This is a genomic window from Roseomonas sp. AR75 (assembly GCF_005222815.1).
Classification (GTDB): domain Bacteria; phylum Pseudomonadota; class Alphaproteobacteria; order Acetobacterales; family Acetobacteraceae; genus Falsiroseomonas.
The window spans coordinates 114,570-169,340 of sequence record NZ_STGB01000003.1 but is presented as its reverse complement, the minus strand read 5'-3'; the positions used below and the strand labels follow the sequence as shown (position 1 = coordinate 169,340).

Genomic DNA, 54,771 nt, shown 5'->3' with positions numbered 1-54,771 from the left:
CGGCGCGGGCAGCGCGCCGGCGCGCAGCAGCACAGAGAGGTCGGAGGCGCTCTGCGCGTTGAAGCTGCCGCTGATCTGGCCGCGGCCGCCGGTGATCGGCTCGCGGATCACCGGCGCGGTGATCACCTTGTCGTCCAGCACGATGGCGAAGGGCTTGCCGACATTCTGGCGCGTGACGTCCGCGAAGCGGCGGGTGCCGACGGAATCGAAGGAGAAGTTCACCACCCATTCGCCGGTGCGCCCGTCCTGCCCGGCGCGGGCGTCGGAGAGGTTGGCGCCATCCACCTCCACGCGGCGGCGCACCGGGAAGCGTTCGTCCGCGCGCTCGCCGCGCAGGAACATGGTGCCCGGCGGCGGCGTCGCCGACTGCATGTTCGCGCTCTCGTCGAGCAGGTGGAAGGTCATGCGCGCCGTGCGGCCGAGCAGGTCCTTGATGCGCGCGGGATCCTCGACGCCCGGAAGCTGCACCAGGATGCGGTTGGTGCCCTGCCGCGCGATCAGCGCCTCGACCAGGCCGCTCTCGTCGATGCGCCGCCGCACGATCTCGAGCGACTGCTCCACCGCGGAGCCCGACTTCGCGCGCAGCGCGACCTCGGTCAGCGTCGCGCTGACGGTGCCGTCGGGCGCCGTGGCCACCTCGATGTCGGGTTGCTGCGATCCGGCGCCGGCACCGACCGCGATGGCCGCGTCGCGCAGGATCCGTGCGATGTCGGGCGCGCGGGCCGGGTCGGAGACCTTCAGCGAGACGCGCCGCTCCGCCGGGTCGGCATTCAGGCCCGTGTAGAGGATGCGCGGATTGGCGCTGGCGGCGCCGCGGCGGACGGTGTCCACCAGCGTCTCCAGTCGCTCCCGCACCATCGCGGAGGTGTCCACCTCCAGCAGCAGGTAGGACCCACCGCGCAGGTCGAGGCCGAGGCTGATCTGCCTGGCCCAGCTCGGCAGGCTGTCGCGCGGCAGAAGGTTCGGCAGCGAGAGCAGGACGCCGAGGAAGCAGACGCCGATGATGGCGAGCGACTTCCAGCGGGCGAAATACATCATGGACGGGGACCAGCCTGCCTTCCGGTGGAGCCCGCCGGCCTTGCGAGGCGGGAGGCGGGCATTTGGCGCGGAAGATGCGCGGGGGGGCATCCCGATGCAAGAGCGCGCGGGCACGGGCGGGAGAAGAGCGGCGGGGGAGGGCGCAAAAGACGCGCGGAAGGAGTAGACCCGCCGCATGACGCTCCGCCTCGCCGTGCTCGGTGCCGGCCATTTCGGCCGCTTCCACGCCCTCAAGGCCGCGAAGGGCGCGCGCACGCGCCTCGTCGCCGTGCATGACGCCGACCCCGCCCGCGCCGCCGCCATCGGGGCCGAGGCCGGCGCGCCCGCCCTTGGCCTTGCCGAGGCCATCGCCGCCGCCGATGCGGTGATCGTCGCCGCCCCCACCCGCTTCCATCATGCGCTGGGCCTGGCGGTGCTGCAGGCCGGGCGGCATCTGTTCATGGAGAAGCCGATCGCCGCCACCCTCGCCGAGGCTGACGAACTGGCCGCGCTGGCCGCCGCCCGGGGCCGGGTGCTGCAGGTCGGCCATATCGAGCGCTTCTCGGCCGCGTTCCGCGCCGTGGTGGCGGCGCCGGGCCGTGACCAGGCGCTGTCGTGGGACGCGGTGCGCGCGGCGCCGTTCCGGCCGCGAAGCCTGGATGTCTCCGTGGTGCTGGACCTGATGATCCACGACATCGACCTGATCCTGACCCTGGCCGGGGAGGAGCCGGAGGTGGTGGAGGCGGTCGGTGCGCGGGTTGTTTCCGACCATCCCGACTTCGCCGTGGCGCGCTTCCGCTTCCCCTCCGGCCGCGCGGCGGTGATCACCGCCTCGCGCGTGTCGCTTGCCATGGAGCGGCGGCTGCGGGTTCTGGGGCGGGAAGGCGAGATGGCGGTGGACTTCCTCCAGCGGAGCCTCGCTGTGCTGCGCCGCGGCGGCGCCGAGCCGGTGGCGAACATGCCTGCCCATGGCGTGGACCGCGCGACCTGGACCGACCATGACAGCCTGGAGGCCGAGCAGGCCGGCTTCGCCACGGCGTGCCTGGACGGCAACCCGCCCGAGGTGGACGCCGCGGCCGGACTTCGCGCCCTGAAGGCAGCCTTGGCCGTTGAGGCGGCGATTGGCTGATCCGGCTCCTGGCCCGATGCCCGCTGCCGGCATCGCCCGGCCGCTGATCAGGCAGGGCCGCGCAAGTCTTCGGGTGCGATCCCGAAGGCGTCGCGGAAGCCGGCCCAGCCGGCCGGCGTGATCTCCAGCGCCCGGCCGCCTGCGCGGCGCCGCACCCAGCCGAGCGCGAAGCAGCGGGTGCAGAGCGCGGCGCCGAGCACGCCCGCCACATGCGGCCGGCGCTCCGACCAGTCCAGGCAGGGCCGGCAGAACAGCCTGCCGCGGCGGGTCGGCGCCGCCGCCACGCCGAGGCCGACCAGGAAAGCCTCGCCGGCAGGCGTCACGGCGCCGCCATCGGCCGTAAGCTCGATCTGACCGCGCGCGGTCATTGCGTCGGCGATCGCGACGGCGAGGCGCCCGGCCAGGTGGTCGTAGCAGGTGCGGGCCTGGCGCAGGGCGGCGTCGCGTGGCCCGGTCGCCACCGCGCGCCGCGGCCGCGCCGCGGCGAGTTCCAGCAGGCCCTCGATCAGGCGCGCGACGGCCGGGCTGGCGAGACGGTGATAGCGATGCCGTCCCTGTCGCTCCATGGCCAGCAGCCCGGCCTCGGTCAGCCGGCCGAGATGACCGCTCGCGGTCTGCGGCGTGATGCCGGCCGCCGAGGCGAGCTCGCCGGCGGTCAGCGCCCGCCCGTCCATCAGGGCGGCGAGCATGGCGGCGCGCGCGGGATCGCCGATCAGCGCGGCGGTCTCGGCCAGGGCGGCATTGCTGGACATGGCGGCAGGATAGCGCGCCGCCGCGCGGGATGCTTCGGCGGCCGCCGAAGCCCCGGCTGCGCGCGCTGCGCCAGGATGCCAGGATCGCAGGGTGCGGATCGGCGGATGAGAGACTCGTCGCAGGAGTTCGGGTGGAAGGTCGTGCGTGCGGCCTTCGTGGTCGCCGTGTTCGGCTGGGGCATGGGGTTCTACGGTCCGCCGGTCTTCCTGCACGCCGTCGAGGCCGGGCGGGGCTGGCCGGCCTGGCTGGTCTCGGCAGCGGTGACCAGCCATTTCCTCGTCGGCGCCGGCGTCGTTGCGCTGCTGGCCAGGCTGCACCGCCGCTTCGGCATCGTCGCGGTGACGCGCGCAGGGGCCGTGAGCGCCGCGCTCGGCGCGCTGGGCTGGGCGCTGGCCGCCGCGCCCTGGCAGTTGTTCCTGGCGACGCTGCTCTCCGGCGCGGGCTGGGCGGCCACGGGCGCGGCGGCGATCAATGCGATGGTCTCGCCCTGGTTCATCCGCCGCCGCCCCGCCGCGATCGGCGCGGCCTTCAACGGGGCGAGCATTGGCGGCGTGGTGCTCTCGCCGCTCTGGGTGGCGCTGATCGGCTGGGTGGGATTCGGCTGGGCAGCGGCGCTGATCGGCGGCGCGATGGTGCTGGCGCTGTGGTGGCTCGCCGGGCGCTATCTCGGCCGCACGCCCGCGGCGATGGGCCTGTGGCCCGATGGCGAGACGCCCCCGCCGCCGCGCGCGGAGGCGCCGGACGCGGCGCGGCTCTGGTCGGACCGGCGTTTCCTGCTGCTGGTGCTGGCCAATGCGCTGGGGCTGTTCGCGCAGATCGGGCTGGTGGCGCATCTGGTGGCGCTGCTCGCGCCGGCGCTGGGCGCGCAGGGGGCCGGGCTCGCCGCCGGCCTGGCGACGGCCTGCGCCATTGCCGGCCGATCCGTGATGGCGCGGGTGCTGCGGCCCGGGGTGGACCGGCGCCGCGCGGCGGCGGCGAATTTTGGCGTGCAGGTGCTGGGGGCGCTGACGCTCATGCTGGCCGGCGGCGCGCCGGCGCTGCTGCTGCTCGGTGTGGCGCTGTTCGGCCTCGGGCTGGGCAATGCCACCTCGATGCCGCCGCTGATCGCCCAGCAGGATTTTCGGGAGTCCGAGGTGCCGCGGGTGGTGGCGCTGGTCGTGGCGACGGGGCAGGCCGCCTATGCCTTCGCGCCCGCGGCCTTCGGCCTGCTGCGGGTGCTGGATCCGGCGGCGCTGTTCCTGGCGGCGGGTGCCTTGCAGGCGCTGGCGGCGCTGGTGCTGCTGCGCCGCTGAGCGGGGCGGCCCGTCACTGGGCCGCCCCTTTCAGAGCCTGGCTCAGCCGAGACGCCGGCGGGCAACCGCGCCGAGGCCAAGCAGGCCCATGCCGAACAGGGCGAGGGTCGTGGGCTCCGGCACGTCCACGACCTGGCCGCCAGACGACACTGAGGCCGAGAAGCTCGTCACGGTGTTGCCCTGCGCCGTCAGGGTGTAGGTCGCCTGCGTCGCGTCGAAGCCGCCGCCCTGAAACACGCCCGTGCCGCTGAAGGTGATGCTGGTCTCACCGTCATAGAGCCGATTGATGTTGAGGATGCTGGTCAGATCGAAGGTCAAATCGCTCGACAGTCCCTCGACGGTGAAGAAGTCGTCGATATCCAGCATGATGCTCACCGGCCCAGAGCCGACGATCGTGCCCTCTGCGATGTCCTTGATCTCGACATCCGGATCGAACAGACCGAGCAGCGCGCCGGTGCCGGCACCGCTGGTGCGGGTCTGGAACGGTGCTCCGCCGCCCGGCGGCGTGAGGATCGGGTCGAAGTCGAGCCCGGTCAGGTCCGCGGCGTCGGTGCCAAGCGGGAGCAGGGTGACGAAGCCGGCCAGCTCAATGCCGGTGCCATTCGGAATCGGCGCGGCCTCGGCGGACGGCGCATAGGTGGTGGCGGCGAGTGCGAGGCCGAGGCCCACCCCGACAGTCCTGAGGGAAGAAATAGCGTGACGCATTCTGACAAACTCCTTGGCTGCAATCAGCGGGGGTGCGCCCCACCGGCCGATGCCACTCAAGGAGTGTGCCGTGGCGCCTGAGCGCCTTGGCATATACCGTTTCAGCTCATCTCCCGACAAATCAGATGCTTAGTGTCTGTCGGCAGATTTGACATGCGTCCGAAAGGCCGAACTCTGCCTGCTGGCGAACAACCCATGATGGCATACAATGCTCAGCTTCACAGTCATGTGTCTGATTGTGTGCAATACGCGACATACAATGTAACAAAATCTCTCTCATGAGTTGTGGTCTGGCGCGGCTTATCGCGTCTCCTCACTATCCAGAACAGCACCTGTCAAATTCACCGACGCTGCTGCGGGGAGCCTGCGCAGCCGGCGCGACAGCCGACGCCCGCCGGCTAGCGAGGCGGCGCTCCCCTGCGGGCCGCCTCGCTCCGATCGGCTCAGCCGTAGCGGCGGCGGCGGTACGACATCGCCCCAAGCCCAACCAGCCCTGCCCCGAACAGGATCAGGCTGGCCGGTTCCGGCACTTCCTGCGGCACGGGCGAGTCCGTGATCAGCGCCTGGCCGCGGCTCACCAACGAACCGCCATCGTTCAGGTCGAACTCGAACTGCAGGGTCATCGAGTAGTTGGTGTTCGTGGCCACCGGCCCGCCCGCGTTGTTGTGCGAGAAGGCATCCGGGTTCGTCAGCGGCGTGAAGCTGAAGGAATCCACCTGCACGCCCGGCGTGTCGGTCGAATTGTCCGCCGGCTGGTTGTTGGCGGAATCGATGAAGAAGCCCAGGTCCATCGAACTGCCGAGGGAGTTCAGGAAGGTCCCCGACCCGGCCGAGGACCAGGTCCCGGTCGGTCCGCCGGAGAAGTCGTCCGCCCCCACGGCCACGGTGATGTTGCGCGCCGCCCCGGAACTGTTCGTCACGGTCAGCGAGCTGCTGCTGATCGTGTCGGTGCTCGAAGTATCCTGGATGAAATGCAGCGACGCCGTGATCTGGACGCCGTTGATTGCCAGCGGCACGACGGTGCCGATTCCGAGGAACCCCACCGCCGGGTTGTTGTCGCAGGCGGCCTGATCGGCGCAACTGAACAGCACCCCGCTGACATTGGCTGACAGTTGCAGGCCTGCCTTTGCAGGGTTCGCAATCGCGAAGCCCGCCAGCATCGCCAAGCCCAGTCCCGATGCGGTCAGCGCCGTGCTCGATACCCTTGTTCTGCCATCCATGAGACTCTCCCTTGTGCAAAGGGCGACGGATCTAGCCTCCGCCGTGACGAATCCTTTCAAGCGGCATGCCGGGCGCGGAGCATTGTTCCAGCAGTTGAATCTGCACCGATTCAAATGTTTGGACCGCGTCGATGGAGTTGACATCAACCGCAGGATCAGGCGTTCCCAGCGTCTCTCACCCGCTGAAACCCGCCTGGTGCCATCGCCTCGCAGAATGTTGTATGCCGTGGAACCTATGGATTACATGGCGGCTCGCGCCATTGACGCATCCGTATCGGTATCAACGCCGGCGCGAGCGTGAGGATTGCTGCCTTGCGGTTGCTGTAAAGTATCCTGACAGCCCGGCGCGCCGCCGAACCTTCGCTCAGAACCGGAAGCCCACGCTCAGCGAGCCGAACTGCGACACTTGCCGCTGCGTGGTGAACTCCTCGCTGCGCACCGTGTATGTGGCCGTCAGCCTTGCCCAGGGGGTCAGCAGCGCGAAGCCCAGGCTCGCATCGCCGACCAGCGGCACGCGCTCCACGCTGCGGCTCTCGCGCCAGGTGTTGCCGTCCAGCGAGATGTCATGCGCGACGACGCGGCCTTCCAGCCCGGCGAAGGCATACCAGCCCCAGCGTTCCACCGGCTGATAGAACACCGACCCCGCCGAGGCCGGCCGAACCCGCGGCGGGCCGAAATCCGCCTCCAGCTCCGTGCCGATGCGGAACAGCGCGCCGGCCGAGGCATAGGTGTTCACGTTGCCGATGCTGCCCGCGACCACCGGGACGACGCCAACCGAGACGCCGTCCCAGAGGCCGCTCGGCTGGTTGAAGCGCCATTGCCGCGTGAGCACCAGATTCACCCCGGGCTCGTCCTTCAACTGGTAGTCCCAGCCCTCGGCGCGGGGCACGTTGATCACGTCATGCGCGTTGTTCTGCACCTGCTCGGCGAGCGAGGACGGGCCGACCACGCCAAGCTGCAGTTCCAGCGAACCCAACGCCGTCGGCGTGTAGGAGGTCAGCGTCAGCGAGCCATACAGCCAGCCGGCATAAGGCCGGTCGGTCGGGTCGGGGTTGCGCCGCTCGGTGTCCTCCGGCGTCCAGATCTTCTGGCCGAGCGCAACACCCCAGCGCGCCACGCCGCCCGAAGGAAACAGCAGGTTCGGGCGCTCCGTCAGCCCCGCCAGCCAGGCCGGCGGGTTGTAGGAGGGCGAGCGCCAGGCGAAGAGCAGGCCGTTGGTATAGTAGCGGTCATTGCCGGAGAAGGTGTCGTTCTCGTAGATCGCGACGAAGGTGCCGTCCGGGTCCACGGTGCGGCCGGGCACCGTCTGGGCCTGGGCGGCGCCGGCGCCAAGCGGCGCAATGGCCGCAACCGCGGCCGCGCGCGCCAAGCCTCGCCAGCCTCTCCGTCCGAACACCGTCATCGCCACCAGATCGATCCTTCCTGTCCCTCATGCGCATGCGCCGCCCCGCGCCGGAAGCGGCCCGGCGTGTCGGGCACAGTCGCGGGACGCGGTTGACGCCGCTCAGCGACCGGGCAGCGCGGCCAGCACCGCCTCGGCCGCCGCCTCGCTCGGCGCGAGGCCGGGCGGGTGCAGCAGGCCGAGAACGTTGCGCAGCCCCTCGCGTTGCGCGGCGGCGGCGTCGGGATCGGTCAACAGCCGCTCCAGCGCCGCTGCAATCGCCTCCGGCGTTGCAAAGCGCTGGAGGAATTCCGGCGCGACCTCGCGTTCCGCCAGCAGGTTGACCAGGCTGGCGAAGGGCACGCGGGCGAGGCGCTCGATGATCCAGGCGGTGACCGGGTTGATCCGGTAGGCGATGACATGCGGCACGCCCGCCACCGCCATCTCCAGGCTCGAAGTGCCGGATTTGATCAGCCCCGCGCCGCCGGATTGCGCGACGGCGGCGAAGGCGTCGTGCTTGTCCGACAGTCTCTCCACCAGGATCGGGTCGCCGGGCCAGGCGGCGACCCCCGCGCGCACCGCCTCCGCGACCAGCGGCGAGACGGCGACGACGGGGCGCAGCCCCGGCACGCGCTGACCGAGCAGGCCGAGGGTGGCGCCGAACAGCGGCAGCAGACGCTGCACCTCCATCCGCCGGCTGCCAGGCATCACCAGCAGCGGGCGCACCTCCGGCGCCAGGCCGTGCTTGGCGCGGAACCGCGCGGCGTCGCCGGCATCGGCGCCGCTTTCCAGCACGGGGTGGCCGACGAAGGTGGCGGGGATGCCGGCATTGTCGAAAAGCACCGGCTCGAAGGGCAGCAGGCACAGCACGCGGGCGACGCGCTCGCGCATCTTGCGTACGCGGCCGGGCCGCCAGGCCCAGATCTGCGGCGCGACATAATGGATCACGGGGATGCCGAGCCCCTGCACCCGCTCGGCCAGTCGCAGGGTGAAGCCGGGGCTGTCGATGGTGACGATCACGGCGGGGCGGCGCGCGGCGATGTCCGCCGCGGTCTCCGCCAGCCGCCGCGCGACGTTGCGGATGTTGGGCAGCACTTCCAGCAGGCCCATCAGCGCGAGTTCGCGCATCGGGAACAGGCTCGGCATGCCCTGCGCCGCCAGCAGGTCGCCGCCGATGCCGGCGACGTCGATCCCGGGCTCGCGCGCTCGGAGCGCCGCAACCAGCCGCGCGCCCAGCGCATCGCCCGATGCCTCGCCGGCGACGATGTACACGAGAGTCATGCGAATTCCGCCGGGCGTGGTGGCGGCACGGGTTGTCGCGGCCAGTCGCGGTGGTTGCGCACCGCGCCATGCACACGCACCTCGGCGATGCGCGCCGGGTCGAGCTCGCAGAACACCCATTGCGCAGTATCCAGCGTGCCGGCGGCCAGCACCCCATCTTCCGGGAAGCCGTGATCCGCGGGGCCGAACACCGCCGCATACCCGCGATTGACGTCGAGCGCGGCGGACCAGGGCGCCTCGCCGACGGTCGGCGTGCAGGCGACGAAGCACTGGTTCTCGATCGCGCGCGCGGCGGCCGAGGCGCGCACGCGGGTGAAGCCGTGCATGGTGTCGGTGCAGGAGGGGGCGAGGATCAGCCAGGCACCGGCCTCGACCTGCACGCGCACCAGCTTCGGGAACTCCACATCGTAGCAGATGGCGATGCCGATGCGGCCCCAGGGCGTGTCGAAGACATTGGGCGGCGCGCCGGCGGAGACGCCCCAGCGTTCGCTTTCGAAGCGCGTCATGCTGCGCTTCTCCTGGAAAGCCATGCGGCCATCCGGCGCGATCAGCGGCGCGCGCGCCACCACGCGGCCACCCGCGCGCACCGGCAGCGTGCCCGCCAGCAGCCAGGTGGCGTTGCGCATCGCCGCCGCGCGCATCTCCGCCAGGATGTCGTCGGCCGCGGCGACCAGGGCGGCGAGTTCCGTCGCCTCGTCGGTCGCCGCTGGCGGCGCGAGGCCTTGGTCGTCGCAACCGACTAGGGCGGCGCCGAGCTCCACGCAGGCGTATTCCGGCAGCACCAGCAGCTCGGCCTGCCCCCGCGCCTGCGCGATCCAGCGGTCGAGCTTGGCGCCGAAGGCGGCGATGCCCGCAGGCCGCTCCACCGGATATTGCAGCAGGCCGAGACGCAGCGGCCGCGCCGGCGGCGCCGTCATGCGCCGAGGTCCTTCAGCCAGAAGGAGAGGGTGTGCGGCGTCTCCTCCGCCGCACCGATCTCCTTCCAGTCGAAGGTGATGGTCAGGTCCGGTCGGGGCACGTAGCCGCGCTTGCGCCAGAAGGCGTCGAGCGGGACGTAGCCGATCGGGCGTCGCGGATCGGCGGGGTCGCGCAGCACGCCGCAGAAGGCCGCGCGGGTCAGGCCGATGCGGCGCGCATGCGCCTCCCGTTCGGCGAAGAAGCGCACGCCGATGCCCTGGCCGCGGTACTGCGCCAGCAGCACCGATTCGCCGAAGTAGCAGCATTCCGCCGGATCGAGCCCGGCCGCCGCGAAGGCCTCGCGCACCGCGCGGTGGCTGGTCGCCATGGGCGCGCAGGTCGCCGCGCCCACCACCGCGTCGCCGTCGCGGCAGACCACCACCGCGGCGCCGGGGTCCTGCGCATAGGTGCGGAGATAGTCGCGCTCATAGGCCTCGTCGCCCTCATACAGATACGGCCAGTCGCGGAACACGGCGATGCGCAGCCGCGCCAGGTCCGGCAGCAGCGGCAGCAGCGCCGGGCCGGACAAAGTGGCGAAGCTCGGATGGACGGCGGGCATGGGCGGATGCATAGGCAGCCGCCCGATGCGGGGGAAGGGGATCGTCGGTGGACCCGGTGGAGCTGATCGGCCTGATGGCCGGCGTGCTGACGACCTCGGCCTTCGTGCCGCAGGCGCTGCAGACCTGGCGCACGCGCTCCGCGCGCGACGTGAATCTCGGCCTGATCGTGCTGCTGGTGGTCGGGAATTCGCTGTGGTTCGCCTATGGCGCCCTGGTGGGCTCCTGGGGGCTGGTGGCGGCCAATATCGTCACGGTGCCGCTCTGCATGCTGATCCTGTGGGTGAAGCTGTCGCGCGCCTGACCCGGCTCAGCCGAAGGAGCCCGCAGCCTCGTCGCGCGAGCCGTGGATTTCCAGGATCTTGTCGAAGCCGCTGATCTCCAGCACCTCCCGCACGGCCGCCTGGGGCGAGGCCAGGGCGAAGCCGCCGCCGGAGATGCGCGCCATCTTCGCCGCCTTCAGCAGCACCCTGAGCCCGGCCGACGAGACGTAGGTCACCGCCGCGAGATCGGCCACCACCCGGTCGCCGCCCGCCAGCATCTCCAGCAGCCGTGTCTCCACCGCTGGCGCGGTCGCGGTGTCGAGCCGGCCGTTGAGCGCGGCCACCCGGATGTCGCCGGCGGTGCTTTCGGTGATGTCCATTCGGGCTTCCTGCGCAGGGACGGGACCGTCCGGCTGCACCGGAAGGTCGCGCGCGGGGGCAGGGGCTGTCAACGCGCGCCGGCCGCCAGGAAGGCGCCCAGCCCCTCCCGCACCACGCGCGGATCGAGGTCGCGCAGGATGAAGACCAGCCGCGATCGGCGCGGCTCGCCCTCCGGCCAGGCGGCGAGGCGGCGGGGCGGGTGGAACTGGCCCTGCACGCCGTGCAGCACGACCGGCTGCGCCTCCCCCTCGAGGTCGAGGATTCCCTTGATCCGCAGCAGCGCCGCGCCGCGGGTCTTGCCCAGCATCTCCAGGAAGCCGGCCAGTCCTTCCCAGGAGAGTGGCGTGTCGTAATCCAGGCAGAGCGCGCGGATGCGCGCATCGTGGCGGTTCGGGTCATGCGCGTGGTGATGGTGGTGGTGGCCGTGGTCCGGCGCGGCGGCGCCGATCCAGCGCGCGACATCCGGCGCCTTGGCCGCGGGATCGAAGGGACCGCAGCCGAGGATCGCCTCCGCCGCCACCGCGCCGGCCACCGCGGGGATGATGGGCGCGACGGGGTTGATCGACGCGAGCCGCGCCGTCAGCGCGGCAATGGCCTCCGGCGTCGCCAGGTCGGTCTTGCTCAGCACGATCCGGTCGGCGACAGCCGCCTGGCGCAGCGCCTCCTCCTGCGCTTCGAGCGTCGCCGCGCCGGCCTGCGCATCCACCACCGTCACCACCCCGTCCAGCACGAAGCGGCGCCCCATCCGGGGATCGGCCATCAGCGTGGCGAGGATCGGCGCGGGATCGGCGAGGCCGGTGGTCTCCACCACGACGCGCCGGATGCTCCGCCCGGCCAGGATGCGGTCCCACAGCCCGTCCAGCGCGCGCAGCAGGTCGCCGCGGACGGTGCAGCAGAGGCAGCCCGCATTCAGCAGCACCGCCTCCCCGTCCAGCCGCTCGACCAGGAGGTGGTCGAGGCCGACCTCGCCGAACTCGTTGATCAACACCGCGGTGTCCGCCAGGGCGGGGTCGCCGAGCAGGGCGTTCAGCAGCGTCGTCTTCCCGGCGCCGAGGAAGCCGGTGAGGACCGTGAGCGGGACCGGGCCTTCGGTCATCGGCCGTACAGCGCCTCCGGCTCCACCTCCGGCGCGGTCAGCGGGACCAGCGCGTCGTCCCGCAGCGCGCGATAGAAACAGCTTCGCCGGCCGGTGTGGCAGGCCACGCCGGTCTGTTCCACCAACGCCAGCAGCGTGTCCCCGTCGCAGTCGAGCCGCAGGTCGCGCAGGTGCTGCACCTGGCCGGAACTCTCCCCCTTGCGCCAGAGCGCCTGGCGGGAGCGCGACCAGTAGGTGACGCGGCCCGTCGCCAACGTCTCCTCCAGCGCCGCGCGGTTCATCCAGGCCATCATCAGCACCTCGCCGGTGTCATGTTGCTGGGCGATGCAGGCGACGAGGCCCTCGCGGTCGAAGCGCACCGCCTCGATCAGCAGGTGCCGCGCCGCTGGGCTCGGCGCGGCCGGGGCGTCGGAAGGCATGGTCAGGGCTCCGGGGTGACGTTATTCTATATCGCATATCGCGCGCATGAACCGCCGCGTGAAGGGTTGTGCCTGGAAAGAGGACCGGATCGGGATGAGCGGGGCCAGCGTGGCGGCACCACGGGAGCAGGCGGTGGAGGCGGCGCTGGACCGCGCGGCCTCGGCCTGCGCAGCGCGCGGCGCCCAGCTCACCGCGCTGCGCCGCCAGGTGCTGCGGCTGGTGCTGGACGCGCCCCATCCGGTCGGCGCCTATGCGCTGCTCGACCAGCTTCGGGCTGAACGGCCGGGCGCGGCGCCGCCCACGGTCTATCGGGCGCTCGACTTCCTGCAGGAGCAGGGCCTGGTGCATCGGGTGGAGCGGCTGAACGCCTTCGTCGGCTGCACCGGGCCGGAAGCGCATCACCACTGCGGGCACGGCCATGACCATCCGCATCAGTTCCTGATTTGTGCCAGTTGCGGGGCCACGGCGGAGATCTGCGACGACCGGGTTGCCGCCGCCGTACGGGATGCGGCGCGCGCCGCGGGCTTCGTGCCGACCCGCACGACAGTCGAGGTAGAAGGCCGATGTGCGGCGTGTGTGGCCGCCGGGCAAGGCGGACCATCGCCAGCCTGAGTCTACAAAAATGGCAAGGCTGAGATATCACGAATTCGTGATTATCGAATAGCGATAGTAACCAGTTGTTGCGTCGCGCGGTCCGGCCCCGGCTGAATTACCGGGATGACGACTCCTGACCCGATCTCCGAGCAGCGCCAGGGCGCCCTGGCCCTGCTGCGCATGCTGCGCAATCTGGATCAGGAGATCGGCGTGAGGCACAGCGGCATCGCGCTCGATGTCGGGCTGCTGCTGTATGAGCGCAGCGGCGCCGCGCTCTCGGTCAAGGAGATCTGCGCCCTCACCCGCTACAGCGGGCCGACGGTGCGGCTGGTGATGTCGCGCCTCGCGAAGGCCGGCATGGTCGGAACCGTACCGCATGGCGGGCGCACCACGGCCTATGCGCTGACCGAAGCCGGCGTCGCCGGCTTCGATGGCTACATCGCGCGTATCTGGGAGTTCGGCCTCGCCGTCGCGAAAGGCGAGATGCCGCGCTTCATCGCGGCAGCAGCCGCAGGGCCTGATCGAGGTCGGCGATCAGATCGGCGGTCTGCTCAAGACCGACATGAAGGCGCACCGCCTGCCCGGGAAGCGGCGGACTGACGCTGCGCTGGACCGAGGGGTTGGTCGGCAATGCCAGGCTCTCGAACCCGCCCCAGGACGCGCCGATGCCGAACAGCGTCAGCCCGTCCACGAAGCGGAAGATGTCGGCTTCCGTATAGCGCGGCTGGAACAGCACGCCGAACAGGCTGCAGGCGCCGGTGAAGTCGCGCTTCCAGATGGCGTGGCCGGGATCCTCCGGCATCGCCGGGTGCAGGATGCGCGCCACTTCCGGCCGCGCCTGCAGCCAGCGCGCGACCTCGAGCCCCGCCTGTTCCTGGTGCTTCAGGCGCACCGCCATGGTCCGCGCCCCGCGCAGCGCCAGCCAGCAGTCGTCGGGGCTGGCATAGTGGCCCATGGCGCTCGCCGCGCCGCGCACCTTCAGGTGGTGCGCTTCCGAATTCACCGTGACCGAGCCGAGCAGGATGTCGGAATGGCCGCCGACATACTTGGTCAGGGCCTGGATCGAGACATCGCAGCCCTTCGCGAAGGGCTGGAAGTGATGGATGCCCCAGGTGTTGTCGATCATCGCGACGGCGCCGCGGGCATGCGCCAGCGCCGCCAGCGCGGGCACGTCCTGCATCTCGAAGGTGTGGCTGCCAGGGCTTTCAAGGTACAGCACGCGGGTGTTCGGCTGGAACAGCGGCGCCAGCGCCTCCGCCGTGGTGGTTGGCGGGTAGAAGGTCGTCTCGATCCCCCAGCCCGTCATCATCCCTTCGGCCAGGCCGCGCGCCGGGCCATAGACGCTGTCCGGCATCAGGCAATGGTCGCCCGCCTTCAGGAAGGCCAGCAGCGGCACCGCGACGGCGGCGAGGCCCGTGCCGACGATGGTGCAATGCGTGCCGCCCTCGATCGCGGCGACCACGTCCTCCAGCGCGTAATGGGTCGGTCCGCCCTGGGTGCCGTAGGTCATCACCCGCTCGAAGCGGCGCTTGGAATTGTCGATCCGCGCCTGCGACGAGGGCTGCAGCACGGTCGAGCCGCGATGGACGGGCGTGTTGACGAAGCCATGGCTGCGGACGGGCGGCCGGCCGAGATGGGTGAGCCGCGTCTCGAAGCGGCTTCGTTCGTCGGTCATCAGGCGGTCGCCTTCGGCGTTTCGGGGCGGGAGGCCCATTCGGTCCAGGAGCCGTCATAGACGGCGGGCTCGGGCAGGCCGGCGCGCACCGCGCCGAGCGCCAGGACACAGGCGGTGACGCCGGTGCCGCAGCTGGTGACGAGCGGCCGCGTGTCGTCAGCGCCGCGCGCCTCGAACAGGCTCCGGATCGCGGCCGCGTCCTTCATCGTGCCGTTCGCGTTCAGCAACTCGGTGAAGGGCAGGGAGGCCGCGCCCGGCATGTGGCCGGAGGAGAGCCCCGGCCGCGGCTCCGGCGCCGTGCCGTCGAAGCGCGCCTTGCTGCGGGCATCGAGGATGAGGGCTTCGCCGCCACCTTGGCGCACGATCCGTTTCACGTCGCCGATGCCAGCCAGGCGCCGCGCGATCAGGTCCGGCACGAAGGTCGCAGGGGCGGCCGGCGCGGGGTCGCCGCTGTCCAGCGCGCGGCCCTCGGCCTGCCATTTCGGCAGCCCGCCATCCAGCGCAGCGACCGCCTCATGGCCGAACAGCCGCATCAGCCACCAGATGCGCGGCGAGGATTGCAGCCCCTTCTGGTCGTAGGCGACCACGCGCGTCGCGTTGGAGATGCCGAGGGCGCCGATCTCGCGGGCGAACCGCGCGGGCGTCGGGACCATGTGCGGCAGCTTGTCCTCGATGTCGGCAAGCTGGTCGAGATCGGCGAAGCGCGCGCCGGGGATGTGCGCCTTGCGGAACTCCGTCAGGCCATCGAGCGGCGCCTCGTTCGGCAGGTATTTCGTGCAGTCCAGCACGACGAGATCGGGCTTGCCGAGTTCCGCCGCGAGCCAGTCGGTCGAGACCAGATTGTCCACGAGGATCACTCCGGAAGGACGAAATGGATGCGCCGGTTCTGCCGGCCCTTGCTCTCGAGCTTGGTCACCTCGACCCGCCCGATCTCGCCGGTGGAGCGCACATGCGTGCCCCCGCAGGGCTGGAGATCCACCGGCGCCGCCTCGGTGCCGATCCGCACCAGGCGCACGCGGCCCGCGCCCTTGGGCGGCTGCACGGACAGCGTGCGCACCAGCGTCGGGTTGGCCTCCAGCTCGGCCTCGGTGATCCAGGTGAAGCCGACGGGGTGGTCGGCCGCGACCAGCGCGTTCAGCTTCTCGGAAAACCATTCCTTCGCCGGTGGCTCCGGCAGGTCGAAGTCCAGGCGCGACTTGTCCACGCCGATCTGGTTGCCGGTGGCGTAGATGCCCGGCAGCACGGAACACAGCAGGTGCATCGTGGTGTGCATGCGCATGTGGCGGTGGCGCCGCGCCCAGTCGATGGCGACGCGTACCTCGGCGCCCACCGGCGGCGGCGTCGCGCCGGGGACGAGGCCGTGCAGGATCGCGCCCTCCTCGCCCTTGATCGCCTCCGCCACAGCCGCCTCGCCGGCATCCCAGGTGATCGTGCCGGCATCGCCCGGCTGCCCGCCGCTTCGGGCGTACATCACCGTGCAGTCCAGCAGCACGCCCTTCTCCTCCACCGCGATCACGCGCGCCGTGCAGTCGCGCAGATAGGAATCCTCGGCGAAGAGCTGTTCCGTTGCGGGCATCGTCACATCCACTCGGCGCGCAGCCGCGCGCGGTTCAGTTGCAGCCACATCAGGGCGAGCGCGGTCGGCGCGCCGTCCACGCGGTTCGCGGCGACCATCGCGAAGGCCTCCTCGGCCGGCGCGACGACCACTCGCGTCTCCTCATGCTCGTGGTCAAGGCCATGCGTGCGGCCCGCGGCGTCTTCCAGCGTCACGCGCGCGCAGAAGCAATGCAGCACCTCGTCGCAGCCGCCGGGCATCAGCAGGAAGCGGCCGATGGAGGCGATGCCGGCGGCATCCAGCCCGGTCTCCTCGCGCAATTCACGGATGCCGGCCTCGGCCGGGTCCTCCGCCGGGTCCAGCAGTCCGGCCGGCAGTTCCGTCTGCAGGGGGGCCAGTCCCGCCGCGTGGGCGGGCAGGCGGAACTGCTCGATCAGCGCCACCGCGTCGCGCGTGGGATCATAGGGCAACACCAGCACGCCGCGCCCGCGGCGCCACAATTCCCAGGTGAGCGGGCCCGACAGGCTGCCGTCGAAGCGGGTGTAGCGGAAGCGCACGCGCTGCATCGCGAAGCGATGGGCGAAGACGATCTCGTCCGCCTCCACCGCGAGTCCCGGCGCCGGCGCGATCGGCGGAGCCAGGCGGTGGCGAGGTGGGCTGGCGTTCATGGGTCGCGGAAACTAGCCTCGGGGTCCAGGATCGTCCATGTCCCTCCCCGAGTCCGCCGGTGTGGCGAAGGCGCGGCAGCGCGCCATCCTTCTCGTCCTCGCGGCCTCGGCCAGCTTCGCGCTGGCTGCCGCGGCGGTGAAGGCGCTGGCCGGCGAGATCCCGCTGGCGCAGGTGATCCTGTTCCGCAACCTGTTCGCCCTGCCCTTCCTGCTGCTGCTGGTGCCCCGCGCCGGCGGCTTCGCCGCGCTCAGGCCGCGCGCGCCTGGCATGCACGCGCTGCGCACCCTGTTCGGCATGATGGGCATGGTCGGCGCCTTCGCGAGCTTCACCTGGCTGCCACTGGCGACCGCCACCGTGCTCGGCTTCACCATGCCGCTGTTCCTGACGGCGCTGTCCGTCGTGGTGCTGCGGGAGCGGGTGGGCTGGCGCCGCTGGAGCGCGGTGGTGGTGGGCTTCCTCGGCGTGCTGCTGGTCGCGCGCCCCGGCGCGGCGGAGCAGGCACTGCCGCTGGTGCCGGTGCTGCTGGCGCTGCTGGGTGGGCTCGGCTGGGCGCTGGCGATGATCACCATCCGCCGTCTGGGCGAGGCCGGCGAGCCCGGCGTGACCATCGTGCTGTGGTTCGCGATCGGCAGTTCGCTGGTGGCGGGGCTGGCGACGATCCCGGTCTGGGTCACGCCGGACGGGCGGCAATGGCTGCTGCTGCTCGGCATCGGCGCGATCTCCGCGCTGGCGCAGCTTCTGATGACGGAGGCCTATCGCCGCGGCGAGACGACGCTGCTGGCGCCCTTCGAATATGCCGGGCTGATCTGGACGATGAGCCTCGGCGCGCTGTTCTGGGGCGAGTGGCCGGGCCTGGTGGACCTGCTGGGCTTCGCGGTGCTGGTGGGGGCGGGGCTGTTCATCTGGTGGCGGGAGACGCGGCTGGGGGTGCGGCGGTAACTTTCCCACATTCCCCCGTCTGTCCGACAGTCCGCGCCATACGGGGCGCGTCCCAATCAGCCCTTGGCGCGCAGCGCCTCGTATTTCGCGGCGAACTCGCGCGACGTGAAGAGCGCTTGCCGAAGGTCTTCAGTCGTGGCGGGTTGCCGCATCCATGCATCAATGGCCGCCTCTTCGGCTTCACGGCCGAGGATGACACGAAAGCCCGTGCGGACGTCCTCGACTGTGATGGTGCGACGCACGCTTGGCGCGGGATGCCCAAGTACATTCTGCCGAACGAAGGCTCGCGCCCTCATCACTGACGGCGGGACATGATCGGGAGGCGTCCGCTCATATGCCGAATAGGCCGTGCTCAGCATCGTTTCCAGGCTGAATTCCTGGCCGCCCAGAGCGAAATTGCACGGTGGTCCTTTCCCAATCTGTCGGCTGATTTCCGGGTGTACTGCCCAGCGCAGAGCATTTGAAAGCGTATCGGGTGGAAGAGTGGCTTTGAGCGGTTGCAGCCCGACGCGAACAACCACCTGCTCCGCCAACGCGAACAACAGCTCTATACGTGGATGATTCAGTGTATGCATGAACACTGGCGGCGACGCTTGGATTGCTGCTCGTGCATCGTAGCCACCAGTGCTGAATTCGCGCTCGAGGCGCAGCACTTCCCGGTCATAGTCAGCGAAATAGCCGAGTGAGCCGTACGTCAAGGCATTATACAGTTTCAGTGCGCGTTGGACGCTGATTCCTTCAAGGAAGCAGGCAACTGCGATTGCTGAGTGGTATGGGCCTGTAGCGCCACGTATCTCGCTCCCGCCTGCATCGGTCAAGTAAACACAGTCCGGGTGGAAACCGGCGAACACGATGGCGGGAAAGCGAACCAGGCGCCGGATGGATCGTTGCAACTCCGCGGTTCGCAGCGCGCCCCATTCAGCGCTGTCGATGAACTGCGTGAGGACAAGGTCGCAGCCGGCCAACTCCGTCATCTGCGCACTGAAATCTGCAAATGGCTTCAGGTCATTAAGTGATACCGTGCAAATCTCGTCATCGGGTCGCAGCCGGCTGATGCAGGCTGAGAAGCCCGCCGCTTGGCAGTTGCCGACAACGCCGATCCTCATCGCTCGATCGCCTCCTCGTCGCACACTACCTGCGCAAGCTGCGCCATCTCCGCCGCGTCGCGGGCCACCGGCGCGGCGCCGGCATAGCTTCGTCGCTCCACCGGGCCGGTTGTCATGTAGTGGCGTGCGAAGATGTCCATGACACGCGCGACGCCTTCCGGACGCACCTCCCGCAGGTCGGAGGCGAAGAAGCGATAGCCGTAGTGCGGGCCGGTGATGATCTCGAACGAGGGGAAGTAGTCCACCCCCTCCTCGCGCCGGGTGATCTCGTCGGCCACCACGCGCAGCGCCGCCTTGCTCGCCACCGTCGAGACCAGCACGTGCCGCGTCTCATAGGTGGCGATCAGCGGCACCGGCGAGACGGTCAGCAGGATGCGGACGGCGGGGTTCACCAGCCGCAGGTCGGCGATGAAGCGCGTCAGGTCCTCCACCATCTCCGCCACGGAGAAATTGTGGAATGCGAAGTCCCGATGGTCCGGCATGCCCGCGACGCCAGGCGCGAGCGGGAACACGGCGCCGTCGACGGTGGAGTGCCAGGCCTCTGTAAGCCCGAGGGTGAAGATGAAGACGTCGCACTCCTCGAACATCGTGCGGACGGCGGCGAGATGCCTGTCGCGGTCCCGGGCGACCTCCTCCGGATCGGCGAAGCCGGAGGGCTCCACCTGCGGCCGGAACGGGTCCACGAATCGGCCATCCTCGCGCCGCCAAGCCTGGTCCACCGGCTCGAACAGCCCATAGGCGCGGCGGAACAACTGCAGAAGCTGCCGCACCGAGTAGATGTTGCCGAACCGCGCCGGGTAGACGCCGAAATTCCGCGCCGTCTCGCCCGGCTCGGTGACCAGGTAGTTGAAGCCGCGCGCGGCCAACGTGCGGGAAATGTGCTGCGCGAAGCAGCTTCCCGCGGTGGCGACGCGATCCTCCCGCCCTATTCGGAAACGGGCCTCGACCACAGGGTCCACTTCGTGGGGCTTGATCGCCACCGCCCGGCGCCAGAAGGCGCTGTCGGGTAGACCTCGATAGGGGTTGGTGCTCACGCGGGCCTCTCCGATCGGCGCCAGGACGTGTTCTGTATCCATTGCTGCGCTGCGGCAAGAGCTTGGCGGTGCCTCAACCCCTCGCCTTCGCCACCAGCCGCGCCACGCGCTGCGTCAGCGGATGCTCCGGATGCGCGCGTTGCAGGACCGCCAGATGCGCCTCCGCCCCCGCGCGGTCGCCGGCTTCCAGCGCCAGCTCCGCCAGGCGCGCCTGGGCCTGCGGCAAGGTCGGATCGGCGCGGAGCGCGGCGCGCCAGGCGGCCTTTGCGCCCTCCGTCTCGCCCAGCCGCTCGCGCAGCTTCGCGATCTGCACATGCTGCGCGGCCTCGCGCGCCAGCGCCGCGGTGGTTTCGCGCAGGATGAGCGTGCAGGCGGCGTCCAGCGCGGCGGCGCGGTCGATCGGCGGCGGGCTGGCCGGGGCCTCCGCCGGCGCGGCGGAGGGCAGCGTGAAGAGCGTCGCGCGGTCGGGAAACCAGCGCCGGCGCACCGCCTCGTTCACCGCGTCGAAGCGCGCGAGGAAGGCGGCGGCCTGGCCGGGATCGGGGCGCCAGCCCTGGCCGGGCAGGTGGTCGTTGGCCTGCTGCACGAAGCGCCGCCACAGCACGGAGGCGCCCTCCGGCTTACCGCCCATCGCCTCCGCCATGGCGCGCACCAGCTCGATCCCGCCGGGGGTGAGGGAGAGGTTGCTCTGCCGGTCGGGATCGTCGCGCGGCACCTCCAGCGGAACGCCGCAGAACGCGAGAAAATCGTCCACCACGTCGCCGTTCAGCAGGCTCTCCCGCTCGAAGACGCGCGGCTGCACCGCCGCCTCGCCGAACACGCGGGCCCAGAGGTCCAGCAGCGCGGCGTAGTCGTAGGCGTGCAGCGTCTCCGGCCCCTTCGCCGGCAGCACCGGCGGCGAGACATGCCCGACGCGCAGCGCCTGCGTGTAGCCGGAAGCGAAATGGCTGTCCTGCCGGCGCAGATACATCACCACGCGCACGGCCCCGACATGCGGCGCGAGCAGGTCGCGCAGTGCGGCGATGCTCGCCTCGCTGTCCAGCAGCCCGCCCATCTGCTCGGCGGAGATCAGCAGCAGCCGCGTGGTATCCGGCATCGCGGCGAGTTCGCGCGCGAACTCCACGCGGAAACGGGCGAGCCGCGCGGCAGGCGCCATCCCCTCCCAGACCGCCGGATTGAAATGGCCGAGCCGCTCCACCGGCACCAGCGAGGCCGGCAGCAGACCGTGGTTCGCCCAACCCGGCGCCAGCGGATAGCAGACGCCCAGCTTCGCCAGCGCCTCCCGCCGCGCGCCGAGCACGCGCTGGATCGAGGAAGTGCCGGTCTTCGATTGGCCTATGTGCAGGATCAGGTCGGGAGTCATCGTTGCCTCAGTCGCCGGCGCGACCTCCGGTCGCTTGGCTTGCGCGCCGCAGACAAGGCGCACCTGGCGGTGCGGCCGGTCGCCGCGCGCGGCCGCCTTGCGGCCGGAAGGGACGGGTTCGCTCGCGGCGCAAGCCAGGCCGTCGCCCGAGGCACTACGTCAAACTCTTCCTGAACCACAGCCGCGCATGGCCCTCCGGCATGCCGTCCAGCCGGCCGAACTCGGCATAGCCGTTGCGCTGCCAGAAATCCGGCGCCTGGAAGGAAAAGGTGTCGGTATAGGCATGCGCGCAGCCGCGTTCGCGCGCGATCGCCTCGGCCCGCTGCAGCAGTTCCGACCCCAGGCCGAGGCCCCGCATCTCCCGCGAGAGCCAGAGCCAGTCGATGAACAGCCAACCCCAGAAGGTGAGCCCCAGCAGCCCGCCGCGCACGGCCCCATCGGGCGCCCGGGCCAGCAGCGTCACCGGCTCCCGGTCATAGGCGCCGCCCATCTCCTGGTTGTAGGTGTGAAGCCCTCGCTGGATGGCGGCGACCGCGTCCAGCTCGGGATAGGCGTCCTCGACGATCTCGATATCGGGCGGCAACCCGCGCTTGCCGCTCATCGACGGCGAAAACCCTTCAGCGCCGCGGCCAGTGCCCGCACCTCCTCCGCCGCGACGGAGCGCGGCGCGGCTTCCGTCACGCCGAGGCCGAGCGCGAAAGCCTGGGCGAAGCCGCTGCGGTTGCCGAGCATGGGATCGAGCAACGTCAGCCCGTTGCCGCGCAGTGCCGCCGCCACCTCGCTCGCCAGCTTGCCCTGCGCGGGCACCCGGTTCAGCGCCACGGCGACCGGCCGCTTCTCGGCCTTGGCGAGGTCGAGCGTCGCGCCGGTCGCCCAGAGATCGGCCGGCGAGGGCTGCAGCGGCACCAGCACCAGGTCGGCGGCGCGGATCGCGATGCGGGCATCTGTGTCGTCATGCGGGGGCGTGTCGAGCAGGATCAGGTCGTGGCTGCGGCGCAGCTTGTCGCAGGCGCCGGGCACGCGCCAGCCGGACGGCGTGTCGAAATCCAGGACGGTGGCACGGCTGCCGGCCTTGGCGCGCGCGGCATGCCAGTGGCCAAGCGTCTTCTGGGGATCGGTGTCGAGCAGCGCGACGCGCTCGCCAAGCCCGGCGAAGGCTGTGGCGAGGTTGGCGGCGAGGGTGGACTTGCCCGCGCCGCCCTTCCGCTGGGCGACGGCGATGACGAACGCCATGGCTGCGACTCCGCACCGTCATTGTGCGCTGCGGAAGGTAGCAGCACCGGCGCGGGAACCCTAACGGCCGGTATCCGTGGTTGCCGCGTCCGGCCGAACCGTATCGGCGACATGGGGCGGGATGACGTCGCGGTTGGTGACGATTCCCTCCGACCGCGCGGGTTGCCGCGCACCCGGCACGGCTGGGCCGCCAAGCACCCGATGGTCGGCCGGCGGACCGGATGCGCGGGGGATGTCGCCGCCGGTCCGGCTGTCGCGGGAGGGCATGGGCGTGTCGCGCGGGCCGGGCTGGCTGTTGCCCGGCGGGATGGAGGGCGGAAGCTGGCTGCTGACCGCGGGCGCGTTCGGCCCCGATTGAAGCTCGGCGCGCGGTCGGACTTCCTGTGCGGAAAGGCCGGGCGCAAGCAGCAACAGGGTGAGAAGGGGCAATTGCTTCATGTGGGCAGAGCGCAGCAGGCGGCGCTAGGTTCAGCCGCGATGGAGGAACTGCTCACCCCCGCGGAGATGGCGCGGGCCGATGCCGCGGCGATCGCCGCCGGCATCCCCGGCATCGTGCTGATGGAGGCCGCCGGGCGGGCGGTCGCGCGGGCCGCGATGCGCCGCTTCCGGCCGGTCCCGACCCTGGTGCTGGCCGGGCCCGGCAACAATGGCGGCGATGGCTGGGTCGCCGCGCGGCTGCTGGAGCAGGCGGGGTGGCCTGTCGCCGTCGCCTGCCTGGCCGCGCCGCGCCCGGGCAGCGACGCCGCACTTGCCGCGGTGCGATGGCGCGGCCCGGTGGTGCCCTTCTCCCTTGCCGAGCCCGCGCGCGCCGGGCTGGTGATCGACGCCGTCTTCGGCGCGGGCCTGTCCCGGCCGGTGGACGGGCTGGCGGCCGAGGTGCTGCGGGCGGTGCGCTGCCCGATCCTGGCCGTGGACGTGCCCTCCGGCGTGGATGGCGCCACCGGGGCGGTGCCGGGCTTCGCGCCGCAGGCCGTGGCGACGGTCACCTTCTTCCGGCGCAAGCCGGGCCACCTGCTGTTTCCGGGGCGGGGGCTCTGCGGCGAGACGGTGCTGGCCGATATCGGCCTGCCCGCTGCCGTGCTGCCCGCCATCGCACCGCGCGCCTGGCGCAACGGACCCTGGCTCTGGCGCATCCCGCGCCCGGCTGCGGTGAGCCACAAATACGCCCGCGGCCATGTCGCCGTCGCCGCCGGGCCGGGCATGACCGGCGCGGCCCGCCTGGTTGCCGGCGGCGCAAGGCGGGCCGGGGCGGGGCTGCTCACCATCGCCGCGCCCGATGCGGCGACCGCCGCCGTGCTGCGCAGCGGCGCGCCGGGCGTGATCGTGGCCGAGGATCGCGCGGCGCTGCTCGCCGATGGCCGCATCGGCACCTGGGTGATCGGTCCCGGCCTGCCGCCCGATGCGACGACGCGCGCCACGCTGCGGGAAGCGGTCGCGGCGGGCCGGCAGGTGGTGGCGGATGCCGGCGCGCTTCGCGCGGCGGCCGATGATCCCGCAGCGCTGCGCGGCTGCGCGGTGCTCACTCCGCACGCGGGCGAGTTCGCAGCGATCTTCGGCCCGCCCGGCGATGACCGGCCTGGCGCGATCCGGGCCGCCGCGGCCGCCACCGGCGCCGTGGTCGTGCTGAAGGGCGCCGACACGCTGATCGCCGCGCCTGACGGCCGCCTCGCGATCAACGACAATGCCCCGCCCTGGCTGGCCACCGGCGGCACCGGCGATGTGCTGGCCGGGATCGTGGCGGCGATGCTCGCCCAGGGCATGCCGGCCTTCGAGGCCGCGGCGGCCGCGGTGCATCTGCATGGCGCGGCGGCCGGCCGTGCCGGGCCCGGCCTGCTGGCCGAGGACCTGGAATCCGTGATCCCCGAACTTCTCGCAACCTATTGGCTCGATTGAAGGCCCGGTTTCTGGCACCATCTGCCTGAAACACGCGGAAAGGATCCGTGATGTCCGACCTGGCCGTCTCGACCGGCCTTCTCGACCGCGCCCTGCGCCGCGTCACCTCCCTGTGGCGCGACATGGCGGGGTCGGCCTCCGCCGGGGCGGAAGAGGATTTCGCCGCGCAGATGCGCGCCTGCCTGGAAGCGCGGGGCGGCGAGGTCTCCGCCCGCGCCCGGGCCGCGGGTCTGGCGCAGGCCTATCTCGACGCGGACCATGCCGGGCGGGGCGACTTCCTGCGGGCGCTCGCCTCCTTCGATTCCGACCCCGACGCTGTGCGCGCCGCCTGGGAGAAGGTCGCGGCCGCCACCGGCGTGGCAGAGCGCGCCGCCGCGAAAGCCCGGCTGCGTCGCGCGCTGGAGCCGCCGCGCCTGCGCCTGCTGACCCAGTTCACCGCCATCCCCGACGGGGTGAAGTTCGTCGTGAACCTGCGCGCCGACCTGATCGCCCGCATGAAGGGCGAGCCGATGCTGGAGGCGCTGGAGGGCGATTTCCGCACCCTGCTCGCCGCCTGGTTCGATGTCGGCTTCCTCGAACTCCGCGCCATCGACTGGTCCTCCCCCGCCTCGCTGCTGGAGAAGCTGGTCGGCTACGAGGCGGTGCACCGCATCCGCACCTGGCGCGACCTGAAGAACCGCCTGGATTCCGACCGCCGCTGCTACGCCTTCTTCCATCCGCGCATGCCGGAGGAGCCGCTGATCTTCGTCGAGGTCGCGCTGGTGAAGGGGCTGGCGGACAACGTGCAGGCGCTGCTGGACGAGAAGGCGCCGCTGCAGGATCCGCGCAAGGCCGATACGGCCATCTTCTACTCCATCAACAACTGCCAGCGCGGCCTGGATGGCATCAGCTTCGGCAACTTCCTGATCAAGCGCGTGGTCGCGCTGCTGTCGGCCGAGTTCGGCAACCTGAAGGCCTTCGCGACCCTGTCGCCCATTCCGGGCTTCCGCCGCTGGCTGGAGGAGCGGATCGCCGCCGCCGATGTCGCCCTGATCAATGAGGAGGAAGCGGCGGCGCTGCGCACGGCGCTGCCGCCCGACCTTGCGCTTCCCGCTCCGGCGACCGACGGCGCCGTCGTTGCGCCGCGCCCGCCCGCCGGCGAGACGTCCGTGCAGGCGCTGGCCCGCGTGCTCTCGCGCCGCATGGCCGTGCGGGAGGAGGCGGTGGCGAAGGCGCTCGATCCCGTCCTGCTGCGCGCCTGCGCCCGCTATCTGCTGGCGGAGGGTGGGCGCGACCCGAAGCGCGCGCGCGATCCGGTCGCGCATTTCCACCTGTCCAATGGTGCGCGGGTGGAGCGTCTGAACCCGCGCGGCGATGTCAGCGAGAAGGGCTGGCGGGAGAGCGCGGGGATGATGGTGAACTACCTCTACGATCCCGCGAAGATCGAGGACTACCACGAGGAGTATGCAGGGGAGGGCAAGCGCGCCGCCTCCTCCGCGGTGCGCAAGCTCGCCAAGGGCTTCATCTAGCCCTTCACGCGCATTGCGCGCCGCGGAAACAACTGAAACGCGGCGCGCAGCGACCGATACCGCCGCACCATCCGCGCGCAAGGTCGCGCGGCGAAAACGTCTCCCGCAGGCACCGGATGTTCCGGGCCGATCCGATCCGGGAGACCTTCCATGGCAACCGTCAGCATCACCTTCGGCGACGACAACGACAATTTCTACGGCCAGCCCTATGACGACGACCTCATCATCCAGATGGGGAAGGGCAACGACACCGTCTACGCCGGCGAGGGCACGAACCTGGTCTATCTCGGCGCCGGCAACGACCGCTTCGACTCCAACGACCTGCTGGGCGGACCCTTCCAGGAATCGACCGAATGCGGTCCCTCGACCGTCTATGGCGACATCGGCAACGATGTTTTCGAGTTCTACGACACCACCGGCACTGCTTATGGCGGCAAGGACAACGACACCTACAACATCGAAGGCGACAGCAGCTCCGTCTCGGTGGTGGAATACGCCAACGAGGGCATCGACACGATCAACATCGCGCTCTGGAACGAGGCGACCTACTACATCCCCGACTTCGTCGAGAACCTGAACGTCAAGACCGTCTACTACTGGGGGTTCTTCTTCAACGACTACGAAGAGACCAACCTCCAGTACGAGCTGGGCTACGTGAAGGCCGGCGTCACCATCGTCGGCAACGCCGAGAACAACGCCATCACCGGCAGCGACATGCACGACACCCTCAAGGGCGGCACGGGCGCGGACACGGTGAAGGGCGGCCTGTCCAACGACGTGCTCTACGGCGAGGACGGCAACGACGTGCTCTGGGGCGAGCACGGCAACGACAAGGCCTATGGCGGCGCCGGCAACGACAAGCTGGTCGGCCACGGCGGCAACGACACGCTCGACGGCGGCGCGAACGACGACTTCCTCGATGGCGGCAGCGGCAACGATCAGCTCTTCGGCGGGGAGGGCAAGGACGTGCTGTTCGGCGGCACCGGCGCCGATACGATGAACGGCGGCAATGGCGACGACACCTATGTGGTGGACAGCACGGCCGACAAGATCGTCGAAGCCGCGGGCGGCGGCAGCGACCTCGTGAAGACCACGCTCGCGAGCTACACGCTGGCCAACGAGTTGGAGGCCCTGACCTACACCGGCACCGGCAACTTCACCGGCACCGGCAACGGCGCGACCAACACGATCAACGGCGGCAAGGGCGCCGACCTGCTCAAGGGCATGGGCGGCAACGACGTGCTGCTGGGCAATGACGGCGCGGACGACCTGTTCGGCGGAGAGGCCAACGACTACCTCTCCGGTGGCAACGGCGTCGACAGCCTGCAGGGCGAGGCCGGCAACGACACGCTCTACGGCAACAACGACGCCGACTACATGTCTGGCGGCACGGGCAACGACTACCTCGATGGCGGCGCCGGCAACGACAACATGCATGGCGACGACGGCATCGACGTGATGCATGGCGGCGACGGCGACGACCTGATGCAGGGCGGCGCCGGCAGCGACGAGATCCACGGCGGCAACGGCAACGACCGGATCTATGGCGGCCTGGGCAAGGACAAGCTGTATGGCGATGCCGGCTTCGACACCTTCAGCTACCAGTCGCTGGCCGAGAGCAACGCCGCCAACGGCCGCGACTTCATCTATGGCTTCGAGCAGGGCAAGGACAAGATCGACCTGTCCTGGATCGACGCCAACGCCACCGTTGCGGGCAACCAGGCCTTCGCCTTCACCGGCAGCGGCGCCTTCTTCAAGAGCGCGGGCGATCTGTGGATCACCACCAGCCTGCTCGGCGCCACGGTGAACTGCGACGTCAACGGCGACGCGATCGCCGACATGCAGATCAACGTGGCCGGCGTCTGGACCATGGCGGCGAGCGACTTCGTCCTCTGACGCACAGGGCATCCACGGACAGGGCGACGGCGCCGCGGCGCCGTCGCCCTTCACCCGTACGTCACCGCGACTTCGCCGTGCTTTCGCGCGCTGCGGGTCTTCGCGCAGCCGGTGCGCGCATGGTCGCTCCAGCGTCGGCGATGCGCTTGCCGTGCTGACGCCGGAAGCCGGATTGCCGGAAGGCATCCGCGCGGCTCTCATCGCCGCGCTGCTCGAATCGGGCGCCGGCGCTCGGCCCGGCCTGCCGCGACGCGCCCGCGGCCTGCGCTGAGCATCCGGCCCACCCGGCTTCGCCCGGCCGGCTCGCCGCCCTATGTTGGGGGCATGGCCGGGCGGGAGAGACAGGCATGACCGAGCAGACGCCGATCAGGCCGGCGCAGGCCATGGACCCGATGCGCCGGCTGCGCCTTCTGCACCAGGTGGAGCGAAAGCTGCTCTGGCTCTCGGCCTGGATGATCCATCATGCCAACCACATCCGCCCCAACCGCGACGGGCTGAAGGTGGGGGGGCATCAGGCCTCCTGCGCTTCCTGCATCTCGATCATGGCGGCGCTCTATTTCGAGATCCTGCGGCCCGAGGATCGCGTGGCCGTGAAGCCGCATGCCGGGCCGGTGTTCCACGCCATCAACTACCTGCTCGGCCGCCAGACGAAGGAGAAGCTGGCGACACTGCGCGAATTCGGCGGCATCCAGCCCTATCCCTCCCGCATGAAGGATGGGGCGGAGGTGGATTTCTCCACCGGCTCGGTCGGGCTCGGCGTGGCGCTGACCACCTTCGGATCCCTGGTGCAGGACTATGTCCACCTGCACGGCATGGCGCGGCCCGACGTGCCGAAGGGCCGGCACGTCGCGATCGTCGGCGACGCGGAGCTGGATGAGGGCAACATCTACGAAGCCCTGCTGGAAGGCTGGAAGCACGATGTCCGCAATGTCTGGTGGGTGGTGGACTATAACCGGCAGAGCCTGGACAGCGTCGTCCCCGATCGCCTCTTCGGCCGGATCGAGGGGCTGTTCCGCGACATGGGGTGGAACGTCGTCACGCTGAAATACGGCCGCAAGCTGCAGGCCGCCTTCGCCCGGCCCGACGGCGACGCGCTGCGCCGCTGGATCGACGATTGCCCGAACAGCCTCTACGCCGCGCTGACCTTCCAGGGCGGCGCCGCATGGCGCAACGCCGTGCTGGCCGAGCTCGGCCGCGTGCCCGGCGTGCGCGCCATCGTCGACCCGCTGACCGATGACGAGCTGGCGGAGCTGATGACCAATCTCGGCGGCCACGACATCGAGACGCTGACCGAGGCGTTCCGCGCGCAGGACGCGGAGGGCGACCAGCCCACCTGCTTCATCGCCTACACCATCAAGGGCATGGGCCTGCCCTTCGCCGGGCACAAGGACAACCATGCCGGGCTGATGACCAAGGAACAGATGGCCGGATTCCGCGCCGCCATGCGCATCCGCGAGGGCCATGAGTGGGACCCGCATGAGGGGCTGGACGCGACGGAGGCGGAGCTGCGCGCCTTCCTCGACGCCACGCCCTTTGCCACGAAGCTGGCGCCGGAAGGCCGCCGGCTCTCCGCGCCCGCCGTGCATGTGCCCGCTTCCTTCGCCGCGCCCCGCGTGCCGGCCGGACGAAAACTCTCCACCCAGGCGGCCTTCGGCGAGATCCTGGCGGAGCTCGGCCGCGGCCATGGCGAGGCGGCGGAGATCGCCGCGCGCATCGTCACGACCAGCCCGGACGTGACGGTCAGCACCAATCTCGGCCCCTGGGTGAATCGCCGCGGCATCTTCGACCGGCACCAGAAGAACGACGTGTTCCGGGATGCCAAGCTCGCCTCCGCGCAGCGCTGGGGCATGGCGCCGGAGGGCCAGCACATCGAGCTCGGCATCGCCGAGCAGAATCTTTTTCTCGTTCTTTCCGCGCTGGGGCTGTCGCATCAGCTCTATGGCGCGCGGCTGCTGCCCGTGGGCACCGTGTACGACCCCTTCGTGAACCGCGGCCTCGATGCGCTGATCTATGCCTGCTACCAGGATGCGCGCTTCCTGCTGGTTTCCACGCCGTCGGGGCTGACGCTGGCGCCCGAGGGCGGCCAGCACCAGAGCGTCAACACGCCGCTGATCGGCATGGCGGCCGACCGCCTCGCCAGCTTCGAGCCCGCGCATGCGGACGAACTGGCGATCCTGCTGCGCCACGCCTTCGACCACATGCAGAAGCCGGACGGCTCGGCCGTGTGGCTGCGCCTGTCCACCCGCGCGCTGGCGCAGCCGGAACGCAACCTCGATCCCGCCGCGGTCATCGCCGGCGGCTACTGGGCCGTGCCGCCAGCGCCCGATGCGCGCATCGCCATCGCCTATCAGGGGCCGGTCGCGCCGGAAGCGATGGAGGCCTTCGAGGCGTTGCGCGCGGAGGAACCCGGCGCCGGCCTGCTTGCCGTCACCTCCCCCGACCGGCTGCACGCGGATTGGCTGGCCGCCCGCCGCGCCCGGCGCAACGGGGAAGCGCGTCGCGCCTCCGCCATCGAGACGCTGCTCGCGCCGCTGGCGCCGGGCGCCGCGATCGTCGGCGTGCTGGATGGGCACCCGGCCGCGCATGCCTGGATGGGTGCGGTGCGCGGGCATCGCGTCGTGCCGCTGGGCGTGGACCGCTTCGGCCAGGCCGGCGACATCCCCGACCTGTACCGCGCCTATGGCCTCGACACGGAGGCGATCCTCGATGCGTGTGCGGAGGCGCTGCTGCCGGCATGAGCGATCGTCCCGCGCGTCCGCGCTGGCTGGACCGCAAGCCCGAGCCGCCGCACGCGGTCGCCGCCTATCGCTGGCTGCTCGGCCGCGATCCCGAAAGCGCGCAGACCGCGGAGCGCCTTGCCGCCGCCTCGCTCACCCTGGCGGAGCTGCGCGACCGCGTCCTGAACTCCGCCGAATGCCGCGCGCAGTTCGACCCGATGCGCTGGCGCCCCATGCCGCTCGACATCCCCGCGCTCGAGATCGAGAGCGAGGCGACGCCGACCCAGATCGCGGCCTTGCTGGAACGCATCGGTCGGGCCTGGGGCGCGCTGGGCGAGACCGAGCCGCACTGGTCCGTGCTGACCGATGAGCGCTTCCGCGGCGAGCGGCTGGCGGGGAACCTCGCCAGCTTCATGGCCTCTGGCGAGACCAGCGCGAAGACAATGGCGGCGATGCTGGCGCGCCACGGCGTCACCCCCGAAAGCCATCCGCGCCTGGTCGAGTTCGGCTGCGGCGTCGGCCGAGTCACCCTGCCGCTGGCGCGGCGCTTCGCCCAGGTGACGGGCTGCGACGTCTCGCCCGGCCATCTCGCGGTGGCGCGGGACGCGGCGGAGCAGGCCGGGCTGGGCCGCATCGCCTGGTGGCAGGTGCGCGTGGAGGCGCTGCTGCCGCCGGCGCCATGGGATATCTGGTACAGCCACCTCGTGTTGCAGCACAATCCGCCGCCGCTGGTGCGCCACATCCTGCGCCAGGCCTTCGCCGGCCTCGCCCCTGGCGGCGTGGCGCTGTTCCAGGTGCCGACGCATATCCGCGGCTACCGCTTCGTCGTCGCCGACTACCTGGCCCGCGCCGGCGATGGCGGCATGGAGATGCACGCCCTGCCGCAGGAGGCGGTGTTCGCGCTCGCCGCCGACGCGGGGCTTCAGGTCCTGGAAGTGCGGGACGACAGCCACCTCACCACGCGGGAGGCCGGGCGCTTCCTGTCGCACAGCTACCTGTTCCGACGCCCGGCATGACGAAGCCGGGTGCCCCGCCGGCCGAGGACGCCGCGACGCGACGCCGGCTGGCCCGGATGGCCGCGCGGCAGGCGGCCCGCGCCGCCGGCCGTCCGCCGCCGCCGAAGCCGGCGCCCGACCCGATGATGGGCGCGCTGACGCGCGAGGATGTGGCCGCCGCCTATGGCTGGCTGCTCGGCCGCGCGCCGGAGGACGAGGACGTCGTCACCCGCATCCTGGGCCGCCTCGCGACGCCTGCCGCGCTGCGCGAGGAGTTGCTGCGTTCCGGCGAGTTCCGCGGCCTGGTGGCCGCCATCGCCCTGCCCGGGCCGCCGCTGGACGCGCCGCCGATGGCGGTCGGCACCGAGGCTGGCGCGGCGGCGTTGGAGGCCATGCAGACGGAGCTTCGGAAGGGATGGGCCCGTCTCGGCGAGACGCTGCCGCATTGGTCCTGCCTGCCCAACCCCGCCTTCCGCCCCGAGCGCCTGCCGCGCAACCGGCGCGCCTTCCATGCCTCGGGCCGGCTCGACCGGTCGCTGCTGGAAGCGGTGCTGGCGCGCCACGGCATTCCCCTGGAGCGGCTCGGCCATCTGGTGGATTTCGGCTGCGGCGTCGGGCGGGCCACGCTGCATCTCGCTGCCATCAGCCCAAGGGTGACCGGGGTGGACATCTCGGCCCCGCATCTCGCCCTGGCGCGGCAAGAGGCGCGGGCGAGGGGCCTTGATCACATCGCCTGGCTGCGCAGCCGCGCCGATCTGCCCATGCCGGTGCAGGGCTACGACCTGTGGTTCAGCCGCAGAGTCCTGCAGCACGTGCCGCCGCCGCTGGCGCTGCACCTGCTCCGGCTGGCCTTTGCGGGCCTGGCGCCCGGCGGGGTGGCGGTGTTCCAGGCGGCGACGCTCGGCCTCGGCTACGGCTACGACCCGGCCGCCCCGCCCACGCCTGCGGAGACCGCGCTGGCCGAGACCCACGCGCTGCCGCAGGCCGCGATCCTCGGCGCCGCCGCCGAGGCGGGGCTGCGCGTGCTGGACGTGCAGGAAGATCCGGTGCCGGGGCTCGACCGCGCGCGCTGGCTGTCGCATCTCTTCGTCCTGGCGCGGCCCTGAGCCGCGGCAGGATGCGGGCGTGGTGGAACGGTAGACACGCTGGATTTAGGTTCCAGTGGCGCAAGCCATGGGGGTTCAAGTCCCTCCGCCCGCATATCCTGTCGTGAAGTATTGCTTCATTTCCTGTTTTTGTACGGCCGAGGGGCCAACGATAGGATGATGCCCAAAACGGGAGACTGGGCACATGCCAGATCGGCACGAAGCAGACGGCTACAGGTTCAGCTTTGTCAGCAGGACAAGTTGGAAGGCCAAGCGCCTGCACAGGGGACAGCTGATCGACGTCGTCCCGGTGACCTGGACCAGGGCGCATCGCTACGCCGAGCGGCGGATCGAGGTCTGGTACCGTGACCCGGCCGAACTCGAAGCACGGCGCCGCGATCCCGCGCCCTTCGTCGTCGCGGTGGCCGAGGCGAAGGACTGGAGCGTTTTTCCCCTTGCTTTCAAGCAGTTCAACGCCGTTTTCGAGGTTGCGGCGACCGGCAAGCAACTGAGCGGAATCAGTATCGAAGCCCAGGTGCTGCGCCGCCTCCGTGCCGGCGTGACGAGCTGAAGGCCGTCCGGCGCCCCATTGCTCCCGGCCCCGTGCGGCGCTAACGGGGCGGGCTTCATACGTATGGCGGCGTCCGCCGGGGCGCCGCCGCAAGGATTCCGGAAGGTCCAGAGATGCAGGTCACCGAGCTGCCGGCCGAGGGGCTGAAGAGGGCATTCCAGGTCGTGGTGCCCGCCGCGAGCCTGGCCGAGCGGCGCGACGCGCGGCTGAAGAAGCTCGGGTCGGAGCTGCGCCTGCCCGGATTCCGCCCCGGCAAGGTGCCGCCGGCCATCGTCAAGGCGCGCTACGGCCAGGCCGTCGCCGGCGAGGTGCTGGAGGAGAGCGTCAACGAGGCGACCCGCCAGGTGCTGGCCGACCGCGGCCTCCGCCCGGCCCTGCAGCCGAAGATCGAGCTGGTGAACTACAGCGACGGGGCCGACCTGGAATACAAGCTCGACCTCGAGCTGCTGCCGGAAATCCAGATGCCCGACTTCTCCGGCATCAGCCTGGAGCGTGAGAAGGCAACCCCCGGCGAGGCCGAGGTGGACGCCTTCCTCGCCACGATGCGCGAGCGCATGGCCGGCACCGAGGACGTGGCGGAGACGCGCGCCGCCGCCAAGGGCGACGTGCTGGTCTGCGACTTCGAAGGCCGGCTGAAGAACGAGGATGGCAGCCTGGCCGAGCCCTTCCAGGGCGGCACCGCGCAGGACATGCCCATCGAGGTCGGCGGCGCCGGCTTCATCCCCGGCTTCACCGAGCAGCTCGAGGGCATGAGCCCCGGCGACAGCAAGCAGATCGAGGTCAGCTTCCCCGAGGGCTACCAGGCCGCCGAGCTGGCCGGGAAGCCCGCCGTCTTCGCCGTGACCGCCAAGGCGCTGAAGCAGAAGGTGCTGCCCGAGGTGGACGACGAGTTCGCCAAGAAGCTGGGCGTGGACGACGTGGCCGCGCTGCGCACCCGCGTGACCGAGAACCTGCAGCGCGAATATGATGCGCTGGCGCGCATGAAGGTGAAGCGCGCGCTGCTCGACGCGCTGGCCGACCGCGCCAGCTTCACCGTGCCGGACGGCATGGTGGAGGCCGAGTTCGGCCAGATCTGGCAGCGCGTCGAGGCCGACATCAAGGCCGGCAACCTCGACGAGGAGGACAAGGGCAAGGACGAGGCGACGCTGAAGGCCGACTACCGCGCCATCGCGGAGCGCCGCATCCGGCTCGGCCTGCTGCTGTCGGAGATCGGGCGGACCAACAACATCCAGGTCTCGAACGACGAGCTGGCGAATGCCATGCGGATGGAGGCGATGCGCTATCCCGGGCAGGAGAAGCAGGTCTTCGAGTTCTTCCGCGGCAATCCGCAGGCCGTGGACAGCCTGCGCGCGCCGATCTTCGAGGAGAAGGTCGTGGACTTCGTGCTGGAACTCGCCCAGGTCGCCGAGAAGCAGGTCGAGCCGAAGGACCTGACGGCCGCGGCGGCGGAGGGCTGATCGACCGGCGCGGGCGGCGGCGCCTGCCGCACGCCCGCGGCACTACTTCGGGAACAGCAGCGCGATCTGGAAGCGGATCTGCCAGTCCGGCCCGTCATCGGGCCGGATCGCGTTGTAGTAGGCGCCGAGTTGCGCATTCACCGGCTGCCGGCCGAGATGGAAGATCTGGCCCAGCGCCAGCCCCACTGGCACGGTCCAGACATTGCCGTCCCGCGCCTCCCACTGCGCGGTCACGATCGGCGAGAAGGACAGGTAGGTCCCCGGCAAGGCCGGGATATTGTAGCTGACCAGCGGCTGGAGCGTCAGCGTGCTGTAGCGGTTCGGCCCGTCGCCGCCGAAGGACCAGACGTTGTTCGCGACCCCGCCGATCACCCACGGCCCCTGAAGCGTCAGCGCGATCAGGCCCGGCCCGGCGCCCCAGCGGTTGCTGCCGAGCGCCGCCTCGGTCGTCGTCGGCGCCTGCGCCACCACGCCCGTGCCCCAGATCAGCCGGCCGGGGTTCGATGGTGTCAGGAAGAACTGCGTCTGCGTGGCGCCAAGCCCGAAGGTCGTTCCCGCGTCAGGCCCTGGGGCGGGCTGCCAGATCACCGGAAGCACGGGGCGGAGGATGAGGTTCCATGCCGCATCCAGCGCGACCGGGACGACCGGCTGCAGGTTCATCACGTTCTGGACGCCGTCGCCGGCGCCATAGCCGAGGTTGGTGTCGTTCTGCACGGGCAGGCTCAGCATGCGCGCCAGCGGGTTCTGCACGGCGCGCGCCAGGGCCGCCGCATCCATGCCGATCCGTGCTTCGCCCGGCCGCAGTGGCTGGGCGAGGGCGGGCGCAGCAGCGAGACTCAGCGCCGCACCCACGGCCCATGGCGCGCGGCGCGAGGTTGATTCGCGGATCGGCAAAGGCGACCGTCCCGTCGAGGATGATGGAGCCGACGGGAAGGCTAGTGGGGCGCGGGTCAGGCTGGCAAGCTGCCGGCCTGCCGCCTCAGCCGACCTTCACGATGCCTGGCGGCTTCCAGGCGCCCTGGCCGACCGGCAGCAGCGACGGCGCCTCGGTCTTCGGCCAGTAGAGCCGCATGACCATGTAGATCGGCCCGTCCGGCGCCGGCAGCCAGTTCGGCCGCAGCTCGGCGCCCGGATCGTCCTTCTGGATGTGCAGCGTCACACCGCCGTCGGCATTGCGCTTCATGCCGCTCAGCATGGGCGAGTTGATAAGGTAGCGGTCGATCGGGTTCCGCACGAGAAGCTGGTTGCCGCCGTGATACATGGTCACCGACCAGAACGCGTTGACTGGCGGCAGCTGGTTCGCGGCGAAGGTCAGGGTGTAGCGGCCCGTGCTGCCATCCAGGGCCTGACCATTGGCGTCGTGCCGCGTGAAGGGATAGGTCGCCTCTTCCGTGGTGTTGCCGTAGATGCCGGCCTTGGCGGCGACGGCGCGGAGCATCCAGTCGCCGTTGTAGGCCTCCGGGCTGCCGGGGATCGGCGTCACGCGCCAGCCATTCATCGCGACGCCCGCGGCGGCCACCGCCGCCTCCACCTTGCGCTCGCCTTCGAAGGCGGCGCCAAGCAGTTCCATGCGGTCCACGAAGGAATGCGGCATCGGCGTGCCGCGGCCGTCGATGCCGATGGTCGCCATCTGCGCGCGGATCGCCGCCTCGTTCGGCTGCGGCGCGTTGAACTGCAGCGCGAAGGCCAGGTAGTCGAAGAAGTGGTGCTTCGCCAGGTCGGCGGTGACGCGCGGCCAGCGGATCTCCGGCGCGGCCGGCGGCGCGGGCTGACGCAGGAAGGCCGAGAGCGGTTCGGCCTTGTAGCCGCGCTGCACGGCGATCACGTTCGGCATGTCGTCGGCACCGAAGAGTTGCGTGCGGAAGATCGTCAGCGCGAATTGCGAGGTGGAGCGGATGACGCCCTTGATGCCCGGCGGCGTCGCACCCTGCCACCCGGGCCCGGCGACGATCCACGACCCTGCGCCCTGGCCGGTGGCGCGGCTGCCGATATACCCGACGTTGTAGGTGTTGCCGTCGCAGACCTGGACCGAGAAATAACGGCCGGCGGGGACGTCCGGGACGGAAAGTACCATCGGCTCCGCCCGCAGGTCGAGCCAGCACATGGAATAGGGCGTGTCGCTGTTCGGCGTGGGAACCGCGGTGTCGCGCCAGGTGAAGACCTGCTCGTCGTTCCAAATGGTGTTGAACGGCGCCTTGAACTGGCCGCTGTTCCGGTCGATCGCGAATTCGTACATCACGGTGTAGTTCATCACGACCGGCAGGCCGAAGACGAAAGCGGCCTCGGCTGCCTCGAAAGCGCCGATGACGCCCGGGCGGCTGGCCTGCGCCAGCGCTGGCCGGGTGCGCATCGCCGCGCCGCCAAGCGCGGCTGACGCCGTCGCGAGAAGAAGATTGCGCTTGCTCGGCATGATCATGTCCCTGGGGCCGGTCTTCAGCGGGGCTGCACGCGCGCGCCGTCCGCTCAAGCCGTCTTCCTGCCATTCGGGCGTCGACCGGACCAAGCGGATACGATAGCCAAAAGCGGCAGCGCGATGCGGCCAGCGTCTCAGCCGACAGTTGACGCAACCTGCCCAGAGTGGCTAACCGCGCCGAGAGCGGACCGAACCCGGTGTGGCCGACCCGGCCCCGGCCGATGCGCCTGCTGCGTTCGAGGACACGCATGAATTCGGCGCCCCAACGCGTCGTTTCGGCCGACATGACCGATCTGGACCAGTTCAGCCGCGCCCAGCGGGACGGCAGCGCGGAACACATCCAACTCGGTGCGGGTCGCCTCCGTCTATGCATGCGATACGCGGATTTCGGCGCGGTGCGTGTGCAGGTCAACGCGGTGGATAACGAGTATCTCGCTCGCGCCCAGTTTCATCCCGATCGCTGGGCCATGTTCATCGACATCGGCGAGCAGCCCGGCACCTCGCTGATCAACGGCAACATCATGGGCCGGGAGGGCGCCATGCTGTTCGGACCGGGTGGCGAGCTGCATGCGCGGGTCACGCGCGGACAGGCCTGGTGCATGCTCACCTTCGCCATCGAGCCCATCGCAGGGCTGCTCGACAGGGCGTTGGGCCCGCTGCCGGGCGGCTCCCTCTTCGCGCCGCATCTCCTTGGTCGTGCACCGGGGCTCGCGCGCCTGTCGCGCGACCTGTCGGCGGTGCTCTTCGCCGATCCCGGCCGGCTCGACGCCGGCTCGGCGGGCGCCGCCGTGGCGGACAGCGTCGTTGCGCAGCTCGGCGCGGCGCTGGAGACCCTGGCGCCGCGCTCAGCCTGCCGCGCCCAGCAGCGGCAGGTGCGCCTGGTAGCGGGCGCGGTGGATCTGCTGGAGGCTTCGCTGGACCGGCCGGTCTATACGGCCTCGGTCGCCGGCCATCTCGGCGTCGGCGTGCGGACGCTGAACGAGGCGTTCCGCGCGGTCTACGGGACCAGCCTGCACCAGTGGCTGCGGCTGCGTCGACTGGCGCTCGCGCGGCGCTGGCTGCGCGACGCGGAGGGGCCGACGCTGATCAAGCAGATCGCGCTGGATGCCGGCTTCTGGCATTTCGGCCGGTTCGCCTCCGCCTATCGGCGGATGTATGGCGAAACGCCCTCCGATACGCTCGCGGCGCGCACGCGCCCGGTCGGCTTCGTATCGGCCGTCTGCGCGCCGCCTTCATCCGCCACGGTGCGGGCCGGGCGTTGAGGCGGCGCGCTGCCGGAAGGGCGCGCTACGACACCTTGCGCGCCGGCGGGATCACCCAGGTGCCGTCGAGGATCGAGGGGTCCGTCTCGCTCGGCCAGTAGAGACGCAGCATCAGGATGAACTTGCCGGTGGGCGCCGGCAGCCAGTTGGATTCGCGGTCGGCGCCGGGGGAGGCGTTCTGGATCAGCAGGTCCACCGAGCCGTCCGCGTTGCGCTTGAGGTCCTGACGCGCGCTGATCGAGTAGCGGTTCAGCGGGTTCGCCACGAAGAAGTAGTCGGCGTCGTACATGGTCAGCGACCAGAAGCCCTCCGCCGGCGGAAGCTGCCCGGGCGGGAAGCGCATGACGTAGCGGTTGGCGCCGCTGTACTCGTCGCCATCCGCATCCTTGAGCGAGGTCGGATAGACCGCGTCCTGCGGCCGGTTGGCGCCGAGCCCGATGGCCGTGACGAGCGCGCGCATGAGGTAGTCCGTGCCGTAGATGCCGGTGCGCGTGGTGTAGGCCCAGCCGTTGATGTCCTTGACCGCGGCGTTGATGCGGAACTGCAGCATGATGCGGTCGAAGGAGACCTGCGGGATGCGGCCGGCAAAGTCGGCGCGCAGCTTCGACGCGTCGAAATCCCGGCCGGGTACGAGGCCGATGCGCGCGAAGCGCGCGATGTGCGGCGCGTCGGCGGGCGCCGGCGGGTTGCGCTTCATCAGCTCGGCCAGCAGCGCGAAATACTGCACGGCGGACATCGCGTTCACCTGGTCGCGCACGGCCGTACGCATGTCGATGGCCGGATCCACCCGGCCGGCCGGCGGCGTGTAGGGCCGGCCATAGGCGCTGAGCGGGACTACCCGCACCTGGTCCTGCAGGGCATGTACCTCAGCATAGTCCTGTGGCGTGCCGGTGCAGTAGATGCGGCCGAGCAGCCAGACGATGCTGGTGCGCGACTTGTACTCGGTGACGCCGGCGGGCAGCGTGCCGGTCCAGCCGGGGCCGGTGATGGCGTAGGTCTGCGCGCCCGTGCCCGTGGTACGCTTGCCCGGCACCTGGAACACGGTGGTCCAACCATCGAGGAACGGGAACAGCGCGTAGCGGCCCTTCATGTCCGGCAGGCTGACCACCCAGGGCTCGCTGCCGACATCCAGCCAGGTCGTCGTGTAGAGCGTGTCGGCGTTCGGCGCGGTGACGTCGCGGAAGCTGGCATCGGGATAGCTGCGCGCCTTGATGAGCTGCCCCATCGGCGCGCGCAGGCCGCCCGCCTCGGCGACGTTGGTCATGATGCGCCGGGTCATCTCCATGGTCACCAGCGGATAGCCGTAGATGTAGGCCTCGCTCGCGATCCAGAAGTCCTCCATGCCTTCGAACAGGCGGAGGCCCTCGGCGAGTGCGACGCCGGGCGGCGGAACCGCCGCGCCGGTCAGCAGGCCGAGGCCCGCGAGGGCCGCGGAGCGGCGCGAAATGCTCATGATCAGGTCCTCATCCGTGCGGCCGCCGGGTTGGAGCGCGGCAGCGACGCCGGCGCATGATTGCCATGAGGGGATGCGCCGGCGAGTCTGATTCGCTATCCGTATAAGGGCGGTGCGCCGGGCGAGGTCGCCTGGGGGCGCCCAGGAAGGACGGCCATGCATCCCGCGGCGCCGCGGATCCTCTCCGCCGAGTTCACCGAGCTGGAGGCGTTCAGCGCCGCCATGCGGGATGGCACGGCGGAGAACATCCAGCTCGGCGCCGGGGCGCTGCGCCTCCGGCTGACGCTGGCCGAGTTCGGGCCGGTCCATGTGCATGCCAACGCGGTCGACAACAGCTACCTCGCCCGAGCCACGGTGCATCGGGACCGTTGGGCGATCTTCTTCGACCTCGGCGCCATGCCGGGGCAGTCGCGGGTCAACGGGGCGCTGATGGGCAAGGCCGGTGCGGTGCTGTTCGGCCCTGGTGCTGAACTGCACGCCCAGGTCGCGAAGGGACAGGAATGGGCAATGCTGACCCTGTCCAGCGATCCGGTCGCGGCGATGCTCGACGGTGTCGCCGCGCCCGGCGAGGGGCAGGTCGGCCATCTGCCCGACCTGCTGCATCGGGCGCCCGCTCTGGCTGCTCTCGCCCGCGACCTCGCCTTCGCCGGGCGCGCTGACCCGTCGCGGCTGGAACGCAGGGCGGTCGGCGCCGCGTTGCTGGAGCAGATGATGGGGGCCTTGGTCGAGGGACTGGCCGGCGCGCCCGCCACCGCGGCGGTCCGGGCCGATGGGCGGCAGCTTCGCCTTGTCGGGTCTGCCGTGGAGTATCTGGATACCGCCCTCGATGGGCCGGTCTACACGCAGGCGGTGTGCGAGGCGCTCGATGTCGGCCCGCGAGTCCTCAACGCTGCCTTCCGTGCCGTCTATGGCGTGACGCTGCAGCACTATCTGTTGACCCGGCGGTTGAACCTGGTGCGCAGCCGCCTGCGCGAGCCGGACGGGCCGGCCCTGGTCAAGCAGATCGCGCTGGATGCGGGCTTCTGGCATCTCGGCCGCTTCTCGCTGGCCTACCGCCGGATGTTCGGCGAGGCGCCTTCCGAGACACTGGCCCGCCGCACCGCGTGTTCCAGTTTCGTGCCGGGGGTTTGCGCGCCGCCCTATTCTGCCCACATTAAGAAGACCCGTTGACACTGCGCCTGAATGCCGGCGCGAAAGGACCGCCCATGCGTGATCGCGACCCCGTCGAGGTCTACAACAACACCCTCGTTCCCATGGTCGTCGAGCAGACCGCCCGGGGCGAGCGGGCCTTCGACATCTATTCGCGCCTGCTGAAGGAGCGGATCATCTTCCTGACCGGGCCGATCTTCGACCAGGTCGCCTCCCTGGTTTCCGCCCAGCTGCTGTTCCTGGAGAGCGAGAACCCGAACAAGGACATCGCCTTCTACATCAACAGCCCCGGCGGCGTGGTGACGGCGGGTCTGGCGATGTACGACACGATGCAATACATCCGCAGCCCCGTGAGCACGGTCTGCATCGGCATGGCGGCCTCCGCTGGCAGCTTGTTGCTGACCGCGGGCGCCAAGGGCAAGCGCTTCGCCCTGCCGAACAGCCAGGTCATGATCCACCAGCCCTCCGGCGGTGCCCAGGGCCAGGCGAGCGACATTGCCATCCAGGCGCGCGAGATCCTGAAGACCCGCGAGCGGCTCAACCGGATCTATGTCCATCACACGGGCCAGCCGCTCTCGGAAATCGAGGCCAAGATGGAGCGCGACACCTACATGACCGCCGAGGAGGCCAAGGAGTTCGGCCTGGTGGACGAGGTGGTGGAGCAGCGCCCGATGCCGCCCGCGGAGGCGGGGAAGAGCTGAGCGGCCGGTCCGGCGCTGCGGGGCGGCGGTGCAACACCCCGCCCCGAGCCTCCGACTCCGCACTTTGTAGTGCTTTCCCTGGCTCCGACCGGGGTCTATGGTTCCCTTTGGCCGTCCGCCCCGCCAGGAGGCGGGCGGACGTGATGCCGACCCCTCCTGCCGGGGGGTGAGGGCTCTGGAGCGCGCATGAGCAAGTCCGGCGACTCGAAGAACACCCTGTACTGCTCGTTCTGCGGCAAGTCGCAGCACGAGGTCCGGAAGCTCATCGCCGGGCCGACCGTGTTCATCTGCGACGAATGCGTCGAGCTGTGCATGGACATCATCCGCGAGGAGCACAAGACGCACCTCGTGAAGTCCCGCGACGGCGTCCCGACGCCGAAGGAGATCTGCAAGGTCCTCGATGACTACGTCATCGGCCAGGACCATGCGAAGCGCGTGCTCTCCGTCGCGGTGCACAACCACTACAAGCGCCTGGCGCATACCGGGAAGTCCGGCGACGTCGAGATCGCGAAGAGCAACATCATGCTCATCGGGCCCACGGGCTCGGGCAAGACGCTGCTTGCGCAGACGCTCGCCCGCATCCTCGACGTGCCCTTCACGATGGCGGACGCCACCACGCTGACCGAGGCCGGCTACGTGGGTGAGGATGTGGAGAACATCATCCTCAAGCTGCTGCAGGCCGCCGACTACAACGTGGAGCGCGCGCAGCGCGGCATCGTCTATATCGACGAGGTCGACAAGATCAGCCGCAAGTCCGACAACCCCTCGATCACGCGGGACGTCTCGGGCGAGGGCGTGCAGCAGGCGCTGCTGAAGATCATGGAAGGCACGGTCGCCTCGGTTCCGCCGCAGGGCGGCCGGAAGCATCCCCAGCAGGAATTCCTGCAGGTGGACACGACCAACATCCTCTTCATCTGCGGCGGCGCCTTCGCCGGGCTCGAGAAGATCATCGGCGCGCGGGGCAAGGGCTCGGGCATCGGCTTCGGCGCCGAGGTCCGCTCCCCCGACGACCGCCGCACCGGCGCGATCCTGCGCGAGGTGGAGCCCGAGGACCTGCTGAAGTTCGGCCTGATCCCCGAATTCATCGGGCGTCTGCCGGTGGTCGCCACGCTCGAGGACCTCGACGAGAAGGCGCTGATCGAGATCCTGACCAAGCCGAAGAACGCCCTGGTGAAGCAGTACCAGCGCCTGTTCGAGATGGAAGGGGCGAAGCTCACCTTCACCGAGGATGCGATGAAGTCGGTGGCCACCCGCGCCATCCAGCGCCGCACCGGCGCCCGCGGCCTGCGCTCCATCATGGAGAACATCCTGCTCGGCACGATGTTCGACCTGCCGGGGCTGGAGGACGTGGAGGAGGTGGTGGTCAACCGCGAAGTGGCGGAAGGCCGGGCCAGCCCGCTTTTCATCTACGGCGAGCGCCAGGCGGAGCAGTCTTCCGCCTGAGCCGGATGCCGGGCCCCCAGCCACGGCCGGCTTGCGTCGCCGGCCGATTGTCCCGGCCGGTTCTTGCGCCGGGCTGCCCCGGGGGCCATCTGCAATGACAATCCCGTGGCGCCAGGGCCGCGCCGCGATGGGAGAGGCCCTTGATACGGCTTCTCCTGGGCGGCCCTGCGCCGATCGTCCCTAGCGAGGTCCACATGGCGGATACGCCCGAAACTCCCACCACCGTTGTCGGCCCCGGCGAGCAGCTTCCCGTTCTGCCGCTGCGCGACATCGTGGTGTTCCCCCACATGATCGTCCCCCTCTTCGTGGGACGCGAGAAATCCGTGCGCGCGCTGGAAGCGGTGATGCGCGACGACAAGCAGATCCTGCTGGTCGCGCAGAAGAATGCCGCCCAGGACGACCCCGGCGTGGACGACCTCTACAAGGTCGGCACCGTCTCCACCGTGCTGCAACTGCTGAAGCTGCCCGACGGGACCGTGAAGGTGCTGGTCGAGGGTGGCCGGCGCGCCACCATCGCCGCCTACAAATCCACCGATCCCTATTTCGAGGCCTTCGCCGGCCCGATCGCGGAGGAGAAGGACACCGAGGGGCGCGAGACGGAGGCGCTCGCCCGCAGCGTCGTCACCCAGTTCGAGAGCTACATCAAGCTCAACAAGAAGATCGCGCCCGAGGTGCTGGTCTCGATCAACCAGATCGACGACCCGTCCAAGCTCGCGGACACGGTCGCCTCCCACCTCAACCTCAAGATCGCCGAGAAGCAGGAACTGCTGGAGACCGCCGGCGTCGCGCCGCGGCTGGAGCGCGTCTTCGCCCATATGGAGGGCGAGATCGGCGTGCTGCAGGTGGAGAAGCGCATCCGCAACCGCGTGAAGCGGCAGATGGAGAAGACGCAGCGCGAGTACTACCTCAACGAGCAGCTCAAGGCGATCCAGAAGGAGCTGGGCGAGGGCGAGGAGGGCAAGGACGAGGCCGCCGAGCTCGAGGCCAAGATCAAGGCCACCAAGCTGTCGAAGGAAGCGCGCGAGAAGGCGATGGCGGAGCTGAAGAAGCTCAAGACCATGTCGCCGATGAGCGCCGAGGCGACGGTGGTGCGCAACTACCTCGACTGGATGCTCTCCATCCCCTGGAAGAAGAAGACCAAGGTCAGCCGCGACGTCGTCAAGGCGGAGGCGGTGCTGAACGCCGACCACTACGGGTTGGAAAAGGTCAAGGAGCGGATCATCGAGTATCTGGCGGTGCAGTCGCGCTCGCCGAAGATCCGCGGGCCCATCCTGTGCCTCGTCGGCCCGCCTGGCGTCGGCAAGACCTCGCTCGGCAAGTCGATCGCGAAGGCGACGGGGCGCAACTTCGTGCGCATGTCGCTCGGCGGCGTGCGGGACGAGGCGGAGGTGCGAGGCCACAGGCGTACCTATATCGGCTCGATGCCCGGCAAGGTCGTGCAGGGCATGAAGAAGGCGAAGAGCTCCAACCCGCTCTTCCTGCTGGACGAGATCGACAAGCTCGGCGCCGACTGGCGGGGCGACCCCTCGGCCGCGCTGCTGGAGGTGCTCGACCCCGAGCAGAACAGCACCTTCAACGACCACTACCTGGAGGTGGACTACGACCTCTCGGACGTGATGTTCATCACCACGGCCAACAGCCTGCGCATGCCGCAGCCGCTGCTGGACCGCATGGAGATCATCCGCATCCCCGGCTACACCGAGGATGAGAAGATCGAGATCGCCAAGCGTCATCTGCTGCCCAAGGTCAGCGAAGCCAACGGGCTGAAGAAGGGCGAGTGGACGATCAGCGACGACGCCATGCGCGACCTCGTGCGCTACTACACGCGCGAGGCCGGCGTGCGGAACCTGGAGCGCGAGCTGTCGGGCATCGCGCGCAAGGCGGTGCGCGAGATCGTCGCGAAGAAGTCGAAGAAGGTGGCGGTCAGCGTCAAGACGCTCGAGAAGTTCGCCGGCGTCCGCAAGTTCCGCTACGGCGAGGCCGAGGCGGAGGACATGGTGGGCGTGGTGACGGGCCTTGCCTGGACGGAAGTCGGCGGCGAGATCCTGACCATCGAGAGCGTCATGGTGCCCGGCAAGGGCAATGTGAAGCAGACCGGCAAGCTCGGCGACGTCATGCAGGAGAGCGTCAGCGCGGCGATGAGCTATGTGCGCAGCCGCGCCACGACCTTCGGCCTGAAGCCGACGCTGTTCGAGAAGCGGGACATCCATGTGCACGTGCCCGAAGGCGCGACGCCCAAGGATGGCCCTTCCGCCGGCATCGCCATGGCGACCTCGATCGTCTCGGTGCTGACGGGCATTCCCGTGCGCAAGGATGTCGCCATGACCGGCGAGATCACGCTGCGCGGCCGCGTGCTGCCGATTGGTGGCCTGAAGGAGAAGCTGCTGGCGGCGCTGCGCACCGGCACCACCACGGTCTTCATCCCGAAGGACAATGAGAAGGACCTGGCCGAGATCCCGGACAACGTGAAGAAGGCGTTGACGATCATCCCGGTCAGCCATGTGGACGAGGTGATCGGCAAGGCACTGGCCCGCCCGCCCGAGCCGATCACCTGGGAAGAGCCACCGGAGGCGCCGCCCGCGGCGGCGGCAACCGGCGACGGCAGCGCGGTCCGACCGCACTGACGCACGGCGCTGACTGAAGCTTCCAAGGGCGTTCACCTTCGGGTGGGCGCCCTTTGTTTTTCCGAGCGTTTTTTCCGAGCGTTTTCCTGGGTTTCGCGCTCGCGGCGCGCGGAGTGCGGCGCGTGCTGTGGGGAAGCCGTCGCAGCCTGCGCGGAAATGGCGGTTAACCGCCGTGGATCGGGCGCCGCACGTTGACGCCTTCGAAACAGCACGCCTAGTGTCGCTGCAGAGGCGACCTCGATTCGGACGCCCTTTTCGTGGTGGTGCAGGGAACCTTAGGGGGGTTCAGATGAACAAGCAGGATCTTGTGGCGATCGTCGCCGAGTCGGGTGAGCTGTCGAAGGCCAAGGCCGGCGACGTGCTGGACGCCGTGTTCGAGGCGATCACCAAGTCGCTGAAGAAGAAGCAGGAGGTTCGGCTGGTGGGCTTCGGCACCTTCAGCACCTCCAGGCGCAAGGCCGGCAAGGGCCGCAACCCGCGCACGGGCGAGGAGATCAAGATCCCCGCGACGACGACGGTGCGCTTCAAGGCCGGCAAGGGCCTGAAGGACGCCGTGAACTGAGCCTTCGCGGCTGAGCCGGCAGGGGCTTCGTGGGCCGCTCCGCAAGGGGCGGCCTTCGTGATTCCTGGGTGGGCGAGGTGCCATCTTGGCGCCAGCATCGCGGCGGCGTAGGGCAGGGGTCGCGGGCGCTTAGCTCAGTGGTAGAGCGGCGGTTTTACACACCGTTGGTCGGCGGTTCGAATCCGTCAGCGCCCATTTTTCCTTGGCGCTTCGCGCCAAGGAAAAATCCGCCGGAGGCATGGAGAAGCGACCCGCGACGCGAAGGCGTCGCGGCGCGGCCCGCCACACGCGGTGCATCGCGGCGCTTCGCGCCAAGGAAAAATCCGCCTGAGGCATGGAGAAGCGACCCGCGACGCGAAGGCGTCGCGGCGCGGCCCGCCGCCCGCGGTGCATCGCGGCGCTTCGCGCCAAGGAAAAATCCGTCGGAGGCCTGGAGAAGCGACCCGCGACGCGAAGGCGTCGCGGCGCGGCCCGCCACCCGCGGTGCAACGCGGCGCTTCGCGCCAAGGAAAAATCCGCCGGAGGGATAGGGAAGCGACCCGCGATGCGAACGCATCGCGTCGCGGCCCGCAACGGGCGATGCCCTCTCACCGCCCCGCGGGCAGGATCCCCAGCAGGTAGCTCTCGTTCCCGATCCCGGTGACGCGCGAGGTCACCGCGAAGCGCGCCAGGTCGAGCATCCACAGCACCGAGCTACCCGGCCCGCGCTTCCGGCCCCCGGTCACAGCGATCCAGCCCTCCGCGCCGTGCATCGCGATGCCGCGTGGCTGCGCCGGCCCGCCGGTCGGGTCTTCCAGCGCCAGGCGCGCCACCTCCCGCGCGGCGGCGACCTCCACCAGCGAGACGGTGCCGGAGGCGAAGCAGGACACCACCAGGTGCCGCCCGTCCGGCGTGAAGGCGGCGACGAAGGGCCGCGTGCCCTGCGCCGGATCGTCGGTGCCGACTCGGATCCGCGCCGCCTCGGCGCGCGCGGCGATGTCGATCAGGCTGATGGTGTTGCCGAAGGCGCCGGTGCGCATGCTCTCCCGCGCCGCGACGGCCGCGATCCGGCCGTCGGGCGAGACGCTGATCCCGAAGCCGCCCGACTGCACCGGCACGCGCGCCACCTCGGCGCCGGGGTCGCCCGCCAACGCCGCGGCCAGGTCGATCACGGACACATCGTCCGTGCCGCCATTCGCGGTCACCAGCCAGCCGGAGCCGAGCGCGCTGCAGGCGATGCCGTTCGGGTTGGGGAAGCGGCCGAAGCGCGGGTCGGGCGAGTCGCGCACCGGCGTGCCGCCGCCGTCGCGCAGCCGGATGCGCCGCGCGACCCGCAGCGTGGCGCGGTCGAAGGCAGTGATCTCCACGCCGCCATCCTCGGCCTCCGGCGCCTCCGCCGAGCCGACCAGCAGGTGCCGGCCATCGGGCGTGACCGTCGCGCCGACCGGGCCGGCGGTGCCGGTCTCCAGGATGCCGGCGATGGCGCCCATGGTGCCGTCGTTGCGCGGATCACGCAGCGCGGCGAGGTCCAGCAGCGTGACGGTGCCGGGGTGCCCGTGCTGGTAGGCGCCGGCCTCCGCGCCGGAAGCGCGGCCGGAATGGCAGACCACGTAACCATGCGGTCCGTCCGGCGGGATCACCACGTTCACCGGCTGGCCGGAGGCGGGGGCGCCCGCCACGTCCGGCGTCGCGCGCGGGCGGGCGATGACGGCGCGGTCGGTGCCGTCATGCGCGGGATCGCGCGCCGCGGCGGCGTCGATCACCGCCACCGTGTTGTCCCAGCGTCCGCTGGCGACGATGAGCGTGCCCGTGTGCATCCGTGTTCCTATCGCTCGCCGCGCGGCGTTCCTATCGCACGGCGCGCGGGCGGCGCTGCCAGGCGAGGGAGGCCAGCGGCACCAGCAGCGCCAGCGCCGCGCAGGCCAGCAGCCCCGCCGAGAGCGGCCGCGCCACGAAGATGGTGGGATCGCCGAGGCTCAGGGTCAGCGATTGGCGCATCGCCGTCTCGAACAGCGGCGAGAGCACCAGGCCCAGCACCATCGGCGCCATCGGCCAGTCGTAGCGCCGCATCATCCAGCCCACCAGGCCGAAGCCGACCAGCAGCCAGCAATCCTCGATGCTGTTGGCCTGCGAATAGACGCCCGCGATGCAGAGCGCGATGATCGGCGGGTAGAGCCAGGAATAGGGCACCGCCAGCAGCCGCGCGAACAACCCCGCCAGGGGCAGGTTCATGATCAGCAGGATCAGGTTGCCGATCAGCATGGAGGCGATCAGCGCCCAGACCAGGGAGGCGTTGGTGGTGAACATCTCCGGCCCCGGCCGCACGCCGAACATGATCAGCGCGCCGAGGATCACCGCCGTGGTGCCCGAGCCCGGGACGCCGAGCGAGAGCATCGGCACCAGCGCGCCGGAGGCGGCGGCGTTGTTCGACGCCTCCGGCCCCGCCACGCCCTCGATCGCGCCCTTGCCGAAGCGGGAGGGATCGCGGGCGAGCTTCTTCTCCACGATGTAGGCCACGAAGCTGGCGATGGTCGCGCCGGTCGCCGGCAGCACGCCGATGACGAAGCCGATCACCGATCCCCGCGCGATCGGCCATTTCGAACGCTGCCAGTCCTCGCGCGTCGGCAGCACGTCCTTGACCTTGGCGACCGGGCGCGCGGCTGCGTCGGCGCAGCCGGACAGCACCTCCCCCAGGCCGAAGAGCGCGACGGTCAGCACGATGAACTCGATGCCGTCCAGCAGCCAGACCTGGCCGAAGTCGAAGCGGGCCGTGCCGACCTGCGGGTCGATGCCCATGGTGCCGAGCGCCAGCCCCGCCACGCCCGCAACCAGCCCCTTCAGGACGGAACTGCCCACCGCGGCGAGCGCGACCAGCCCAAGCACGACGAGCGAAAAATACTCGGGCGGGCCGAAGGCCAGCGCCATCTTCGCCAGCGGCGGGGCGATGAGCATCAGCCCGACGGTGCCGAGCGTGCCGGCGATGAAGCTGCCGATGGCGGCGATGCCGAGCGCCGCGCCCGCGCGCCCCTGCAGCGCCATCTGGTAGCCGTCGATGCTGGTCATCACGGTGGAGGATTCGCCCGGCACCGAGATCAGCACGGAGGTCAGCGTGCCGCCGTACTGGCTGCCGTAGTAGATGCCGGCGAACAGGATCAGCGCCGCGGTCGGATCGAGGCCGAAGGTAATCGGCAGCAGCAGCGCGATGGCGGCCGAGGGCCCGATGCCCGGCAGCACGCCGACCACCTGGCCGAGCAGCACGCCGAGGAAGCACATGGCAACGTTGCCCGGCGTCAGCGCCGCGACGAAGCCCGCCATCAACTGGGGGAAGGCGTCCACGCGCTCAGCCGCCGAAGGGGCCGGCGGGCAGCGGCACGCCGAGCCAGGTCACGAAGATCAGGTGCAGCGCCGCGGACACCCCCGCCGCCGCCAGCAGGGAGCCGAGCAGCGGCTTGCGCTCGGCAAGCGCGTACAGCACCAGCAGCATCAGGAAGATGGCGGCGACGAAGCCCACCACCTCCAGCCCGAGCACCGCGGCTAGCGTGGCGGCCAGCACCAGCAGCGGCTTGCGCAGCGCGCCCGGCGCTTCGGTCGGCGCGTCGGCCCGGCGCAGCGCCTGCAGCCCGGCGGCCGCCGACAGCACGACGAGGAGCACGCCGAAGGCGAAGGGCAGCCAGCCCGGTCCCGGCGTCTCCCGTTCCCACATGGGCATGTCGCGGGCGCCGGCGAGCCAGACGAGCCCCATCGCGGCGAACCCGGCGGCGAGGCCGAGATCGCCCAGGGAGACGCGGCGGGTCACGCGCTCAGGCCGGCCGGCCGAGCAGCTCGCGGTAGAGCTTCTCCTGGCGCTCCAGGAAGGCGGCGAAGTCGGCGCCGAACATCGGCGCCTCGCTCGCCACGTTCTCCTTCAGGTAGCGCTTCCAGGCCTCGGTCGCGACCACCTTGCGCATCACCTCGGTCCAGTAGGCGGCGGCGGCATCGTTCACGCCGCCGGGCACGGCGATGCCGCGCCACATCTGGAAGTTCTCGGCATTGATGCCCTGCTCCTTCATCGTGGGCACGTCCGGCAGGTCGGTGAAGCGGGTGTCGCGGAAGACGCCAAGGGCACGGACCGCGCCGCCCTGGAGCTGGCCCATGAATTCCAGCGGATTTCCGATCACCGCCTGCACATGGCCGCCGAGCAGCGCGGTCAGCGCCTCGCCGCCGGAGTTGAAGTTGACCATGTTGAGCTCGGCGCCGATCGCGCGGCCGAACACCGTCACGGCCATCTGGTCCGTGGTGCCGCCGGTGCCGAAATTGACGCTGCGGGCCGGTGCGGCCTTCGCGGCGGCGGCGAAGGCGGCGGCGGTGCGGTGCGGGTTGTCGGCGCGGACGAAGAGCAGGAAGTCGTCCAGCATGACGTTGGCGATCGGCCGGACCAGGCTCAGGGTGCGGGCGTTCGGCACCATGATCGGGGTGATCTGGGTGGTGCCGTTGATCGCCACGATGGTGTTGGGATCGGTCCGCCGGCTGGCCGCCACATAGGCCATGCCCACCGCACCTCCGCCGCCGGGGCGGTTCACGGGATTCACGGCCACCGGCACCAGGCGCTCATCGGTCATGATCTTCTGGATCACGCGCGCCATCAGGTCGGCGCCGCCGCCGACGCCGAAGGGGATGACGAACTCCACGTCGCGGTTCGGCTGCCAGCCCTGCGCCCGTGCCAGGTTGGGCAGGGCGAGGGTTCCGAGGCCCAGGGCAAGGGCACTGCGGCGGTTGGGGTGCATGGCGACGTCTCCTCCGCGGCCCCGTTCCGGGCCTGCTCCGCGGATCAGAGTGTCGGGCCCGAGGCGCGTCAACGCTTTATTCGTCATCACTCCAACCAGCGAAACTCATCAATGCATGCGACAGCCCGCGCAGGGGGCCCTGCCAGCGTGCTTGACACCCCCGCCCGCGGCCCCTATTCCCCGCCGCCTGTCGCAAGCGGGTGTAGCTCAGTCGGTTAGAGCGCCGGCCTGTCACGCCGGAGGTCGCGGGTTCGAGCCCCGTCACTCGCGCCACGCGACGGTTTTCCCAATCTTGACGCGCTTCCGTGCCCTGGACGTTCCGGGCGCGCCTGCGCATTTGCCGCCTATCCCTTCCGTAACCTCGGCCCCCTATGGCGGAGCGCGCCGGGCGCGGGTAATGTCCGGCCACGCTGCGGTGCGGCATGGCGGGGACCTGCGGGAGATCGCGGGATGTCCCCCCTTGGCGCAGCGCGGCAGGCTGCGGGACGGCAAGATCCCGCGCGACGCAAGGCAAGGCTGAAGAGCAGGCGCACATGACCCAGCAGATGCTGGCCGAGTATTTTCCGATCCTGGTCTTCCTGGGCATCGCCGCGGCCATCGCCGGGGCGATGGTGGGCGGCGCCATGCTCGTGGCGCGGCAGAAGCCGGACCCGGAGAAGCTCTCGGCCTATGAGTGCGGCTTCGAGCCCTTCGACGACACGCGCCGGCGCTTCGACGTGCGCTTCTATCTCGTCGCCATCCTCTTCATCATTTTCGACCTGGAAGTGGCCTTCCTGTTTCCCTGGGCTGTCAGCCTGAACGAGATCGGGTGGTTCGGCTTCCTGTCGATGATGGGCTTCCTCGGCGTGCTGACCGTCGGCTTCGTGTACGAGTGGCGCAAGGGCGCGCTGGACTGGGAATAAGACCGGGAACGACGCCGAAGGGCGCTTCCCGACACCGGGCGCGGCGGGCGCCAGGGAGATCGGAATGAGTGGTTCGACCGTTGCGCCGCAGGACGGCGCCACCGCGCCGCGAGGCGCGGAAGACCGGATTGCATGGAACCGGGAGGCGCTGCCCCCCGGCCCCGCGCAGGACGCGGTGATCAAGGGCATCACCGGCGAAATGGAGGAAAAGGGCTTCGTCGTCGCCAACCTGGACAAGGTGGTGAACTGGGCCCGCACCGGCAGCCTCTGGCCGATGACCTTCGGCCTGGCCTGCTGCGCCGTGCCGATGATCCACGCGTACATGGCGCGCTACGACCTGGACCGCTTCGGCATCATCCCCCGCGGTTCGCCGCGCCAGTCCGACGTGATGATCGTGGCCGGCACCCTGACCAACAAGATGGCCCCCGCGCTACGCAAGGTCTACGACCAGATGAGCGAGCCGCGCTGGGTGATCAGCATGGGCAGCTGCGCCAATGGCGGCGGCTACTACCACTACAGCTATTCCGTGGTGCGCGGCTGCGACCGCATCGTCCCGGTGGATGTCTACGTGCCGGGCTGCCCGCCGACTGCCGAGGCGCTGGTCTATGGCATCCTGCAGCTGCAGAAGAAGATCCGCCGGACGGGGACCATCCTCCGTGGCTGAGCAGATGACCCTCGCCGAGCTCGGCGCCGCCATCGCGGAGGCCGCCGGTCCCGCCGTGCAGGAAGCCTTTGTGGAACGCGGGCAGGAGCTGGTGCTGCGCGTCACGCGCCAGGGCCTGCTGCCGGTGCTGACGCTGCTGCGCGACGATCCGCGCCTGTCCTTCGAGCAGCTGATGGACCTCTGCGGCATGGACTGGCCCGAGCGCGCGGAGCGCTTCGAGGTGGTCTACAACCTGCTCAGCCTTCAGCATAATCGCCGCATCCGCGTGCTGGTCGCGACGGACGAGGCGACGCCGGTGCCGAGCGTCATGGAGATCTGGCCCGCGGCGAGCTGGTACGAGCGCGAGGCCTGGGACATGTACGGCATCGTCTTCGAAGGGCAGCCCGACCTGCGCCGCCTGCTGACCGACTACGGCTTCGAAGGGCATCCGCTGCGCAAGGACTTCCCGCTGACCGGCCATGTCGAAGTCCGCTATGACGAGGCGCGCAAGCAGGTGGTCTACGAGCCTGTCTCGCTGACGCAGGATTTCCGGAACTTCGACTTCCTCTCGCCCTGGGAAGGCATGACCACGCTGCCGGGCGATGAGAAGGTCCACCTGACGCGCGAGGCGCGCGGCCAGATCGAAAGCGCCCCCGAGGGACCGAAGGCATGAGCGGCGAGGTTTCCCTTCACGTCGTTCCCCCGGCCGAGGAAACGACCAAGCGCACCGTCGAGGTCGAGTCGCACCACATCAACTTCGGCCCGCAGCACCCCGCCGCACACGGCGTGCTGCGCCTCATCCTGGAGATGAAGGGCGAGGTGGTGGAGCGCGCCGACCCGCATATCGGCCTGCTGCATCGCGGCACCGAGAAGCTGATGGAGTACAAGACGTATCTCCAGGCGATGCCCTACATGGATCGCCTGGACTACGTCTCGCCCATGTGCATGGAGCACAGCTGGGTGCTGGCGGTGGAGAAGCTGCTCGGCATCGAGGAGCAGGTGCCGGAGCGTGCGCGCTGGATCCGCACCATGTTCGCGGAGCTGACGCGCATCGCGAACCACCTGCTGAACATCACGACCTATGCGCTGGATGTGGGCGCGATCACGCCGAGCCTCTGGGGCTTCGAGCAGCGCGAATACCTCATCGAGTTCTACGAGCAGGTCGGCGGCAGCCACTACCACGTGAACTACTTCCGTGCCGGCGGCGTGCACAAGGACCTGCCGGCGGGGCTGACCGACAAGATCGAGAAGTGGGCCGCGCAGTTCCCGAAATTCCTCGATGAGCTCGAGGGGCTGCTGACGGAGAACCGCATCTTCAAGCAGCGCACCGTGGACATCGGGGTGATGAGCGCCGAGCAGGCGATGGCGTGGGGCTTCAGCGGGCCCTGCATCCGTGCCTCCGGCTGCGCCTGGGACCTGCGCAAGTCGCAGCCCTACGAGATGTACGGCCAGCTCGACTTCGACGTGCCGGTCGGCGTGCATGGCGACTGCTACGACCGCTACCTGGTGCGCATGCAGGAGATGCGGCAGAGCCTGCGCATCGTCCACCAGTGCCTGGAGCGAATGAAGCCCGGCCCGATCAAGGTGCTGGACAACAAGATCGCGCCGCCGCCGCGTGGCGAGATGAAGCGTTCGATGGAGAGCCTGATCCATCACTTCAAGCTCTACACCGAGGGCTACCATGTGCCGGAAGGCGCGACCTACACGGTGACCGAGGCGCCGAAGGGCGAGTTCGGCGTCTACATGGTGGCCGACGGCACCAACCGCCCGTACCGCGTGAAGATCCGCGCGCCGGGCTTCGCGCATCTCCAGGCGATGGAGACGCTCTCCAAGGGGCACATGCTGGCGGACGCCGTCTCCATCATCGGCAGCCTCGACATCGTGTTCGGGGAGATCGATCGGTGAGCGCGGTGGAGCACATCGAGCCGACGACGTTTGCGTTCGACGAACAGAGCGAGGCGCAGGTCACGAAAATCCTGGCGCGCTATCCGGCGGGCAAGCAGGCGAGTGCCACGATCCCGCTGCTCTATGTCGTGCAGCGCCAGATGGGGCGGCAGACCGGCAGCGCCTGGGTGCCGCGCTTGGCGATGGACGTGATTGCTGAGCGCCTCGGCATCGCGCCGATCCGCGTCTAC

General features: G+C 70.5%; 53 protein-coding genes and 3 tRNA genes (2 of these 56 running past the window's edge). 29 read left to right on the top strand and 27 right to left on the bottom strand.

The features are described 5' to 3' along the window. Window positions 1-1,038, bottom strand: partial view of a protein translocase subunit SecD gene (gene secD / locus E4T13_RS12815; RefSeq protein WP_137178686.1) — the 5' portion only. Its footprint begins 1,527 nt before the window's first position; the window shows 1,038 of its 2,565 coding nt (coding positions 1-1,038); it begins with the start codon at window positions 1,036-1,038; its stop codon lies off the left edge, out of view. Between the two features lie 175 nt (window positions 1,039-1,213). Here secD and E4T13_RS12810 point away from each other — a divergent pair, with 175 nt between their 5' ends. Next, window positions 1,214-2,146, top strand: a complete 933-nt coding sequence (locus E4T13_RS12810; RefSeq protein ID WP_137178685.1) for a Gfo/Idh/MocA family protein — start codon at window positions 1,214-1,216, stop codon at window positions 2,144-2,146. A gap of 47 nt (window positions 2,147-2,193) precedes the next feature. Here E4T13_RS12810 and E4T13_RS12805 read toward each other — a convergent pair whose 3' ends face one another. Continuing rightward, the gene (locus tag E4T13_RS12805; RefSeq protein WP_137178684.1) at window positions 2,194-2,898 is read right to left on the bottom strand and encodes a helix-turn-helix transcriptional regulator; all 705 of its coding nucleotides are present in this window, start codon (window positions 2,896-2,898) and stop codon (window positions 2,194-2,196) included. A gap of 105 nt (window positions 2,899-3,003) precedes the next feature. Between E4T13_RS12805 and E4T13_RS12800 the strand changes: the two genes are divergently transcribed. Then, window positions 3,004-4,191 (top strand): MFS transporter, encoded by a 1,188-nt coding sequence (locus E4T13_RS12800; protein WP_137178683.1) that lies wholly within the window; start codon window positions 3,004-3,006, stop codon window positions 4,189-4,191. Between the two features lie 42 nt (window positions 4,192-4,233). Here the strand turns inward: E4T13_RS12800 and E4T13_RS12795 are convergent, their stop codons facing one another. The 6 genes from E4T13_RS12795 to E4T13_RS12770 form a co-directional block, all read right to left on the bottom strand. After that, window positions 4,234-4,860, bottom strand: coding sequence for a PEP-CTERM sorting domain-containing protein (locus E4T13_RS12795; RefSeq protein ID WP_206030166.1), 627 nt, complete (start codon window positions 4,858-4,860; stop codon window positions 4,234-4,236). A 479-nt stretch (window positions 4,861-5,339) separates the two neighbouring features. After that, complete coding sequence (locus E4T13_RS12790; RefSeq protein ID WP_170984973.1) at window positions 5,340-6,116, bottom strand: PEP-CTERM sorting domain-containing protein; 777 nt, start codon at window positions 6,114-6,116, stop codon at window positions 5,340-5,342. Between the two features lie 364 nt (window positions 6,117-6,480). Continuing rightward, window positions 6,481-7,485 (bottom strand): lipid A deacylase LpxR family protein, encoded by a 1,005-nt coding sequence (locus E4T13_RS12785; protein WP_240791111.1) that lies wholly within the window; start codon window positions 7,483-7,485, stop codon window positions 6,481-6,483. A gap of 135 nt (window positions 7,486-7,620) precedes the next feature. Next, window positions 7,621-8,778 carry a lipid-A-disaccharide synthase gene (lpxB, locus tag E4T13_RS12780; protein ID WP_137178680.1) on the bottom strand — a complete coding sequence of 386 codons (1,158 nt, stop codon included), beginning with the start codon at window positions 8,776-8,778 and terminating at the stop codon, window positions 7,621-7,623. Then, window positions 8,775-9,695, bottom strand: a complete 921-nt coding sequence (locus E4T13_RS12775) for a carbon-nitrogen hydrolase family protein (RefSeq protein ID WP_137178679.1) — start codon at window positions 9,693-9,695, stop codon at window positions 8,775-8,777. The genes lpxB and E4T13_RS12775 overlap by 4 nt, the downstream gene beginning before the upstream one ends. Further along, complete coding sequence (locus tag E4T13_RS12770) at window positions 9,692-10,294, bottom strand: GNAT family N-acetyltransferase (protein ID WP_170984972.1); 603 nt, start codon at window positions 10,292-10,294, stop codon at window positions 9,692-9,694. The genes E4T13_RS12775 and E4T13_RS12770 overlap by 4 nt, the downstream gene beginning before the upstream one ends. A 47-nt stretch (window positions 10,295-10,341) precedes the next feature. On the opposite strand from E4T13_RS12770, the gene E4T13_RS12765 reads away from it, so the two are divergent. Continuing rightward, a complete protein-coding gene (locus E4T13_RS12765; RefSeq protein WP_240791110.1) occupies window positions 10,342-10,596 on the top strand; it encodes a SemiSWEET family sugar transporter in 255 nt (84 codons plus the stop codon). Between the two features lie 6 nt (window positions 10,597-10,602). Here the strand turns inward: E4T13_RS12765 and E4T13_RS12760 are convergent, their stop codons facing one another. The 3 genes from E4T13_RS12760 to hisI form a co-directional block, all read right to left on the bottom strand. After that, on the bottom strand, window positions 10,603-10,935 hold the full coding sequence (locus E4T13_RS12760) for an STAS domain-containing protein (RefSeq protein ID WP_137178678.1): 333 nt from the start codon (window positions 10,933-10,935) through the stop codon (window positions 10,603-10,605). 68 nt (window positions 10,936-11,003) lie between these two features. Further along, on the bottom strand, window positions 11,004-12,032 hold the full coding sequence (locus E4T13_RS12755; protein WP_137178677.1) for a GTP-binding protein: 1,029 nt from the start codon (window positions 12,030-12,032) through the stop codon (window positions 11,004-11,006). Beyond that, complete coding sequence (hisI, locus tag E4T13_RS12750; protein WP_137178676.1) at window positions 12,029-12,451, bottom strand: phosphoribosyl-AMP cyclohydrolase; 423 nt, start codon at window positions 12,449-12,451, stop codon at window positions 12,029-12,031. Before hisI ends, E4T13_RS12755 begins: the two co-directional genes overlap by 4 nt. A 94-nt stretch (window positions 12,452-12,545) precedes the next feature. Between hisI and E4T13_RS12745 the strand changes: the two genes are divergently transcribed. Together E4T13_RS12745 and E4T13_RS12740 are read left to right on the top strand one after the other, a co-directional pair. Continuing rightward, a complete protein-coding gene (locus tag E4T13_RS12745) occupies window positions 12,546-13,064 on the top strand; it encodes a Fur family transcriptional regulator (RefSeq protein ID WP_137178675.1) in 519 nt (172 codons plus the stop codon). 105 nt (window positions 13,065-13,169) lie between these two features. Continuing rightward, on the top strand, window positions 13,170-13,646 hold the full coding sequence (locus tag E4T13_RS12740; protein ID WP_137178674.1) for a hypothetical protein: 477 nt from the start codon (window positions 13,170-13,172) through the stop codon (window positions 13,644-13,646). On the opposite strand, the gene metC is transcribed toward E4T13_RS12740, so the two are convergent. The 4 genes from metC to E4T13_RS12720 are packed head-to-tail and all read right to left on the bottom strand — an operon-like array spanning window position 13,540 to window position 16,944. Continuing rightward, window positions 13,540-14,721, bottom strand: a complete 1,182-nt coding sequence (gene metC / locus E4T13_RS12735) for a cystathionine beta-lyase (protein ID WP_137178673.1) — start codon at window positions 14,719-14,721, stop codon at window positions 13,540-13,542. The two genes, E4T13_RS12740 and metC, sit on opposite strands and share 107 nt — an antisense overlap. Continuing rightward, window positions 14,721-15,569, bottom strand: a complete 849-nt coding sequence (locus E4T13_RS12730) for a sulfurtransferase (protein WP_137178672.1) — start codon at window positions 15,567-15,569, stop codon at window positions 14,721-14,723. Before E4T13_RS12730 ends, metC begins: the two co-directional genes overlap by 1 nt. Before the next feature lie 5 nt (window positions 15,570-15,574). Further along, window positions 15,575-16,297 (bottom strand): alanyl-tRNA editing protein, encoded by a 723-nt coding sequence (locus E4T13_RS12725; RefSeq protein ID WP_137178671.1) that lies wholly within the window; start codon window positions 16,295-16,297, stop codon window positions 15,575-15,577. Between the two features lie 2 nt (window positions 16,298-16,299). Then, a complete protein-coding gene (locus E4T13_RS12720; RefSeq protein WP_137178670.1) occupies window positions 16,300-16,944 on the bottom strand; it encodes an NUDIX domain-containing protein in 645 nt (214 codons plus the stop codon). Window positions 16,945-16,981: 37 nt separating this feature from the next. On the opposite strand from E4T13_RS12720, the gene E4T13_RS12715 reads away from it, so the two are divergent. After that, the gene (locus E4T13_RS12715) at window positions 16,982-17,884 is read left to right on the top strand and encodes a DMT family transporter (RefSeq protein ID WP_137178669.1); all 903 of its coding nucleotides are present in this window, start codon (window positions 16,982-16,984) and stop codon (window positions 17,882-17,884) included. Window positions 17,885-17,940: 56 nt separating this feature from the next. Here the strand turns inward: E4T13_RS12715 and E4T13_RS12710 are convergent, their stop codons facing one another. From E4T13_RS12710 to parA, 5 genes are all read right to left on the bottom strand, one after another. Further along, a complete protein-coding gene (locus E4T13_RS12710) occupies window positions 17,941-18,990 on the bottom strand; it encodes a WcbI family polysaccharide biosynthesis putative acetyltransferase (RefSeq protein WP_137178668.1) in 1,050 nt (349 codons plus the stop codon). Continuing rightward, a complete protein-coding gene (locus E4T13_RS12705) occupies window positions 18,987-20,024 on the bottom strand; it encodes a GSCFA domain-containing protein (protein WP_206030165.1) in 1,038 nt (345 codons plus the stop codon). Before E4T13_RS12705 ends, E4T13_RS12710 begins: the two co-directional genes overlap by 4 nt. Window positions 20,025-20,097: 73 nt before the next feature. Continuing rightward, the gene (locus E4T13_RS12700; RefSeq protein ID WP_137178666.1) at window positions 20,098-21,387 is read right to left on the bottom strand and encodes a tetratricopeptide repeat protein; all 1,290 of its coding nucleotides are present in this window, start codon (window positions 21,385-21,387) and stop codon (window positions 20,098-20,100) included. A gap of 154 nt (window positions 21,388-21,541) precedes the next feature. Beyond that, the gene (locus tag E4T13_RS12695; RefSeq protein ID WP_137178665.1) at window positions 21,542-21,988 is read right to left on the bottom strand and encodes a GNAT family N-acetyltransferase; all 447 of its coding nucleotides are present in this window, start codon (window positions 21,986-21,988) and stop codon (window positions 21,542-21,544) included. Beyond that, window positions 21,985-22,620 (bottom strand): ParA family partition ATPase, encoded by a 636-nt coding sequence (parA, locus tag E4T13_RS12690; RefSeq protein WP_137178664.1) that lies wholly within the window; start codon window positions 22,618-22,620, stop codon window positions 21,985-21,987. Before parA ends, E4T13_RS12695 begins: the two co-directional genes overlap by 4 nt. 232 nt (window positions 22,621-22,852) lie before the next feature. Between parA and E4T13_RS30775 the strand changes: the two genes are divergently transcribed. The 10 genes from E4T13_RS30775 (at window position 22,853) to tig (ending at window position 34,742) form a co-directional block, all read left to right on the top strand. Next, complete coding sequence (locus E4T13_RS30775; protein ID WP_256370450.1) at window positions 22,853-22,978, top strand: hypothetical protein; 126 nt, start codon at window positions 22,853-22,855, stop codon at window positions 22,976-22,978. Window positions 22,979-23,097: 119 nt separating this feature from the next. Beyond that, a complete protein-coding gene (locus E4T13_RS12685; protein ID WP_240791109.1) occupies window positions 23,098-24,513 on the top strand; it encodes an NAD(P)H-hydrate dehydratase in 1,416 nt (471 codons plus the stop codon). Between the two features lie 50 nt (window positions 24,514-24,563). Further along, window positions 24,564-26,021: a malonyl-CoA decarboxylase gene (locus E4T13_RS12680; protein WP_137178663.1), complete on the top strand. Its 1,458-nt coding sequence runs from the start codon at window positions 24,564-24,566 to the stop codon at window positions 26,019-26,021. A 150-nt stretch (window positions 26,022-26,171) separates the two neighbouring features. Beyond that, entirely contained in the window at window positions 26,172-27,917 is a 1,746-nt protein-coding gene (locus tag E4T13_RS12675) for a calcium-binding protein (protein ID WP_137178662.1), read from the top strand. A gap of 383 nt (window positions 27,918-28,300) precedes the next feature. Continuing rightward, entirely contained in the window at window positions 28,301-30,655 is a 2,355-nt protein-coding gene (locus E4T13_RS12670) for a 1-deoxy-D-xylulose-5-phosphate synthase N-terminal domain-containing protein (protein WP_170984989.1), read from the top strand. Then, complete coding sequence (locus E4T13_RS12665; protein WP_137178660.1) at window positions 30,652-31,650, top strand: class I SAM-dependent methyltransferase; 999 nt, start codon at window positions 30,652-30,654, stop codon at window positions 31,648-31,650. Before E4T13_RS12670 ends, E4T13_RS12665 begins: the two co-directional genes overlap by 4 nt. Further along, window positions 31,647-32,735, top strand: coding sequence for a class I SAM-dependent methyltransferase (locus E4T13_RS12660; RefSeq protein ID WP_137178659.1), 1,089 nt, complete (start codon window positions 31,647-31,649; stop codon window positions 32,733-32,735). Before E4T13_RS12665 ends, E4T13_RS12660 begins: the two co-directional genes overlap by 4 nt. Before the next feature lie 13 nt (window positions 32,736-32,748). Further along, a tRNA-Leu gene (locus tag E4T13_RS12655) sits at window positions 32,749-32,829 on the top strand. 90 nt (window positions 32,830-32,919) lie between these two features. Further along, window positions 32,920-33,285, top strand: coding sequence for a hypothetical protein (locus tag E4T13_RS12650; protein WP_137178658.1), 366 nt, complete (start codon window positions 32,920-32,922; stop codon window positions 33,283-33,285). Window positions 33,286-33,398: 113 nt separating this feature from the next. After that, window positions 33,399-34,742 (top strand): trigger factor, encoded by a 1,344-nt coding sequence (gene tig, locus E4T13_RS12645; RefSeq protein ID WP_137178657.1) that lies wholly within the window; start codon window positions 33,399-33,401, stop codon window positions 34,740-34,742. 42 nt (window positions 34,743-34,784) lie between these two features. Here the strand turns inward: tig and E4T13_RS12640 are convergent, their stop codons facing one another. Both E4T13_RS12640 and E4T13_RS12635 read right to left on the bottom strand, forming a co-directional pair. After that, entirely contained in the window at window positions 34,785-35,519 is a 735-nt protein-coding gene (locus E4T13_RS12640) for a neuromedin U (protein ID WP_137178656.1), read from the bottom strand. A gap of 202 nt (window positions 35,520-35,721) precedes the next feature. Further along, window positions 35,722-37,152 (bottom strand): DUF1254 domain-containing protein, encoded by a 1,431-nt coding sequence (locus E4T13_RS12635; RefSeq protein ID WP_137178655.1) that lies wholly within the window; start codon window positions 37,150-37,152, stop codon window positions 35,722-35,724. Between the two features lie 251 nt (window positions 37,153-37,403). Between E4T13_RS12635 and E4T13_RS12630 the strand changes: the two genes are divergently transcribed. Further along, complete coding sequence (locus E4T13_RS12630) at window positions 37,404-38,417, top strand: helix-turn-helix domain-containing protein (protein ID WP_137178654.1); 1,014 nt, start codon at window positions 37,404-37,406, stop codon at window positions 38,415-38,417. Between the two features lie 25 nt (window positions 38,418-38,442). Here the strand turns inward: E4T13_RS12630 and E4T13_RS12625 are convergent, their stop codons facing one another. Then, window positions 38,443-39,870 (bottom strand): DUF1254 domain-containing protein, encoded by a 1,428-nt coding sequence (locus E4T13_RS12625; RefSeq protein WP_137178653.1) that lies wholly within the window; start codon window positions 39,868-39,870, stop codon window positions 38,443-38,445. Between the two features lie 156 nt (window positions 39,871-40,026). On the opposite strand from E4T13_RS12625, the gene E4T13_RS12620 reads away from it, so the two are divergent. The 6 genes from E4T13_RS12620 to E4T13_RS12595 all read left to right on the top strand — a co-directional run bounded on the left by E4T13_RS12620 (window position 40,027) and on the right by E4T13_RS12595 (window position 46,544). Continuing rightward, complete coding sequence (locus E4T13_RS12620; protein ID WP_137178652.1) at window positions 40,027-41,040, top strand: helix-turn-helix domain-containing protein; 1,014 nt, start codon at window positions 40,027-40,029, stop codon at window positions 41,038-41,040. Between the two features lie 35 nt (window positions 41,041-41,075). Further along, the gene (clpP, locus tag E4T13_RS12615) at window positions 41,076-41,720 is read left to right on the top strand and encodes an ATP-dependent Clp endopeptidase proteolytic subunit ClpP (RefSeq protein ID WP_137178651.1); all 645 of its coding nucleotides are present in this window, start codon (window positions 41,076-41,078) and stop codon (window positions 41,718-41,720) included. A 186-nt stretch (window positions 41,721-41,906) separates the two neighbouring features. Then, the gene (clpX, locus tag E4T13_RS12610; protein WP_137178650.1) at window positions 41,907-43,163 is read left to right on the top strand and encodes an ATP-dependent Clp protease ATP-binding subunit ClpX; all 1,257 of its coding nucleotides are present in this window, start codon (window positions 41,907-41,909) and stop codon (window positions 43,161-43,163) included. Window positions 43,164-43,357: 194 nt separating this feature from the next. Continuing rightward, window positions 43,358-45,787 carry an endopeptidase La gene (gene lon / locus E4T13_RS12605; protein ID WP_137178649.1) on the top strand — a complete coding sequence of 810 codons (2,430 nt, stop codon included), beginning with the start codon at window positions 43,358-43,360 and terminating at the stop codon, window positions 45,785-45,787. Between the two features lie 289 nt (window positions 45,788-46,076). Further along, complete coding sequence (locus tag E4T13_RS12600) at window positions 46,077-46,349, top strand: HU family DNA-binding protein (RefSeq protein ID WP_137178648.1); 273 nt, start codon at window positions 46,077-46,079, stop codon at window positions 46,347-46,349. 123 nt (window positions 46,350-46,472) lie between these two features. Beyond that, a tRNA-Val gene (locus E4T13_RS12595) sits at window positions 46,473-46,544 on the top strand. A 392-nt stretch (window positions 46,545-46,936) separates the two neighbouring features. On the opposite strand, the gene E4T13_RS12590 is transcribed toward E4T13_RS12595, so the two are convergent. Genes E4T13_RS12590 through E4T13_RS12575 form a run of 4 tightly spaced genes read right to left on the bottom strand, consistent with a single transcriptional unit; the run spans window position 46,937 to window position 51,091 of the window. Then, window positions 46,937-48,145, bottom strand: a complete 1,209-nt coding sequence (locus E4T13_RS12590; RefSeq protein WP_137178647.1) for a hypothetical protein — start codon at window positions 48,143-48,145, stop codon at window positions 46,937-46,939. A gap of 31 nt (window positions 48,146-48,176) precedes the next feature. Continuing rightward, entirely contained in the window at window positions 48,177-49,664 is a 1,488-nt protein-coding gene (locus E4T13_RS12585) for a tripartite tricarboxylate transporter permease (protein ID WP_240791108.1), read from the bottom strand. Window positions 49,665-49,668: 4 nt separating this feature from the next. Then, entirely contained in the window at window positions 49,669-50,124 is a 456-nt protein-coding gene (locus tag E4T13_RS12580; RefSeq protein ID WP_137178646.1) for a tripartite tricarboxylate transporter TctB family protein, read from the bottom strand. Between the two features lie 4 nt (window positions 50,125-50,128). Continuing rightward, window positions 50,129-51,091 carry a tripartite tricarboxylate transporter substrate binding protein gene (locus tag E4T13_RS12575; protein WP_137178645.1) on the bottom strand — a complete coding sequence of 321 codons (963 nt, stop codon included), beginning with the start codon at window positions 51,089-51,091 and terminating at the stop codon, window positions 50,129-50,131. A 196-nt stretch (window positions 51,092-51,287) separates the two neighbouring features. Here E4T13_RS12575 and E4T13_RS12570 point away from each other — a divergent pair. From E4T13_RS12570 to E4T13_RS12545, 6 genes are all read left to right on the top strand, one after another. Further along, window positions 51,288-51,364 (top strand) — tRNA-Asp (locus E4T13_RS12570). A gap of 260 nt (window positions 51,365-51,624) precedes the next feature. After that, on the top strand, window positions 51,625-51,993 hold the full coding sequence (locus tag E4T13_RS12565) for an NADH-quinone oxidoreductase subunit A (protein ID WP_137178644.1): 369 nt from the start codon (window positions 51,625-51,627) through the stop codon (window positions 51,991-51,993). A gap of 64 nt (window positions 51,994-52,057) precedes the next feature. Then, the gene (locus E4T13_RS12560; RefSeq protein ID WP_170984971.1) at window positions 52,058-52,657 is read left to right on the top strand and encodes an NADH-quinone oxidoreductase subunit B family protein; all 600 of its coding nucleotides are present in this window, start codon (window positions 52,058-52,060) and stop codon (window positions 52,655-52,657) included. 4 nt (window positions 52,658-52,661) lie between these two features. Then, the gene (locus E4T13_RS12555) at window positions 52,662-53,309 is read left to right on the top strand and encodes an NADH-quinone oxidoreductase subunit C (RefSeq protein WP_137178902.1); all 648 of its coding nucleotides are present in this window, start codon (window positions 52,662-52,664) and stop codon (window positions 53,307-53,309) included. Next, window positions 53,306-54,541: an NADH-quinone oxidoreductase subunit D gene (locus E4T13_RS12550; protein WP_137178642.1), complete on the top strand. Its 1,236-nt coding sequence runs from the start codon at window positions 53,306-53,308 to the stop codon at window positions 54,539-54,541. The genes E4T13_RS12555 and E4T13_RS12550 overlap by 4 nt, the downstream gene beginning before the upstream one ends. After that, a protein-coding gene (locus E4T13_RS12545) for an NAD(P)H-dependent oxidoreductase subunit E (RefSeq protein ID WP_137178641.1) crosses the window boundary here: on the top strand, window positions 54,538-54,771 show its beginning. The gene runs 384 nt beyond the window's last position; the window shows 234 of its 618 coding nt (coding positions 1-234); it begins with the start codon at window positions 54,538-54,540; the stop codon falls past the right edge of the window. The genes E4T13_RS12550 and E4T13_RS12545 overlap by 4 nt, the downstream gene beginning before the upstream one ends.

What these genes read in the sequence shown, in the direction of transcription:
- E4T13_RS12810 (WP_137178685.1), top strand. Translation starts at nt 1,214, where the DNA reads ATGACGCTCCGCCTCGCCGTGCTCGGTGCCGGCCATTTCGGCCGCTTC.
- E4T13_RS12805 (WP_137178684.1), bottom strand. Translation starts at nt 2,898, where the DNA reads ATGTCCAGCAATGCCGCCCTGGCCGAGACCGCCGCGCTGATCGGCGAT.
- E4T13_RS12800 (WP_137178683.1), top strand. Translation starts at nt 3,004, where the DNA reads ATGAGAGACTCGTCGCAGGAGTTCGGGTGGAAGGTCGTGCGTGCGGCC.
- E4T13_RS12790 (WP_170984973.1), bottom strand. Translation starts at nt 6,116, where the DNA reads ATGGATGGCAGAACAAGGGTATCGAGCACGGCGCTGACCGCATCGGGA.
- lpxB (WP_137178680.1), bottom strand. Translation starts at nt 8,778, where the DNA reads ATGACTCTCGTGTACATCGTCGCCGGCGAGGCATCGGGCGATGCGCTG.
- E4T13_RS12775 (WP_137178679.1), bottom strand. Translation starts at nt 9,695, where the DNA reads ATGACGGCGCCGCCGGCGCGGCCGCTGCGTCTCGGCCTGCTGCAATAT.
- E4T13_RS12770 (WP_170984972.1), bottom strand. Translation starts at nt 10,294, where the DNA reads ATGCCCGCCGTCCATCCGAGCTTCGCCACTTTGTCCGGCCCGGCGCTG.
- E4T13_RS12760 (WP_137178678.1), bottom strand. Translation starts at nt 10,935, where the DNA reads ATGGACATCACCGAAAGCACCGCCGGCGACATCCGGGTGGCCGCGCTC.
- E4T13_RS12755 (WP_137178677.1), bottom strand. Translation starts at nt 12,032, where the DNA reads ATGACCGAAGGCCCGGTCCCGCTCACGGTCCTCACCGGCTTCCTCGGC.
- hisI (WP_137178676.1), bottom strand. Translation starts at nt 12,451, where the DNA reads ATGCCTTCCGACGCCCCGGCCGCGCCGAGCCCAGCGGCGCGGCACCTG.
- E4T13_RS12745 (WP_137178675.1), top strand. Translation starts at nt 12,546, where the DNA reads ATGAGCGGGGCCAGCGTGGCGGCACCACGGGAGCAGGCGGTGGAGGCG.
- E4T13_RS12740 (WP_137178674.1), top strand. Translation starts at nt 13,170, where the DNA reads ATGACGACTCCTGACCCGATCTCCGAGCAGCGCCAGGGCGCCCTGGCC.
- metC (WP_137178673.1), bottom strand. Translation starts at nt 14,721, where the DNA reads ATGACCGACGAACGAAGCCGCTTCGAGACGCGGCTCACCCATCTCGGC.
- E4T13_RS12725 (WP_137178671.1), bottom strand. Translation starts at nt 16,297, where the DNA reads ATGCCCGCAACGGAACAGCTCTTCGCCGAGGATTCCTATCTGCGCGAC.
- E4T13_RS12720 (WP_137178670.1), bottom strand. Translation starts at nt 16,944, where the DNA reads ATGAACGCCAGCCCACCTCGCCACCGCCTGGCTCCGCCGATCGCGCCG.
- E4T13_RS12715 (WP_137178669.1), top strand. Translation starts at nt 16,982, where the DNA reads ATGTCCCTCCCCGAGTCCGCCGGTGTGGCGAAGGCGCGGCAGCGCGCC.
- E4T13_RS12710 (WP_137178668.1), bottom strand. Translation starts at nt 18,990, where the DNA reads ATGAGGATCGGCGTTGTCGGCAACTGCCAAGCGGCGGGCTTCTCAGCC.
- E4T13_RS12700 (WP_137178666.1), bottom strand. Translation starts at nt 21,387, where the DNA reads ATGACTCCCGACCTGATCCTGCACATAGGCCAATCGAAGACCGGCACT.
- E4T13_RS12695 (WP_137178665.1), bottom strand. Translation starts at nt 21,988, where the DNA reads ATGAGCGGCAAGCGCGGGTTGCCGCCCGATATCGAGATCGTCGAGGAC.
- parA (WP_137178664.1), bottom strand. Translation starts at nt 22,620, where the DNA reads ATGGCGTTCGTCATCGCCGTCGCCCAGCGGAAGGGCGGCGCGGGCAAG.
- E4T13_RS30775 (WP_256370450.1), top strand. Translation starts at nt 22,853, where the DNA reads ATGTCGCCGCCGGTCCGGCTGTCGCGGGAGGGCATGGGCGTGTCGCGC.
- E4T13_RS12685 (WP_240791109.1), top strand. Translation starts at nt 23,098, where the DNA reads ATGGAGGAACTGCTCACCCCCGCGGAGATGGCGCGGGCCGATGCCGCG.
- E4T13_RS12680 (WP_137178663.1), top strand. Translation starts at nt 24,564, where the DNA reads ATGTCCGACCTGGCCGTCTCGACCGGCCTTCTCGACCGCGCCCTGCGC.
- E4T13_RS12675 (WP_137178662.1), top strand. Translation starts at nt 26,172, where the DNA reads ATGGCAACCGTCAGCATCACCTTCGGCGACGACAACGACAATTTCTAC.
- E4T13_RS12670 (WP_170984989.1), top strand. Translation starts at nt 28,301, where the DNA reads ATGGACCCGATGCGCCGGCTGCGCCTTCTGCACCAGGTGGAGCGAAAG.
- E4T13_RS12665 (WP_137178660.1), top strand. Translation starts at nt 30,652, where the DNA reads ATGAGCGATCGTCCCGCGCGTCCGCGCTGGCTGGACCGCAAGCCCGAG.
- E4T13_RS12660 (WP_137178659.1), top strand. Translation starts at nt 31,647, where the DNA reads ATGACGAAGCCGGGTGCCCCGCCGGCCGAGGACGCCGCGACGCGACGC.
- E4T13_RS12650 (WP_137178658.1), top strand. Translation starts at nt 32,920, where the DNA reads ATGCCAGATCGGCACGAAGCAGACGGCTACAGGTTCAGCTTTGTCAGC.
- tig (WP_137178657.1), top strand. Translation starts at nt 33,399, where the DNA reads ATGCAGGTCACCGAGCTGCCGGCCGAGGGGCTGAAGAGGGCATTCCAG.
- E4T13_RS12640 (WP_137178656.1), bottom strand. Translation starts at nt 35,519, where the DNA reads ATGGATGCGGCGGCCCTGGCGCGCGCCGTGCAGAACCCGCTGGCGCGC.
- E4T13_RS12635 (WP_137178655.1), bottom strand. Translation starts at nt 37,152, where the DNA reads ATGCCGAGCAAGCGCAATCTTCTTCTCGCGACGGCGTCAGCCGCGCTT.
- E4T13_RS12630 (WP_137178654.1), top strand. Translation starts at nt 37,404, where the DNA reads ATGAATTCGGCGCCCCAACGCGTCGTTTCGGCCGACATGACCGATCTG.
- E4T13_RS12625 (WP_137178653.1), bottom strand. Translation starts at nt 39,870, where the DNA reads ATGAGCATTTCGCGCCGCTCCGCGGCCCTCGCGGGCCTCGGCCTGCTG.
- E4T13_RS12620 (WP_137178652.1), top strand. Translation starts at nt 40,027, where the DNA reads ATGCATCCCGCGGCGCCGCGGATCCTCTCCGCCGAGTTCACCGAGCTG.
- clpP (WP_137178651.1), top strand. Translation starts at nt 41,076, where the DNA reads ATGCGTGATCGCGACCCCGTCGAGGTCTACAACAACACCCTCGTTCCC.
- clpX (WP_137178650.1), top strand. Translation starts at nt 41,907, where the DNA reads ATGAGCAAGTCCGGCGACTCGAAGAACACCCTGTACTGCTCGTTCTGC.
- lon (WP_137178649.1), top strand. Translation starts at nt 43,358, where the DNA reads ATGGCGGATACGCCCGAAACTCCCACCACCGTTGTCGGCCCCGGCGAG.
- E4T13_RS12600 (WP_137178648.1), top strand. Translation starts at nt 46,077, where the DNA reads ATGAACAAGCAGGATCTTGTGGCGATCGTCGCCGAGTCGGGTGAGCTG.
- E4T13_RS12590 (WP_137178647.1), bottom strand. Translation starts at nt 48,145, where the DNA reads ATGCACACGGGCACGCTCATCGTCGCCAGCGGACGCTGGGACAACACG.
- E4T13_RS12575 (WP_137178645.1), bottom strand. Translation starts at nt 51,091, where the DNA reads ATGCACCCCAACCGCCGCAGTGCCCTTGCCCTGGGCCTCGGAACCCTC.
- E4T13_RS12565 (WP_137178644.1), top strand. Translation starts at nt 51,625, where the DNA reads ATGACCCAGCAGATGCTGGCCGAGTATTTTCCGATCCTGGTCTTCCTG.
- E4T13_RS12560 (WP_170984971.1), top strand. Translation starts at nt 52,058, where the DNA reads ATGAGTGGTTCGACCGTTGCGCCGCAGGACGGCGCCACCGCGCCGCGA.
- E4T13_RS12555 (WP_137178902.1), top strand. Translation starts at nt 52,662, where the DNA reads ATGACCCTCGCCGAGCTCGGCGCCGCCATCGCGGAGGCCGCCGGTCCC.
- E4T13_RS12550 (WP_137178642.1), top strand. Translation starts at nt 53,306, where the DNA reads ATGAGCGGCGAGGTTTCCCTTCACGTCGTTCCCCCGGCCGAGGAAACG.